The sequence below is a fragment of the Salmonella sp. HY31 genome, assembly GCF_042604575.1.
Classification (GTDB): domain Bacteria; phylum Pseudomonadota; class Gammaproteobacteria; order Enterobacterales; family Enterobacteriaceae; genus Salmonella; species Salmonella diarizonae.
In genome coordinates this window covers 917,700-975,370 of sequence record NZ_CP170479.1, presented here as the reverse complement: position 1 = coordinate 975,370, position 57,671 = coordinate 917,700, and the positions used below count along the sequence as shown (strand labels likewise).

The 57,671-nt window shown below is 52.4% G+C and carries 45 protein-coding genes and 6 pseudogenes (1 of these 51 only partly in view); 20 read left to right on the top strand and 31 right to left on the bottom strand.

Going from position 1 to position 57,671, the window contains the following annotated elements; genetic code table 11:
• The 3 genes and pseudogenes from araA to araD form a co-directional block, all read left to right on the top strand.
• Positions 1 to 399 carry the 3' end of an L-arabinose isomerase gene (gene araA / locus ACE15A_RS04560; RefSeq protein WP_023245688.1) on the top strand. Its footprint begins 1,104 nt before the window's first position, so only the last 399 of its 1,503 coding nucleotides appear in the window; the start codon falls outside the window, past its left edge; its stop codon occupies positions 397 to 399.
• Positions 400 to 404: 5 nt separating this feature from the next.
• Positions 405 to 482: pseudogene (locus ACE15A_RS04555) on the top strand (hypothetical protein); the annotation flags it as partial.
• Positions 483 to 496: 14 nt separating this feature from the next.
• Positions 497 to 1,192: an L-ribulose-5-phosphate 4-epimerase gene (gene araD, locus ACE15A_RS04550; protein WP_053508838.1), complete on the top strand. Its 696-nt coding sequence runs from the start codon at positions 497 to 499 to the stop codon at positions 1,190 to 1,192.
• A 5-nt stretch (positions 1,193 to 1,197) separates the two neighbouring features.
• Here araD and ACE15A_RS04545 read toward each other — a convergent pair whose 3' ends face one another.
• Positions 1,198 to 1,617 carry a DUF4751 family protein gene (locus ACE15A_RS04545; RefSeq protein ID WP_053508840.1) on the bottom strand — a complete coding sequence of 140 codons (420 nt, stop codon included), beginning with the start codon at positions 1,615 to 1,617 and terminating at the stop codon, positions 1,198 to 1,200.
• A 656-nt stretch (positions 1,618 to 2,273) separates the two neighbouring features.
• Between ACE15A_RS04545 and polB the strand changes: the two genes are divergently transcribed.
• From polB to rluA, 3 genes are all read left to right on the top strand, one after another.
• Positions 2,274 to 4,625: a DNA polymerase II gene (gene polB / locus ACE15A_RS04540; protein ID WP_053508842.1), complete on the top strand. Its 2,352-nt coding sequence runs from the start codon at positions 2,274 to 2,276 to the stop codon at positions 4,623 to 4,625.
• A 174-nt stretch (positions 4,626 to 4,799) separates the two neighbouring features.
• Positions 4,800 to 7,706, top strand: coding sequence for an RNA polymerase-associated protein RapA (rapA, locus tag ACE15A_RS04535; RefSeq protein WP_063390115.1), 2,907 nt, complete (start codon positions 4,800 to 4,802; stop codon positions 7,704 to 7,706).
• An 11-nt stretch (positions 7,707 to 7,717) separates the two neighbouring features.
• Complete coding sequence (rluA, locus tag ACE15A_RS04530; RefSeq protein WP_053508846.1) at positions 7,718 to 8,377, top strand: bifunctional tRNA pseudouridine(32) synthase/23S rRNA pseudouridine(746) synthase RluA; 660 nt, start codon at positions 7,718 to 7,720, stop codon at positions 8,375 to 8,377.
• A gap of 58 nt (positions 8,378 to 8,435) precedes the next feature.
• On the opposite strand, the gene djlA is transcribed toward rluA, so the two are convergent.
• Entirely contained in the window at positions 8,436 to 9,245 is an 810-nt protein-coding gene (gene djlA / locus ACE15A_RS04525; RefSeq protein WP_023245682.1) for a co-chaperone DjlA, read from the bottom strand.
• Positions 9,246 to 9,498: 253 nt separating this feature from the next.
• Between djlA and lptD the strand changes: the two genes are divergently transcribed.
• The 6 genes from lptD to apaH are packed head-to-tail and all read left to right on the top strand — an operon-like array spanning position 9,499 to position 16,245.
• A complete protein-coding gene (lptD, locus tag ACE15A_RS04520) occupies positions 9,499 to 11,859 on the top strand; it encodes an LPS assembly protein LptD (protein ID WP_023245681.1) in 2,361 nt (786 codons plus the stop codon).
• Positions 11,860 to 11,912: 53 nt separating this feature from the next.
• Positions 11,913 to 13,199 (top strand): peptidylprolyl isomerase SurA, encoded by a 1,287-nt coding sequence (gene surA / locus ACE15A_RS04515; RefSeq protein ID WP_023245680.1) that lies wholly within the window; start codon positions 11,913 to 11,915, stop codon positions 13,197 to 13,199.
• Positions 13,199 to 14,188, top strand: a complete 990-nt coding sequence (gene pdxA / locus ACE15A_RS04510; RefSeq protein ID WP_053508849.1) for a 4-hydroxythreonine-4-phosphate dehydrogenase PdxA — start codon at positions 13,199 to 13,201, stop codon at positions 14,186 to 14,188. Before surA ends, pdxA begins: the two co-directional genes overlap by 1 nt.
• Positions 14,185 to 15,006 (top strand): 16S rRNA (adenine(1518)-N(6)/adenine(1519)-N(6))-dimethyltransferase RsmA, encoded by an 822-nt coding sequence (gene rsmA / locus ACE15A_RS04505; protein WP_001065397.1) that lies wholly within the window; start codon positions 14,185 to 14,187, stop codon positions 15,004 to 15,006. The genes pdxA and rsmA overlap by 4 nt, the downstream gene beginning before the upstream one ends.
• A gap of 2 nt (positions 15,007 to 15,008) precedes the next feature.
• Entirely contained in the window at positions 15,009 to 15,386 is a 378-nt protein-coding gene (gene apaG / locus ACE15A_RS04500) for a Co2+/Mg2+ efflux protein ApaG (RefSeq protein WP_000610894.1), read from the top strand.
• 10 nt (positions 15,387 to 15,396) lie between these two features.
• On the top strand, positions 15,397 to 16,245 hold the full coding sequence (gene apaH, locus ACE15A_RS04495; RefSeq protein WP_023245677.1) for a bis(5'-nucleosyl)-tetraphosphatase (symmetrical) ApaH: 849 nt from the start codon (positions 15,397 to 15,399) through the stop codon (positions 16,243 to 16,245).
• A 94-nt stretch (positions 16,246 to 16,339) separates the two neighbouring features.
• Here the strand turns inward: apaH and folA are convergent, their stop codons facing one another.
• The 9 genes and pseudogenes from folA to ACE15A_RS04450 all read right to left on the bottom strand — a co-directional run bounded on the left by folA (position 16,340) and on the right by ACE15A_RS04450 (position 24,608).
• Positions 16,340 to 16,819, bottom strand: a complete 480-nt coding sequence (gene folA, locus ACE15A_RS04490; RefSeq protein ID WP_023245676.1) for a type 3 dihydrofolate reductase — start codon at positions 16,817 to 16,819, stop codon at positions 16,340 to 16,342.
• A gap of 198 nt (positions 16,820 to 17,017) precedes the next feature.
• The gene (gene kefC, locus ACE15A_RS04485) at positions 17,018 to 18,880 is read right to left on the bottom strand and encodes a glutathione-regulated potassium-efflux system protein KefC (RefSeq protein WP_053508852.1); all 1,863 of its coding nucleotides are present in this window, start codon (positions 18,878 to 18,880) and stop codon (positions 17,018 to 17,020) included.
• A complete protein-coding gene (kefF, locus tag ACE15A_RS04480; RefSeq protein WP_053508854.1) occupies positions 18,873 to 19,403 on the bottom strand; it encodes a glutathione-regulated potassium-efflux system oxidoreductase KefF in 531 nt (176 codons plus the stop codon). The genes kefC and kefF overlap by 8 nt, the downstream gene beginning before the upstream one ends.
• 99 nt (positions 19,404 to 19,502) lie before the next feature.
• The gene (locus ACE15A_RS04475; RefSeq protein ID WP_001172089.1) at positions 19,503 to 19,733 is read right to left on the bottom strand and encodes a YgdI/YgdR family lipoprotein; all 231 of its coding nucleotides are present in this window, start codon (positions 19,731 to 19,733) and stop codon (positions 19,503 to 19,505) included.
• A gap of 88 nt (positions 19,734 to 19,821) precedes the next feature.
• Positions 19,822 to 21,157 (bottom strand): annotated as a pseudogene (locus tag ACE15A_RS04470) (MFS transporter).
• 104 nt (positions 21,158 to 21,261) lie between these two features.
• On the bottom strand, positions 21,262 to 21,549 hold the full coding sequence (gene fixX, locus ACE15A_RS04465) for a ferredoxin-like protein FixX (RefSeq protein WP_053508858.1): 288 nt from the start codon (positions 21,547 to 21,549) through the stop codon (positions 21,262 to 21,264).
• A complete protein-coding gene (locus tag ACE15A_RS04460; protein ID WP_129382367.1) occupies positions 21,546 to 22,832 on the bottom strand; it encodes an FAD-dependent oxidoreductase in 1,287 nt (428 codons plus the stop codon). Before ACE15A_RS04460 ends, fixX begins: the two co-directional genes overlap by 4 nt.
• A gap of 48 nt (positions 22,833 to 22,880) precedes the next feature.
• Positions 22,881 to 23,825, bottom strand: coding sequence for an electron transfer flavoprotein subunit alpha/FixB family protein (locus tag ACE15A_RS04455; protein ID WP_053508863.1), 945 nt, complete (start codon positions 23,823 to 23,825; stop codon positions 22,881 to 22,883).
• A 9-nt stretch (positions 23,826 to 23,834) separates the two neighbouring features.
• Positions 23,835 to 24,608, bottom strand: a complete 774-nt coding sequence (locus ACE15A_RS04450) for an electron transfer flavoprotein FixA (protein ID WP_053508864.1) — start codon at positions 24,606 to 24,608, stop codon at positions 23,835 to 23,837.
• Positions 24,609 to 25,086: 478 nt separating this feature from the next.
• On the opposite strand from ACE15A_RS04450, the gene caiT reads away from it, so the two are divergent.
• From caiT to caiD, 5 genes are all read left to right on the top strand, one after another.
• Complete coding sequence (gene caiT, locus ACE15A_RS04445) at positions 25,087 to 26,604, top strand: L-carnitine/gamma-butyrobetaine antiporter (protein WP_000845326.1); 1,518 nt, start codon at positions 25,087 to 25,089, stop codon at positions 26,602 to 26,604.
• A 31-nt stretch (positions 26,605 to 26,635) separates the two neighbouring features.
• Positions 26,636 to 27,778, top strand: coding sequence for a crotonobetainyl-CoA dehydrogenase (gene caiA, locus ACE15A_RS04440; protein ID WP_000347100.1), 1,143 nt, complete (start codon positions 26,636 to 26,638; stop codon positions 27,776 to 27,778).
• Between the two features lie 99 nt (positions 27,779 to 27,877).
• Entirely contained in the window at positions 27,878 to 29,098 is a 1,221-nt protein-coding gene (caiB, locus tag ACE15A_RS04435) for an L-carnitine CoA-transferase (RefSeq protein WP_129382366.1), read from the top strand.
• 62 nt (positions 29,099 to 29,160) lie between these two features.
• Positions 29,161 to 30,714, top strand: coding sequence for a crotonobetaine/carnitine-CoA ligase (gene caiC / locus ACE15A_RS04430; protein WP_023245667.1), 1,554 nt, complete (start codon positions 29,161 to 29,163; stop codon positions 30,712 to 30,714).
• Positions 30,715 to 30,828: 114 nt separating this feature from the next.
• A complete protein-coding gene (caiD, locus tag ACE15A_RS04425; RefSeq protein WP_023245666.1) occupies positions 30,829 to 31,614 on the top strand; it encodes a crotonobetainyl-CoA hydratase in 786 nt (261 codons plus the stop codon).
• A 204-nt stretch (positions 31,615 to 31,818) separates the two neighbouring features.
• Here caiD and ACE15A_RS04420 read toward each other — a convergent pair whose 3' ends face one another.
• On the bottom strand, positions 31,819 to 33,708 hold the full coding sequence (locus tag ACE15A_RS04420) for a sulfatase-like hydrolase/transferase (protein WP_053508868.1): 1,890 nt from the start codon (positions 33,706 to 33,708) through the stop codon (positions 31,819 to 31,821).
• Between the two features lie 696 nt (positions 33,709 to 34,404).
• On the opposite strand from ACE15A_RS04420, the gene srfN reads away from it, so the two are divergent.
• Positions 34,405 to 34,695: a DUF1471 family virulence protein SrfN gene (gene srfN / locus ACE15A_RS04415; protein ID WP_023245664.1), complete on the top strand. Its 291-nt coding sequence runs from the start codon at positions 34,405 to 34,407 to the stop codon at positions 34,693 to 34,695.
• Positions 34,696 to 34,930: 235 nt separating this feature from the next.
• Here srfN and ACE15A_RS04410 read toward each other — a convergent pair.
• From ACE15A_RS04410 to carA, 7 genes and pseudogenes are all read right to left on the bottom strand, one after another.
• Positions 34,931 to 35,104 (bottom strand): annotated as a pseudogene (locus ACE15A_RS04410) (hypothetical protein); the annotation flags it as partial.
• Positions 35,105 to 35,164: 60 nt separating this feature from the next.
• Positions 35,165 to 35,962 carry an IS21-like element IS21 family helper ATPase IstB gene (istB, locus tag ACE15A_RS04405; protein ID WP_000544830.1) on the bottom strand — a complete coding sequence of 266 codons (798 nt, stop codon included), beginning with the start codon at positions 35,960 to 35,962 and terminating at the stop codon, positions 35,165 to 35,167.
• Positions 35,962 to 37,134 carry an IS21-like element IS21 family transposase gene (istA, locus tag ACE15A_RS04400; protein ID WP_000952373.1) on the bottom strand — a complete coding sequence of 391 codons (1,173 nt, stop codon included), beginning with the start codon at positions 37,132 to 37,134 and terminating at the stop codon, positions 35,962 to 35,964. Before istA ends, istB begins: the two co-directional genes overlap by 1 nt.
• Positions 37,135 to 37,218: 84 nt before the next feature.
• Positions 37,219 to 37,482: pseudogene (locus tag ACE15A_RS04395) on the bottom strand (hypothetical protein); the annotation flags it as partial.
• A gap of 234 nt (positions 37,483 to 37,716) precedes the next feature.
• Positions 37,717 to 38,112 carry a carnitine metabolism transcriptional regulator CaiF gene (caiF, locus tag ACE15A_RS04390; RefSeq protein ID WP_023245662.1) on the bottom strand — a complete coding sequence of 132 codons (396 nt, stop codon included), beginning with the start codon at positions 38,110 to 38,112 and terminating at the stop codon, positions 37,717 to 37,719.
• A 285-nt stretch (positions 38,113 to 38,397) separates the two neighbouring features.
• Positions 38,398 to 41,622, bottom strand: a complete 3,225-nt coding sequence (carB, locus tag ACE15A_RS04385) for a carbamoyl-phosphate synthase large subunit (protein WP_053509920.1) — start codon at positions 41,620 to 41,622, stop codon at positions 38,398 to 38,400.
• A gap of 17 nt (positions 41,623 to 41,639) precedes the next feature.
• A complete protein-coding gene (gene carA / locus ACE15A_RS04380; RefSeq protein ID WP_053509919.1) occupies positions 41,640 to 42,788 on the bottom strand; it encodes a glutamine-hydrolyzing carbamoyl-phosphate synthase small subunit in 1,149 nt (382 codons plus the stop codon).
• Between the two features lie 725 nt (positions 42,789 to 43,513).
• Here carA and ACE15A_RS04375 point away from each other — a divergent pair.
• Entirely contained in the window at positions 43,514 to 44,251 is a 738-nt protein-coding gene (locus ACE15A_RS04375) for a hypothetical protein (RefSeq protein WP_023245659.1), read from the top strand.
• Between the two features lie 230 nt (positions 44,252 to 44,481).
• Here ACE15A_RS04375 and dapB read toward each other — a convergent pair whose 3' ends face one another.
• The 8 genes from dapB to ACE15A_RS04335 form a co-directional block, all read right to left on the bottom strand.
• Positions 44,482 to 45,303, bottom strand: coding sequence for a 4-hydroxy-tetrahydrodipicolinate reductase (dapB, locus tag ACE15A_RS04370; protein ID WP_053509918.1), 822 nt, complete (start codon positions 45,301 to 45,303; stop codon positions 44,482 to 44,484).
• A gap of 172 nt (positions 45,304 to 45,475) precedes the next feature.
• Positions 45,476 to 46,390: a ribonucleoside hydrolase RihC gene (gene rihC / locus ACE15A_RS04365; RefSeq protein WP_023179857.1), complete on the bottom strand. Its 915-nt coding sequence runs from the start codon at positions 46,388 to 46,390 to the stop codon at positions 45,476 to 45,478.
• A gap of 65 nt (positions 46,391 to 46,455) precedes the next feature.
• On the bottom strand, positions 46,456 to 47,406 hold the full coding sequence (ispH, locus tag ACE15A_RS04360; RefSeq protein ID WP_023245655.1) for a 4-hydroxy-3-methylbut-2-enyl diphosphate reductase: 951 nt from the start codon (positions 47,404 to 47,406) through the stop codon (positions 46,456 to 46,458).
• A 2-nt stretch (positions 47,407 to 47,408) separates the two neighbouring features.
• Positions 47,409 to 47,858 carry an FKBP-type peptidyl-prolyl cis-trans isomerase gene (gene fkpB, locus ACE15A_RS04355; RefSeq protein ID WP_053509915.1) on the bottom strand — a complete coding sequence of 150 codons (450 nt, stop codon included), beginning with the start codon at positions 47,856 to 47,858 and terminating at the stop codon, positions 47,409 to 47,411.
• Between the two features lie 145 nt (positions 47,859 to 48,003).
• A complete protein-coding gene (gene lspA, locus ACE15A_RS04350) occupies positions 48,004 to 48,504 on the bottom strand; it encodes a signal peptidase II (RefSeq protein ID WP_000042737.1) in 501 nt (166 codons plus the stop codon).
• Entirely contained in the window at positions 48,504 to 51,338 is a 2,835-nt protein-coding gene (gene ileS / locus ACE15A_RS04345; protein WP_053509923.1) for an isoleucine--tRNA ligase, read from the bottom strand. Before ileS ends, lspA begins: the two co-directional genes overlap by 1 nt.
• A 44-nt stretch (positions 51,339 to 51,382) precedes the next feature.
• Positions 51,383 to 52,321 carry a bifunctional riboflavin kinase/FAD synthetase gene (gene ribF, locus ACE15A_RS04340; RefSeq protein ID WP_053509913.1) on the bottom strand — a complete coding sequence of 313 codons (939 nt, stop codon included), beginning with the start codon at positions 52,319 to 52,321 and terminating at the stop codon, positions 51,383 to 51,385.
• Between the two features lie 7 nt (positions 52,322 to 52,328).
• Positions 52,329 to 52,547 carry a DUF2575 family protein gene (locus ACE15A_RS04335; RefSeq protein WP_023245651.1) on the bottom strand — a complete coding sequence of 73 codons (219 nt, stop codon included), beginning with the start codon at positions 52,545 to 52,547 and terminating at the stop codon, positions 52,329 to 52,331.
• A 102-nt stretch (positions 52,548 to 52,649) separates the two neighbouring features.
• Between ACE15A_RS04335 and rpsT the strand changes: the two genes are divergently transcribed.
• Positions 52,650 to 52,913: a 30S ribosomal protein S20 gene (gene rpsT, locus ACE15A_RS04330; protein ID WP_001518655.1), complete on the top strand. Its 264-nt coding sequence runs from the start codon at positions 52,650 to 52,652 to the stop codon at positions 52,911 to 52,913.
• Between the two features lie 82 nt (positions 52,914 to 52,995).
• On the opposite strand, the pseudogene nhaR reads toward rpsT, so the two are convergent.
• From nhaR to ACE15A_RS04310, 4 genes and pseudogenes are all read right to left on the bottom strand, one after another.
• Positions 52,996 to 53,897 (bottom strand): annotated as a pseudogene (nhaR, locus tag ACE15A_RS04325) (transcriptional activator NhaR).
• Positions 53,898 to 53,957: 60 nt separating this feature from the next.
• On the bottom strand, positions 53,958 to 55,124 hold the full coding sequence (nhaA, locus tag ACE15A_RS04320) for a Na+/H+ antiporter NhaA (protein ID WP_053509911.1): 1,167 nt from the start codon (positions 55,122 to 55,124) through the stop codon (positions 53,958 to 53,960).
• 162 nt (positions 55,125 to 55,286) lie between these two features.
• Positions 55,287 to 55,478, bottom strand: a pseudogene (locus ACE15A_RS04315) (arylsulfatase); the annotation flags it as partial.
• Positions 55,479 to 55,618: 140 nt separating this feature from the next.
• Positions 55,619 to 57,112 (bottom strand): sulfatase, encoded by a 1,494-nt coding sequence (locus ACE15A_RS04310; RefSeq protein ID WP_053509908.1) that lies wholly within the window; start codon positions 57,110 to 57,112, stop codon positions 55,619 to 55,621.
• Between the last annotated feature and the right edge of the window lie 559 nt (positions 57,113 to 57,671).

Genomic DNA, 57,671 nt, shown 5'->3' with positions numbered 1-57,671 from the left:
CAGCACCTCGGCATTGGCGGCAAGGAAGATCCGGCACGTCTGATTTTCAATACCCAAACCGGCCCGGCGATCGTCGCCAGCCTGATCGACCTCGGCGATCGTTATCGCCTGCTGGTCAACTGCATCGATACCGTGAAAACGCCGCACGATCTGCCGAAACTGCCGGTGGCTAACGCGCTGTGGAAGGCGCAGCCGGATCTGCCGACCGCCTCCGAAGCGTGGATTCTGGCTGGCGGCGCGCACCATACCGTCTTCAGCCACGCGCTGGATCTGAACGATATGCGCCAGTTCGCAGAAATACACGATATCGAAATCGCGGTGATTGATAACGATACTCGCCTGCCTGGCTTTAAAGACGCGCTGCGCTGGAACGAAGTGTATTACGGCTTAAAACGTTAGTGACGTTGTTGCCGGATGGCGCTGCGCTTATCCGGCACACAGAAATTCGTAGACCGGATAAGGCGTTTATGCCGCCATCCGGCACACAGGAGTCAACATGCCAGAAGATCTCAAACGCCAGGTACTGGAAGCCAACCTGGCACTGCCAAAACACAACCTGGTCACCCTCACCTGGGGTAACGTCAGCGCCGTCGATCGCGAACGCGGCGTATTGGTGATTAAGCCGTCCGGCGTCGATTATAGCGTCATGACCGCTGACGATATGGTAGTGGTCAGCCTGGAGACCGGTGAAGTCGTTGAGGGTAATAAGAAACCTTCGTCCGATACGCCAACCCACCGTCTGTTGTACCAGTCATTTCCGACTATCGGCGGCATTGTGCACACCCATTCGCGCCACGCGACTATCTGGGCGCAGGCGGGTCAGTCGATTCCGGCGACGGGCACCACCCACGCCGACTATTTCTACGGTACGATTCCCTGCACCCGCAAAATGACTGACGCGGAAATTAATGGCGAGTATGAGTGGGAAACGGGCAATATCATTGTCGAAGCCTTTGAAAAACACGGCATTGACGCCGCTCAAATGCCCGGCGTGCTTGTCCATTCACACGGCCCGTTTGCCTGGGGTAAAAATGCCGAGGATGCAGTGCATAACGCCATCGTGCTGGAAGAAGTGGCCTATATGGGGATCTTCTGCCGCCAGCTTGCACCGCAGTTACCCGACATGCAGCAATCCCTTCTGGATAAACATTATTTACGCAAACACGGCGCAAAAGCCTATTACGGGCAGTAATGTCCCTAAAGACGCGTTCCATTTGGGGCGCGTTGATGAATCTGGTCGGTGATATATTCAGCAAATGCGCTTTGATAGACGTAATTATCAGAGCTCACATATTCAATAATATTATCATAATGTCCCTGCAACACTTTTCCTTCCAGCGCATGGAAGAAAATATAATCCTCGATTGTTGACCGCCAGCGTTGCCCATTTAGCAGATAGTTAATAATGGTATCCCGATGTCCGTTTTTTCTGTCGTGTCCTTGCCAGTGAAAAAAAGCATTGCCGTTTTCAATAATTTCGGTACGCCAAATCTGATCTGTCCATGTTTTATACTCAAAAAATCGACTCACGGTTTTTATGGAAGGGTTGGCGCGTTGAGTATTGACGAAAAGATAGTGGTCGTTCCCCACCAGACATGCCTGCATATTCACATTCATAAAAGATAATTCCCGAGTACCACAAATTTTGATGAAAACATCCGCACCTGGAAGTGAAAATAAAGTCATATTCTAAAATAAAAAGTAAATTATGCAGAGAGTTCCCGACAAATTCGCACTTTAATCCATTTTTATTTAACCATAGCGGTCAATTGAAATATTATATTTCAACCTGGCAGCGAGGATACTTCAAATAAAACTCTTACATTTTTCATTAATTAACACAAACAAAAACATCGCTTTTTTGTTAATCCGAGAAATAAGTAACATATTCGAACAAGCACTATTCTGAAAAACACTAAATATCTGAAAACAGACTTGACACAAAACAGTCAACCTATAGATAAAAACTGTAAATAAGCATGATTCAAAATTAGCAGTTATAGAATAATGACATCTACTGTATACACCAGCATCATCGTATTGATAAACATACGCCAGCAAAAATATCTGACGCCAGTAGTCCTTTTACCGTTAAAATATTCATTACACCCATCACGGGGAACGAATTCATTCATGAAATACCAGGACATCATCAACGCAGCGATCGTTCTTCCACGAATACCGACTTTTACGTTATATGCCTGTACAAAATAACAGTGTTTCACCCTAAACCAGGTTATAATGAGCGTGAATTTTTTAGACAGGTAATCAGCGTGGCGCAGGCAGGTTTCATTTTAACCCGGCACTGGCGGGATACGCCGCAAGGGACTGAAGTCTCTTTCTGGCTGGCGACAGACAACGGCCCTTTGCAGGCGACTCTGGCGCCGCAGGAGTCCGTGGCGTTTATTCCGACCAGCCAGACCTCTCGCGCCGCCTCGCTGCTACAGGCGGAAAAAGACTATCGCCTGACGCCGCTCCAGTTGCGAGACTTTCATCGCCAGCCGGTATCCGGCCTGTATTGCCGCACTCATCGCCAGCTTATGCGGATGGAGAAACTGCTGCGCGAAAACGGCGTCACCGTTTATGAAGCGGATGTACGGCCGCCGGAACGTTACCTGATGGAACGCTTTATTACTTCGCCCGTTTGGGTGGACGGCGAGATGCGCAACGGCGTTGTCCGCAATGCGCGTCTTAAACCCCATCCCGACTATCGACCGCCGCTAAAATGGGTCTCGCTGGATATCGAAACCACGCGACACGGCGAACTGTATTGCATTGGTCTGGAAGGCTGCGGTCAGCGTATTGTTTATATGCTTGGTCCGGCGAATGGCGATGACCGCCAACTGGACTTCGAGCTTGTGTATGTCGCCAGCCGCCCGCAGTTGCTGGAAAAACTCAACGCCTGGTTTGCCGAACATGATCCTGACGTCATCATCGGCTGGAACGTTGTGCAGTTCGACCTGCGTATGCTGCAAAAACATGCCGAACGCTACCGCACCCCTTTACGGCTGGGACGAGACAATAGCGAACTGGAGTGGCGCGAACATGGCTTTAAAAACGGCGTTTTTTTCGCCCAGGCCAGAGGGCGAGTCATTATCGATGGTATTGACGCGCTTAAATCCGCGTTCTGGAATTTTTCGTCTTTTTCGCTGGAAGCCGTCTCGCAGGAACTGCTCGGAGAAGGTAAATCCATTGATCATCCCTGGGATCGTATGGATGAGATCGATCGTCGCTTTGCCCAGGATAAACCCGCCCTCGCCACCTACAACCTGAAAGACTGCGAGCTGGTCACGCGAATTTTCCATAAAACCGAAATCATGCCGTTTTTGCTGGAGCGCGCGACGATCAACGGCCTGCCGGTCGATCGCCACGGCGGTTCGGTCGCCGCATTCGGGCATCTTTATTTTCCGCGAATGCACCGCGCCGGCTATGTCGCGCCCAATCTCGGCGAAGTGCCGCCGCTGGCAAGCCCCGGCGGTTACGTGATGGATTCACAACCCGGATTATACGATTCGGTACTGGTGCTGGATTATAAAAGCCTGTACCCGTCAATTATCCGCACGTTTTTGATTGATCCGGTCGGGCTGGTCGAAGGCATGGCGCAGCCGAATCCGGAACACAGTACCGAAGGTTTCCTTGACGCCTGGTTTTCACGAGAAAAACACTGCCTGCCGGAAATTGTTAGCCAAATCTGGCACGGGCGCGATGAAGCCAAACGTCAGGGCAATAAACCGCTCTCGCAGGCGCTTAAAATCATTATGAATGCCTTTTATGGCGTACTCGGCACCACGGCCTGCCGCTTTTTCGATCCCCGTCTGGCGTCGTCAATCACCATGCGCGGCCATGCGATTATGCGCCAGACCAAAGCGCTGATTGAGGCGCAGGGTTATGACGTGATTTATGGCGATACCGATTCGACTTTCGTCTGGCTTCGGCGCGCGCATTCAGAAGCAGACGCAGCGAAAATCGGGCATATGCTGGTGCGTCACGTGAATGAATGGTGGGCACAAACGTTACAACAGCAAAATTTGACCAGCGCGCTGGAACTGGAGTTTGAAACCCACTTTTGCCGTTTTCTGATGCCGACCATCCGCGGCGCGGATACTGGCAGTAAAAAACGCTACGCGGGCCTGATTCAGGAAGGCGACAGCCAGCGCATGGTATTTAAAGGTCTGGAAACGGTGCGGACCGACTGGACGCCGCTGGCGCAGCGCTTTCAGCAGGAGCTGTATCTGCGCGTTTTTCGCAATGAACCTTATCAGGACTATGTGCGCGAGACTATCGATAAACTGATGGCGGGCGAACTGGACGCGCAACTGGTTTATCGTAAGCGTCTACGCCGCCCTTTACATGAGTACCAGCGTAACGTCCCGCCGCACGTACGCGCCGCCCGGCTGGCGGATGAACAAAACCTGAAGCGGGGGCGTCCGGCGCAGTATCAGAATCGCGGCGCCATAAAATATGTCTGGACCGTTAATGGCCCCGAGCCTGTGGATTACCAGCAGTCGCCGCTGGATTACGAACACTATCTTACCCGCCAGCTACAACCCGTGGCGGAAGGAATTCTTCCCTTCATTGAGGATAATTTTGCTACACTACTGACCGGACAACTGGGGCTATTTTGACGCGTGACGAAAGCGCCGCCTTCCAGTACCATAGCGCCCTTTCCATTCCTGGACCTAATTAACGCCACTACCACATTAGCCTGGTAGCGGGGTCGTATACTTGCAATTATCCAGCGCTATCGCCTGGGTATGACGAGTAATGCCTGCAATCAAAGATATAGAGCCTAACAAAATATGCCTTTTACACTTGGTCAACGCTGGATCAGCGATACAGAAAGCGAACTGGGACTTGGAACCGTTGTTGCGATGGATGCGCGAACCGTCACCTTACTTTTCCCATCCACAGGGGAAAACCGTCTGTATGCGCGCAGTGATTCTCCCGTGACCCGCGTCATGTTCAACCCTGGCGATACGATTACAAGCCATGAAGGCTGGCAGCTACATATTGATGAAGTAAAAGAAGAAAATGGCCTGCTTGCCTATGTCGGCACCCGACTGGATACCGAAGAGACCAATGTGACGTTGCGCGAAGTTCTGCTCGACAGCAAGTTGGTTTTCAGTAAGCCCCAGGATCGTCTGTTCGCCGGTCAAATCGATCGAATGGATCGGTTCGCGCTGCGCTATCGCGCCCGTAAATTTCAGAGCGAGCAGTACCGTATGCCGTACAGTGGCCTGCGCGGCCAGCGGACCAATCTGATCCCGCATCAGCTTAATATCGCTCATGATGTTGGTCGTCGCCACGCGCCGCGCGTACTGCTGGCGGACGAAGTGGGCTTAGGGAAAACCATTGAAGCCGGGATGATTCTGCATCAACAGTTGTTATCAGGCGCAGCGGAACGCGTATTGATCATCGTTCCGGAAACCCTGCAACACCAGTGGCTGGTAGAAATGCTGCGCCGTTTCAACCTGCGCTTCGCGCTGTTTGATGACGAACGCTATACCGAAGCGCAGCACGACGCGTATAACCCGTTTGAAACCGAACAACTGGTGATCTGCTCGCTGGATTTCGCCCGCCGTAATAAGCAGCGTCTGGAACATTTGTGCGACGCCGAGTGGGATTTACTGGTGGTCGACGAAGCGCACCATCTGGTGTGGAGCATCGATGCGCCGAGCCGTGAATATATGGCCATCGAACAGTTAGCCGAACGCGTGCCGGGCGTGCTGCTGCTGACCGCCACGCCGGAACAACTGGGGATGGAAAGCCATTTCGCCCGTCTGCGCCTGCTCGATCCGAACCGTTTCCACGATTTCGAACAGTTTGTCGAAGAACAGAAAAACTACCGCCCTGTCGCCGATGCGGTGGCCATGCTGCTGGCAGGCAATAAGCTCAGCAACAACGAACTGAACAGGCTGGGCGATCTGATCGGCGAACAGGATATCGAACCGCTGTTGCAGGCGGCTAATAGCGATCGCGACGACGCGCAGGCCGCCCGTCAGGAGCTGGTGTCGATGCTGATGGATCGCCACGGCACCAGCCGCGTTCTGTTCCGCAACACCCGTAACGGCGTCAAGGGGTTCCCGAAACGTGAACTGCATACGGTAAAACTGCCGTTGCCGACCCAGTATCAGACTGCCATTAAGGTCTCCGGCATTATGGGCGCGCGTAAAAGCGCGGAAGATCGCGCCCGCGATATGCTCTATCCGGAACAAATTTATCAGGAGTTCGAAGGCGATACCGGCACCTGGTGGAACTTCGACCCGCGCGTTGAGTGGCTGATGGGCTATCTGACCAGCCATCGTTCGCAAAAAGTGCTGGTGATCTGCGCCAAGGCGACCACCGCGTTACAACTGGAGCAGGTGCTGCGCGAACGCGAAGGCATCCGCGCCGCCGTGTTCCATGAGGGCATGTCGATTATCGAACGCGACCGTGCCGCCGCCTGGTTCGCCGAAGAAGATACCGGCGCGCAGGTGCTGTTATGTTCCGAAATCGGCTCCGAAGGACGTAACTTCCAGTTTGCCAGCAATCTGGTGATGTTCGACTTGCCGTTTAACCCGGATCTGCTGGAACAGCGTATTGGTCGTCTGGATCGTATCGGCCAGGCGCATGATATCCAGATTCACGTCCCGTACCTGGAAAAAACCGCCCAGTCGGTGCTGGTTCGCTGGTATCACGAAGGGCTGGACGCCTTTGAGCACACCTGCCCGACCGGTCGCGCTATTTATGATTCAGCCTACGCCAGTCTGATTAACTATCTGGGGGCGCCTGAAGAAACCGACGGGTTTGACGATCTGATCAAGTCCTGCCGCGAGCAACATGAAGCGCTAAAAGCCCAGTTAGAACAGGGGCGCGACCGCCTGCTGGAGATCCACTCCAACGGCGGAGAAAAAGCCCAACAGCTTGCACAAAGCATTGAAGAACAGGACGACGACACCAGCCTGATCGCGTTCGCCATGAACCTGTTCGATATCGTCGGCATTAACCAGGACGATCGCGGCGACAACCTGATCGTGCTAACGCCGTCCGACCACATGCTGGTACCGGATTTCCCCGGTCTGCCGGAAGACGGCTGTACTATCACGTTTGAACGTGACGTAGCCCTGTCTCGCGAAGATGCGCAGTTTATTACCTGGGAACATCCGCTCATCCGTAACGGGCTGGATCTGATCCTCTCCGGCGACACCGGCAGTAGCACCATTTCGCTGTTGAAGAATAAAGCGCTGCCGGTCGGCACGCTGCTGGTCGAACTGATTTACGTCGTGGAAGCGCAAGCGCCGAAACAGCTACAACTGAACCGCTTCCTGCCGCCGACGCCGGTACGTATGCTGTTAGATAAAAACGGTAACAACCTGGCCGCCCAGGTCGAGTTTGAAACCTTCAACCGTCAGCTAAGCGCCGTTAATCGCCACACCGGCAGCAAACTGGTTAACGCCGTTCAACAGGACGTCCACGCCATTTTGCAACTGGGCGAGACTCAGATTGAAAAGTCCGCCAGAGCGCTGATTGATAACGCGCGTCGCGAGGCGGATGAAAAACTGTCCGGGGAACTGTCGCGCCTGGAAGCGTTGCGCGCCGTCAACCCGAACATTCGCGACGACGAACTTGCCGCTATCGACAGTAACCGTCAACAGGTGCTGGAAAGCCTGAATCAGGCAGGTTGGCGTCTGGACGCGCTGCGTCTTATCGTCGTCACGCACCAATAACGGAGCCGTACATGGGGATGGAAAACTACAATCCGCCGCAGGAACCCTGGCTGGTTATCCTGTATCAGGATGAGCACATTATGGTGGTCAACAAGCCCAGCGGTCTGTTGTCCGTGCCGGGACGTCTGGAAGCGCACAAAGACAGCATTATGACGCGTATCCAGCGCGACTACCCGCAGGCAGAGTCGGTGCATCGTCTGGATATGGCCACCAGCGGCGTGATTGTAGTGGCGCTGACCAAAGCCGCGGAGCGGGAGCTAAAACGCCAGTTCCGCGAACGTGAGCCGAAAAAGCAGTATGTGGCGCGTGTATGGGGGCATCCCTCCCCTGCGGAAGGGGTGGTTGACTTACCGCTCATCTGCGACTGGCCGAACCGGCCAAAGCAGAAAGTGTGTTATGAAACCGGCAAACCGGCGCAAACGGAATATAACGTGGTGGACTTTGCGGCGGATAATACCGCCCGCGTGGTGCTCAAACCGATCACCGGACGTTCGCATCAGCTTCGTGTGCATATGCTGGCGTTAGGTCACCCGATTTTAGGCGATCGATTTTACGCCTCGCCGGAAGCACTGGCTCTGGCGCCGCGTTTGCAGTTACATGCCGAAATGCTGACCATTACCCACCCCGCTTACGGCACCAGCATGACCTTTAAAGCGCCAGCGGATTTTTAGCGAAAACGCCCGATTGTAGGCCGGATAAGACGCCACGCGTCGCTATCCGGCAAAACGGTTACTTAAATCCTTTCTGTTCTTTAATTAATTCATATGCTTTCTGAATTTCCTGCGCTTTTTGCTTCGCCATCTCCATCATTTCCGGCGGCAATCCTTTCGCCACCAGCTTATCGGGATGATGCTCGCTCATCAGCTTGCGATAAGCGCGTTTAATGGTGGTCGCATCGTCGGTGGTTTTAACACCCAGCACATTACAGGCATCTTCCAGAGTCGGGCCGCGCTGCGTCTGCTGCCAGCCGCCGGACTGTTGATGATAACCGCCGCCAAACTGCGCGCCGCCCTGCATCATGCGCAAAAACTGATCGAACTGCACGCGGGAAATGCCTAACTCCTCCGCAATCACATACAGCACTTCCCGCTCATTAGGGTGCAGCGAGCCATCGGCAAACGCCGCCTGGATCTGAATTTCCAGAAACATCCGAATCAGATCAAAACGCCCGAAGCAAACGCTGCGAAACTGTCGCATCTTTTCACGTAATGGGTAATTATCCGCTTTTCCGACCCGAAAGGCGTTCTGCGCGGCAGTACGTGAATCGCCGTGTAAATTCATGCGATCCATCAACTGACTGGCGATATGAATATCCGCTTCCGTCACCCGTCCTTTTGATTTGGTTAAGTGGCCCATCACCTCAAAGGTGGTGGCAAAAAACAGCGCTTGTCGTTCCCGCTGGTTGGCAAACCACGCCATTTTTCTGCTGCGGGCTTTGTCGAACATATGGCCCACCAACAGACCCAGGACCACGCCCCAAAAGCCGCCGCCCATTATCAGGGCGACGGCGACGCCAATTATCTTTCCCCAGTACTGCATAGACTCCCCAAAACGTTACGCTATCGGTGAGGCTATCTCCCACAAAATAAGGTGCTTTTCCGCGAATGAAGGCTACGGTCAATTGTGGGACATCGCCTATAATTTGCATTATCATACCTGTCATTCAATGCCGTGCCTAACACCACAGACGCTAAACGGCAGGATTAACACTGGCGCAGCGAAGATGAGTAAGTTAGGCTGTGACCGTTTGTCACGCGCAACGCTACCGATGATGGAACAATAAATACAACGTATGAAAAAACGTATTCCCACTCTTCTGGCCACCATGATCGCCAGCGCCCTTTATAGTCATCAGGGTCTGGCAGCCGATCTTGCCTCACAGTGTATGTTGGGCGTGCCGAGCTATGATCGTCCTCTGGTAAAAGGCGATACCAACGATCTGCCAGTCACTATCAATGCCGATAACGCTAAAGGTAACTACCCGGACGATGCCGTTTTTACCGGCAACGTGGACATTATGCAGGGGAATAGTCGCCTGCAAGCGGATGAAGTACAACTTCATCAGAAGCAGGCGGAAGGTCAGCCGGAACCTGTACGTACCGTCGATGCGCTGGGTAATGTCCATTATGATGACAATCAGGTCATCCTGAAAGGGCCGAAGGGCTGGGCGAACCTGAACACCAAAGACACGAACGTCTGGGAAGGCGACTACCAAATGGTGGGCCGTCAGGGGCGCGGTAAAGCCGACCTCATGAAGCAGCGCGGCGAAAACCGCTATACCATTCTGGAAAACGGCAGCTTTACCTCCTGTTTGCCTGGCTCCAATACCTGGAGCGTGGTGGGGAGTGAAGTCATCCATGACCGTGAAGAACAGGTTGCGGAAATCTGGAACGCCCGGTTTAAAGTCGGTCCGGTTCCGATCTTTTATAGCCCCTATTTACAGCTACCCGTCGGTGACAAACGTCGCTCAGGTTTCCTGATCCCGAACGCGAAATACACGACCAAGAACTATTTCGAATTCTACTTACCGTATTACTGGAACATCGCGCCCAATATGGACGCCACCATTACCCCGCACTATATGCACCGCCGCGGCAATATTATGTGGGAGAACGAATTCCGTTATCTCACGCAGGCGGGCGCGGGGCTGATGGAATTAGACTATCTGCCTTCTGATAAAGTCTATGAAGACGATCACCCCAAAGAGGGCGATAAGCACCGCTGGTTATTCTACTGGCAGCACTCAGGCGTGATGGATCAGGTGTGGCGTTTTAACGTCGATTACACCAAAGTCAGCGACTCCAGCTATTTTAACGATTTCGATAGTAAGTACGGTTCCAGTACTGACGGCTACGCAACGCAGAAATTCAGCGTCGGCTACGCCGTACAAAACTTTGACGCTACGGTGTCGACCAAGCAATTCCAGGTATTTAACGATCAGAACAACAGCAGCTACTCGGCGGAGCCGCAGTTAGACGTTAACTACTATCATAACGATCTTGGGCCGTTTGATACCCGGATTTACGGCCAGGCGGTACACTTTGTCAACACCAGAGACGATATGCCGGAAGCGACCCGCGTCCACCTGGAGCCGACCATCAACTTGCCGCTCTCCAACCGCTGGGGCAGCCTGAACACCGAAGCGAAGCTGATGGCGACGCACTACCAGCAAACGAATCTGGATGCCTATAACAATAATTCAGCGAACGTGAATAAGCTGGATGATTCGGTTAACCGCGTCATGCCGCAGTTTAAAGTCGACGGGAAATTAGTCTTCGAACGTGATATGGCGATGCTGGCGCCGGGGTATACCCAAACGCTGGAACCACGCGTGCAGTACCTGTATGTGCCGTATCGCGACCAGAGCGGCATCTATAACTACGACTCTTCTTTACTGCAATCCGACTATAACGGCCTGTTCCGCGACCGCACTTATGGCGGTCTCGACCGTATTGCTTCCGCCAACCAGGTCACGACCGGCGTCACAACACGCATTTATGATGATGCCGCCGTTGAACGTTTTAACGTTTCTGTGGGTCAAATCTACTATTTCACGGAGTCTCGCACCGGCGATGACAACATTAAATGGGAGAATGACGACAAAACCGGTTCGCTGGTTTGGGCAGGCGACACTTACTGGCGTATTTCAGAACGCTGGGGTCTGCGTAGCGGAGTACAGTACGATACCCGTCTGGATAGCGTCGCCACCAGCAGCAGCAGCCTCGAATACCGTCGGGATCAGGATCGTCTGGTACAGTTGAACTACCGCTATGCCAGCCCGGAATATATTCAGGCCACGTTGCCTTCGTATTATTCCACGGCAGAGCAGTATAAAAACGGCATCAACCAGGTGGGCGCGGTGGCAAGTTGGCCAATTGCCGATCGCTGGTCAATTGTCGGCGCGTACTACTTCGATACCAATTCGAGTAAACCTGCAGACCAGATGCTCGGCTTACAGTACAACTCTTGCTGCTATGCGATCCGCGTCGGATACGAACGTAAGCTGAACGGTTGGGATAACGATAAACAACACGCGATTTATGATAACGCGATCGGCTTCAACATTGAGCTGCGCGGTTTGAGCTCTAACTACGGCCTCGGCACGCAAGAAATGTTGCGTTCTAACATTCTGCCGTATCAAAGCTCTATGTAATCTGATTGATTTACCACGTAATCCGCATTGCGGTTAATTGAAATGGAAAAAGTATGAAGAACTGGAAAACGCTGCTTCTCGGTATCGCCATGATCGCGAATACCAGTTTCGCTGCCCCCCAGGTAGTCGATAAAGTCGCAGCCGTCGTCAATAATGGCGTCGTGCTGGAAAGCGACGTTGATGGCTTAATGCAATCAGTCAAACTCAACGCGGGTCAGGCAGGTCAGCAGCTTCCGGACGACGCCACGCTGCGTCATCAGATCCTGGAACGTTTGATTATGGATCAAATTATCCTGCAAATGGGTCAAAAGATGGGGGTGAAAATCACGGATGAGCAGTTGGATGAGGCCATCGCCAACATCGCCAAACAGAACAATATGACGATGGATCAGATGCGCAGCCGCCTGGCTTACGATGGGCTGAACTATTCAACCTACCGTAACCAGATTCGTAAAGAGATGATTATCTCTGAAGTGCGCAACAACGAGGTTCGTCGCCGTATCACCGTTTTGCCGCAAGAAGTTGACGCGCTGGCAAAACAGATTGGCACCCAAAACGACGCCAGCACCGAGCTGAACCTGAGCCATATCCTGATTGCACTGCCGGAAAACCCCACCTCCGGGCAGGTTAACGACGCGCAACGCCAGGCGGAAAGCATTGTTGAAGAAGCGCGTAACGGCGCAGATTTTGGCAAACTGGCGATTACCTACTCTGCCGACCAGCAGGCGTTAAAAGGCGGTCAGATGGGCTGGGGCCGTATTCAGGAGCTGCCGGGAATTTTCGCCCAGGCGCTGAGTACAGCAAAGAAAGGCGACATTGTCGGCCCGATTCGCTCCGGCGTCGGCTTCCACATTCTGAAAGTAAACGACCTGCGCGGTCAGAGCCCGAATATCTCCGTGACCGAAGTTCACGCTCGTCACATTCTTCTTAAGCCGTCGCCGATCATGACCGATCAGCAGGCGCGCCTGAAGCTGGAAGAAATCGCGGCTGACATTAAGAGTGGTAAAACCACGTTTGCCGCCGCGGCGAAAGAGTACTCTCAGGACCCTGGCTCCGCTAACCAGGGCGGTGATTTAGGTTGGGCTACGCCAGATATTTTCGATCCGGCGTTCCGCGACGCGCTGACGAAGCTGCATAAAGGCCAAATGAGCGCGCCGGTACACTCCTCTTTCGGCTGGCATCTGATCGAATTGCTGGATACGCGTAAGGTAGATAAAACCGACGCGGCGCAGAAAGATCGCGCTTATCGTATGCTGATGAACCGTAAATTCTCAGAAGAAGCGGCGACCTGGATGCAAGAACAGCGAGCCAGTGCTTACGTTAAGATTCTGAGTAACTAATGAGCAGTGCGCAACGCGTTGTTATCACTCCCGGCGAACCCGCCGGGATTGGCCCCGATCTTGTTGTCCAACTGGCGCAACGCGCGTGGCCGATTGAACTGGTCGTCTGTGCGGATGGCGCGCTCCTGACGGAGCGGGCCGCCATGCTCGGCCTGCCCCTCTCGCTTCTCCCTTACTCGCCTGATGTCCCCGCTGCGCCACAGCCCGCGGGAACGCTGACCCTATTGCCGGTCTCGCTGCGCGCGCCTGCTATTCCCGGTCAGTTGACGGTAGAAAATGGCCCCTATGTGGTGGAAACGCTGGCGCGGGCCTGCGACGGCTGTCTGCAACATGAATTCGCGGCGCTGATCACCGGGCCGGTGCACAAAGGCGTGATCAATGACGCCGGCATTCCATTTACCGGACATACGGAGTTTTTTGAGGAACGCTCGCAGGCGAAAAAAGTGGTGATGATGCTGGCGACCGAAGCGTTACGTGTCGCGCTGGCGACCACGCATTTGCCGCTGCGGGCGATTGCTGATGCGATTACGCCTGCGTTACTCCACGACGTGATTGCTATTTTACATCACGATCTGCGGACGAAATTCGGACTGCGCAACCCTCATATTCTGGTGTGCGGTCTTAACCCGCACGCGGGTGAAGGCGGCCATATGGGGACGGAAGAGATAGACACTATCATTCCGGTACTCGACGAACTGCGCGCGCAGGGAATGCACCTTACCGGTCCGCTGCCCGCCGATACGCTGTTTCAGCCTAAATATCTCGACCATGCTGATGCGGTGCTGGCAATGTACCACGATCAGGGCCTGCCCGTGCTAAAATACCAGGGATTCGGTCGGGGAGTGAATATTACGCTCGGCCTACCTTTTATTCGAACCTCCGTTGACCACGGCACCGCGCTTGAACTGGCGGGCCAGGGAAAAGCGGATGTCGGCAGTTTTATTACGGCGCTTAATCTCGCCATCAAAATGATTGTTAATACCCAATGAATAATCGAGTCCATCAGGGCCATTTAGCCCGTAAACGCTTCGGGCAAAACTTTCTCAACGATCGGTTTGTGATCGACAGTATTGTTTCTGCTATTAATCCGCAAAAAGGCCAGGCGATGGTTGAAATCGGCCCCGGTCTGGCGGCGCTGACGGAACCGGTCGGCGAACGACTGGATAAGCTCACGGTCATCGAGCTTGACCGCGATCTGGCGGCGCGTTTGCAAACCCATCCGTTCTTAGGGCCGAAACTGACCATTTATCAGCAGGACGCCATGACCATGAACTTTGGCGAACTGTCTGCGCAGTTGGGCCAACCGCTGCGTGTGTTCGGCAATCTGCCCTATAACATCTCCACCCCGCTGATGTTCCATCTCTTTAGCTATACTGATGCCATTGCCGACATGCACTTTATGTTGCAAAAAGAAGTGGTAAATCGTCTGGTTGCAGGGCCGAACAGCAAAGCGTATGGTCGTTTAAGCGTGATGGCGCAATATTACTGTCAGGTGATCCCGGTGCTTGAAGTACCGCCATCCGCCTTCACGCCGCCGCCCAAAGTGGACTCCGCCGTGGTGCGTCTGGTTCCACACGCAACGATGCCTTACCCGGTTAAAGATATTCGCGTGTTGAGCCGTATTACCACCGAGGCCTTTAACCAGCGCCGTAAAACGATCCGTAACAGCCTCGGCAATCTTTTTAGCGTTGAGACGTTGACGGAAATGGGTATTGACCCGGCAATGCGCGCGGAAAATATCTCTGTCGCGCAGTACTGCCAGATGGCCAACTATCTGTCGGAAAACGCGCCTTTGAAGGAGAGTTAAACATGATCAATTCGCCCAGAGTGTGTATTCAGGTGCAAAGCGTCTATATTGAGGCGCAATCCTCACCTGACGATGAACGTTACGTTTTTGCCTATACCGTGACCATCCGCAATCTGGGCCGGGCGCCAGTGCAGCTACTAGGCCGCTACTGGCTGATTACCAATGGTCATGGCCGTGAAACTGAAGTCCAGGGCGAAGGTGTGGTTGGCGTCCAGCCGCGCATTGCGCCAGGCGAAGAGTATCAGTACACCAGCGGCGCGGTAATTGAAACGCCGCTGGGCACCATGCAGGGTCATTACGAAATGATCGATGAAAATGGCGACGCCTTTACCATCGACATTCCCGTGTTTCGACTCGCCGTCCCTACACTCATTCACTAAAATTATAGCAATGGCAACATACCTCATCGGCGACGTTCACGGTTGCTACGACGAACTGATCGCCTTATTACAGCAAGTGGAATTTACGCCAGAAACAGACACTCTGTGGCTGACTGGCGATTTGGTCGCCCGCGGTCCCGGTTCTCTGGACGTGTTACGCTACGTCAAAGCACTTGGCGATAGCGTGCGTCTGGTGTTGGGGAATCACGATTTACATCTACTGGCCGTATTCGCCGGGATTAGCCGCAACAAACCCAAAGACCGGCTAACCCCGCTTCTTGAAGCGCCGGACGCCGATGAGCTGCTGAATTGGTTACGTCGTCAGCCGCTGTTGCAGGTAGACGAGGAGAAAAAGCTGGTCATGGCGCATGCGGGTATTACGCCGCAGTGGGATTTGCAGACGGCAAAAGAGTGCGCCCGCGATGTTGAAGCGGTGTTGTCGAGCGACTCGTACCCGTTTTTCCTCGACGCGATGTATGGCGATATGCCGAATAACTGGTCGCCGGAGTTAAGCGGTCTGGCGCGGCTACGCTTTATTACTAATGCCTTTACCCGTATGCGTTACTGCTTTCCTAACGGTCAACTGGATATGTACAGCAAAGCGTCGCCGGAAAATGCCCCTGCGCCGCTGAAGCCGTGGTTTGCCATTCCAGGGCCAGTGAGCGAGGCTTACAGCATCGCGTTCGGGCACTGGGCGTCGCTGGAAGGGAAAGGGACGCCGGAAGGTATTTACGCGCTGGATACCGGCTGCTGCTGGGGCGGAGAGTTGACCTGTTTACGTTGGGAAGATAAACAGTATTTTGTGCAGCCGTCAAACCGCCAGATGGATATGGGCGAAGGCGAAGCAATCAACGCCTGATGGCGCTGCGCTTATCTGGCCTACACAGTCCGTGAGCGTAGGCCGGATAAGACGCCATGCGTCGCCATCCGGCAACATACATATCCGCCGCCGCTTACCGCCGTTCCAGAATCTCGAAACAATAGCTGTGAGAGTTCTGCGCGTCGGCATCGTGAAACTCACTGAATACCGACTCCCAGTCATCCGGTTCATAATCCGGAAAATGGGTATCGCCTTCGACTTCCGCATCAATATGCGTCAGATAAAGCTTCTGTGCTTTTGGCAGGAACTGCTCATACACGCGCCCGCCGCCAATGACCATAATTTCCGGCGCATCGCCGCAAGCGGCAATCGCCTCATCGACAGACTTCACCCACTGCACGCGATCGTCGGTGCCCGGCTGGCTGCTGATAATAATATTTTTACGTCCCGGTAAGGGGCGTCCGATGGACTCCCAAGTGTGACGTCCCATGACGACAGGTTTATTTAACGTGTTACGTTTAAACCAGGCGAGATCGGCAGGCAGGCTCCACGGCATGGCGTTTTCCATACCGATGACGCGATCCACCGCTAACGCCGCAATCAGACTGATCATTAATTATTTCCTGATACCAAAAAAATTGCCGCCACTATACGTAAAGCGCAATCTTTCGTCGACTGACGAAAAGAGGATGAGCACGAAAATTTTTCGTTCTGCTGGCGACGCCACTCATTTGATGTGGAGCGCCAGCATTACAGTAGTTCAAAAACAGCCAATTAGCAGTAAAGTTTGCAGAACATCACATTTTTTACTTTAGATTGACGGTTTGACCTCGGGTTCATCGGCGACCTCCCCGGAATGTTTGCCCTCAGCCGTTCCCTGCCAGCCGTGACGCTGAATCAACGACAGATGCTCCCGATCCTCGGTAATAATTTCGCTCAACATCGCGCTGGTACGTTTATAGGCGGCGGCGCGAGATAACGGATCGTTTTCCCCTTTCGCCATCTCTTCCACCATCTGGGTATTAAAATGGCGGAACAGATCCGCGCGCTCGCGGGCTTCATAACGCCCCAGCCCCAGCGCTTCCAGCGCCTGTCGCCCGCTTTTGAGCGCGCCTTCGAAAGTTTCACGTTCGGGCATCGCCACGCCGGCCTGTCGCAGGCGAATGTAATGATCGACATCACGAGCGCGGGCGATAATCTGCAGATGCGGGAAATGCGTCTTCACCAGTTCGCTCAGTTGCAGATTGGTTTGCGGATCGTCAATGGCGTTAATCAATACCTCCGCCTTCGCCGCTCCGGCAGATTCCAGCAAATCCATACGCGTCGCGTCGCCATAAAAAACCTTCATGCCGAATTTACGCAGCGTTTCGATATGATCGGGGTCGTGATCGAGCACCACCATCTTCACCCCGCTCGACAGCAGCAGACGCCCGGCTATCTGACCAAATCGCCCAAACCCGGCCACAATGACCCGCGGCTGCTCTTCATCGATTTCATCCGCCTCGCGCGCTTCGCCCGTCGCGGCCTTCTCCATGCGCGTCAGCAGCACCAGAAAAATCGGCGTTGCCGCCATCGACAGCGCGACCGCCAGCGTCAGCGCTTTCGCCCACTCCGACTCAAGGACATCCGCCATTTGCGCTGCGCCAAAAACCACAAACGCAAACTCACTTCCCTGGCCTAATAAGACGGCAAACCAGCGACGCTGTTTTGCCGGTACGCCCAGGGGCCTCGCGACCAGCCACAGCATAACGATTTTGATCGCCAGAAAACCGACCAACAACAGCAGAATACGCAGCGGATTCTCCACCAGCGTGCCGAAATCAATCGACATGCCAACGCCAATAAAGAACAGCCCCAGCAGCAATCCCTTAAAGGGTTCAATATCGCTTTCCAGCGCATGACGATATTCCGAACTCGCCAGCAGAACGCCCGCCAGGAACGCGCCCATCGCCATTGACAGCCCAACCTCTTCGAGCAACAGGCCGAAACCAAACACCAGAAATAGCGCCACGGCGCTGAACACCTCCCGCAAACCAGAACGCGCGACAAAGCGCAGCGCCGGGCGCGTGACGTAGCGTCCCAACAGCACCACCAGCGCCAACGCGCCTGCGACTTTTAACGCCGACAGCGCAAACGCGCCAAGCGTGGTGGATGCGCCGCTGGCGGCCAGTAGCGGAATCATCGCCACCAGCGGGATCGCCGCGATATCCTGGAACAAAAGCACCGCAAATGCGCTACGCCCCACTTGCGAAACGGTCAGGTTACGCTCATTCATTGCCTGCATGGCGATAGCCGTGGACGAGAGCGCCAGCGTCATACCGATCAGTTCCGCCACCTGCCAACGCAGGCCAAGAAACATACAGAACAGACCAATCAGTCCGCCGCAGACCACCATCTGCAACGCGCCGCCGCCAAATACCGAGGCGCGCAGCTTCCATAACCGCTGCGGGTCCAGTTCAAGCCCAATGACAAACAACATCAGCACGACGCCGATTTCCGCAAAATGCAGAATAGATTCGGCATCCGTCACCAGTCGCAGCCCCCAGGGGCCGATAATGCAACCCGCAATCAGATACCCCAGCACCGAACCTAAGCCCAAACGTACCGCAATCGGCACAATCAACGCCGCCGAACCAAGATAGATCAGCGCCTGCAGTAGAGTATGACTATCCATGATTCGCCTCCTGCCATGCCAGTAAACGCTGTTTATACTGACGCGCCTGCGCCTGTAAGGTCTCGTTATCGCAAATGAACGTGCAGTGCATGGCAAACGGCGGCAGCCACGTTAAACCACAATAGAGCGCCGTCGCCTGTAGCGGCTGAGAAAGGACGTCAAATCCCGGATGTGAACCGATAGCAAAATGGTTTTCACCACCGCCGGTCGTTACCGCCCACAGCAGATGTTTACCGTGCAATGCCGTACCGCCATGACCGTAGGCCCAGCCGTGGGCGAGGACTTTATCCATCCATAATTTGAGTAAAGGAGGGACGCTGTACCACTGCATCGGATGCTGCCAGACGATAAGACTCGCGCGCGACAGCGCCTGCTGCTCGGCGGCAACGTCAATATTAAAATCGGGATAGAGGTGATAAAGCGAACGTATTTCGACGTTTTCCAGCGTCCCTGCCTGTTCAAGCATCCGTTTATTCGCATGAGAGTGATGCGGATACGGATGCGCATAAATAATGAGGATCATGATTAGCCTGTGATTATCGGTTTTTTATCACAAAGTGTAGTGACAAATTCACCAGGCTAATAGTGAATATTATTGAGCAGCTAATCAGAAAAAATTGAATTAATTATCCAGCTCGCTCATATTTTTCAGCTGATCGCGGTTAATCTGTTCGGTTTTCCCGGTGGCGGCGTTTTTGTAAGACACCATACCGGTATCGTTATCGACCTCGGGTTTCCCGTCGGTGACGATAGTTTTGCCATCCGTGGTTTCAACCGCCTGGTTAGAAGAGCATCCTGCGACGGTGAATAGTGTTGCTGCGGTAAACAGTGCGGTCATAAGACGTTTTTGCATGGTGTTCTCCCTGCTTTTCAGTTGTTTTAGCATGTGACTGTTAACTGTAGCGTTATTGGCGAAAAGCGGGGAGAAATGCAGAACACTCTTAACGAGGGTTATCCGATGGCGTTCCGCGCAAAGTCATGTTTCCGGTCTGTGTTAGCGTCAAGCCGCGAGTTTCCGGGGCAAACATCACCGATACGCCAAGCCCGACTAACGAAATCAACGCGCCAATCAGCATGACGTTATTAATACCGTAACGAGTAATAAAAATCGGTAATGCCCAGGTGGAGACAATGGTTCCAATGCGGCTTAATGACATGATGACCCCTACGGCCGAAGCGCGAATGTCCGTAGGGAAGAGTTCATTAGGATAAAGCCATTGCAGTATGCCCGGTCCGCCGGAAAAGAAGGCGTACACCGCAAACGCCACCACTACCAGTATGATGCCCAGATTTGACACCAGCCCCAGCAACGCCAGCGCAATAGTCATCATTGCGAAGCTGCCAATAAGCAGAGGGCGACGGCCAATACTGTTTAGCCAGAACATCGCCGGTATACAGCCCAGCATAAAAAAGAGGCTAATCACCACATTGCCGAGCGCTGCGCCCCTGTTCCCAGCCGAGTAACCCGACGATCTGCGGCCCAAAGGTATAGATAGCGAACATCGGGATCACCTGACAGGTCCAGATAGCCGCGACGAACAGTACAAACGGGAAATGACGGCGGTTAAACAGTTGCAGGAAGCGGGTCTCCTGCGGCGGCTCATCGTCAAAGCAGACCGGTTCGCCGAACAGTTTGATCATCATTTGTTCGCACTCTTTTACCCGTCCTTTTCGCAATAGCCAGCGTGGCGATTCCGGCAGGTCAAAGCGGCCAATCAAAATGATTAAGCATGGGATAAAGGCGCTGCCAAGCATCCAGCGCCAGCCGCCTTCCATGTCATACAACCAATACCCCACCAGATTGGCGCAGGTCGCGCCGACGTACCACATCGCGGCGATAAAACCGATGGAAAACGCGCGCTGCCGGGTATTGGAAAACTCCGTAATCATGGACGTGGCGATAGGGTAATCCGCGCCGATAACAATGCCAATTAAAACGCGCATCACCAGCAATTCAAGCGGCGTGGAAACAAACATGGTCGCCACGGAGATAGCGCCGATAGCGATAATATCAAGCAGGAACATTTTACGCCGCCCGACTTTATCGCAAATATAGCCAAACAGCGAGGTGCCGATAAACAGTCCGGCAAGCGTAGCCGCGCCGAGTGCGCCAATCCATTCAGCATCAAGGTGTAATAGCGGCGTCAGTTGTTCCAGCGCCACGCCAATGATCACCAGCACGTAGCCATCAAGGAACGGGCCGCCGCTTCCCCACAGCATAATTCTGCGATGAATGGCGGAGAATTTAAGGTCGTCAAAGTTCCTGGGCTGCGGCATGGTTATGTCCTGTTTTATCCTGGTTGCCTGATGGCGCTGCGCGTATCAGGCCGACCAGGTCCGTGAGCGTAGGCCGGATAAGCGCAACGCCATCCGGCAGTCAATCAACCGTAGCGAAACTCCACGCCAAAGGTACCGCGCGGGTATTCCCACTTTTCCAGCACGCTGTCCAGGCCGAGAATCCGACAGGTACCGCATTCCAGACAGCCGGCGTAGTCAAACCGCACGCTGCCGTCATCCTGCTTCTTGTACAGCCCGGCGGGACATGCCTTAATCAGCACCTCCAGCGCCTGCTTATCCGGTTCGGTTTTCAGCACGATATGCGGGTTATTTTCATCGACGTTGAATTTATTAACGCCCAGCTTGACGTCAACATTGACGGGGGAAGTCATAATACGGTCGCTCCTTTAATACCGTCCTTCATCAGATTGATAAGGCCGACTTTCTTTGCATGACGCAGGATTTTTTTACGCATCGGCTCCGGCGCGCCGCCATCAACGGTAAACAGATCGCGGGCGATACCGACCGCCATTTCCGGATAGCGGGTAAACATGCGCGGGTTATCGAGAAACGCCGGCAGACGCTGGTACATTCGCATATCCCGCATCAGACCGTTGTCGAGATGCTGGCGATATTCCGCCAGTTTTTGCCGACTGAAATCAGCGCTGCGCAGTGCGGAAAGGACGGTTTTCGCCGCCGCGTCTCCTGCCGCCACGGCCAAATCCATACCGCGGATAGTAAAGCCCAGATTCATGCACATTCCGCCAGCATCACCGGCAATCAACACCCCGTCGCCCACCAGCTCAGGCTGCATAGCAAACCCGGCCTCCGGGACGACGTGCGCGGCATACTCCACCAGTTTGCCGCCGGCGATCAGCGGCGCGACCGCCGGATGCTGTTTAAAATCTTCCAGCATTTGCGGCACGGATTTTGTCGCCGCGCTCAGATGGTGCAGACCGCACACCAGCCCCAGCGACAGCGTGGTTTCATTGGTATACAAAAATCCACCGCCCATCAGCCCTGCGGTCGGCGCGCCGGCGAACAGGCAGGCTGCGCCTTCATTGCCCCGAAGTTGAAAACGATCTTCAATAACGGATTGGGGTAATTCGATCAGTTCTTTCACCCCCACCGCAACGTGCGAGGCGTTGACGCGTTTCGCCATGCCCAGCTTTTCCGCCAGCAAGGAATTGACGCCGTCCGCCAGGATCACGACTTTCGCTTCGATAATATCGCCATCGGCCTCCACGCCGACGACCTTGCCGTCGCGCTGTACGACGTTATCCACGCGGATACCGGTAATCAGTTGCGCGCCCGCTTCTTCCGCCTGCTCCATCAGCCAGGCGTCAAATTTACTGCGCAGCACGGAATAAGAACGCTGTGAAGGCGCTTGCTCCTCCGCATTAACATAATCAACCGCCATCACCCCTTGTTCGGTCATAAAGGCGAGTTTTTCATGGGTAATGAGACGTTCTACGGGCGCTAGTGCCGCAAAATCGGGTAGAATACGCTCCAGGCTATGCGCGTAGAGGCGACCGCCAGTGACGTTTTTCGCGCCAGCAGAATTGCCTCGCTCAATCACCAGTACCTGCGCGCCTTCACGCGCCAGCACCAACGCGGCGACTGACCCGGCCAGCCCTGCGCCGACAATAATGGCGTCAAAGATATCTTCAGACATAGAAACTCCCAGTCAGCGGCGGGACGTGCTTTGCCCCGCCTTGCTCAATCAACGTGCTAATGCCTGGATCAGCGCGGGCAGGATCTTTACCGCATCGCCCACAATGCCGTAATCCGCGTACTGGAAGATCGGCGCGTTTTTATCTTTGTTAATGGCGCAGATCGTTTGCGATCCATTCGCCCCGACCATGTGCTGGATCTGCCCGGAGATCCCGATGGCAAGATAAAGTTCGGGTTTTAACATCAGGTTGGAGATACCGACATAACGCTCATGTTCCATCCATTTTTCGTTTTCCGCGACCGGACGAGAGCAGGCCAGCTCCGCGCCGATGGTCTGACACAGCGCCTGTGCCAGCGCGATATTCTCTTTACTGCCGATCCCGCGTCCAACGCTCACCACCAGCCGCGCTTTATCCAGATCGACGCGGTTGCTCTGACGCGCCTGCGTCGCGGTACGCGTCACCGCTATCGCCGGCGCTATCCACTCCACGCTCTGCGCCTCGCCGCGGCGCGCCGTATCCGCCTGCGCCGGTTCGAAAGCGCCGCTGCTCAGCGTGACTACCGCCCAGGGAGAGGTAATCGTCTCTTCGCCCATCGCCAGCCCGCCGTAAACCATGTGTTTTACCGCAGCCCCTTCCGCTTGTGGTACGACGCTACTGGCATCGTTAGACACCGCCGCTGCCAGACGGTAGCCGAGCTTAGCCGCCAGCAGTTTTCCGCGACGGGTATTCGGCAGTAGTACCATGCCCGCCTCGCCGCCATGTTTATGGAGGGTTTCCACCATGGCTTCCGCATAGTCTTCCACCATACGGTCATCAGGTTTACCGCGTAAAAACCAGACGCGATCCGCGCCAAAATGGAACGCTGCCTCGCTATCCGCCTCGCTCAGTACGAAAACGTTAATCTGTTCACCGGTATGCTGCGCGCCGCCCATCAGTTCCGGCAGACGAGAAGACGTATCGCTGAATACCCAAACACTGGAAAACTTGCTCATAACTTCCCCTTAGTTAATGATTTTGCGCAGGTTTTCGGCGAATGCGGCGATCTGTTCTTCGCCCTCGCCTTCAATGACAATTCGCTGACGCTCGCGCTGTTTCGGCGCAGCGACGCGTTGGCTGGAGTAGCCAGCCGCCACGCTAAAGCCGATGTCCGCCGCAGACCAGACCTGGACGGGCTTTTTCGCCGCGCCGAGAATCGCTTTCATCGACGGGATTTGCGGGGAGTTAATATCGGTAGAGACCGCCACAACCGCAGGTAACGGGATATGCAGCGTTTCGATTTCATCTTCCAACTCACGCTCAACGATAAGGGTGTCTTCACTCAGCGAAAGGATGTTGCGCACGCCGTTAATGGCCGGGATATGCAGCGTTTCACCCAGCAGCAGGCTCACCTGCTGAGCATAAAGATCGGAAGAGCCATCGCCGCAGATAATCAGATCAAAACCCGCTTTTTGCGCAGCGGCGGCGAGCGCAGTGGCGGTTTGTTGCGGCAGCGCCTGTTCAAACTGTTCATCAATCACGACAATAAGGTCGTCAGGGCCGCGAGAAAGCACATCTTTACGCCCTTTGGCGTTGGTCAGCGCCTGGCCGCCCACGCTCATTGCCGTAACCACGGCATCGCCGGCCTGCTGTTTTAACTGGCAAGCGGCTTCAATCGCATTTAAATCGTATTGGCTAATTTTGGCGTCGGCTTTACGGGTATCTAATGAACCATCTTCGTTATTAATCACAATATCCTGTTCATCAGGCACGCACTTGTAGCAAGTCAATATCTTCATTGCATCTCCAGAAATCATGAAGGAAACGTCATCTATATCGGCGGTGTTAAATACAGATATCACGCTCTTAAATTCGGGAATAAAACATTAATCACCAATATTGAAAAAGTCACATCCTGTTCTTCATAACTTTCAATATTGTTAAGCACCTCACCAATATTGAACGGTCGGCGACAAAATATAAAAATTTTCAATATTGTTTTACGGATCACCAATATTGAAAGAGAGGCGCACAAAAAACGCCCAACATCATTGTATTAACTTGATTACAAAAGAATAAATACAAAACAAACTGCCAAAAGAAACGACAAAAAAGTGTGATCCAGCTTACAGAACGTCGTGCGATGAATACTCATTATGGGTTACTCGCAGAAGCGCCCTGAGGTTAAATTATCACCGGTAGAATATTCAGGAAAATAAACAAAATATAATAGCCAGGAACGCAGCATAAATTTCGTTTTGACATTGGAATTAACTCATGAAAACTGACAAGAAAAAGTCTGGAATAGAACCAAAGGTTTTTTTCCCGCCACTTATAATCGTAGGGATACTTTGTTGGCTAACGGTTCGGGATCTTGATGCGGCAAATAATGTTATTAACGCCGTATTCAGTTATGTCACCAACGTATGGGGATGGGCCTTTGAATGGTATATGGTCGTCATGCTCATCGGCTGGTTCTGGCTGGTCTTTGGTCCTTATGCGAAAAAGAAATTAGGCGATGAACCGCCGGAATTCAGCACCGCCAGCTGGATTTTTATGATGTTCGCCTCCTGTACCTCCGCCGCCGTCCTGTTCTGGGGGTCGATAGAAATTTATTACTATATCTCTACGCCGCCGTTCGGCCTTGCGCCCAACTCTACCGGCGCGAAAGAGATTGGCCTCGCCTATAGCCTGTTCCACTGGGGCCCGCTGCCGTGGGCGACCTACAGTTTCCTCTCCGTCGCTTTTGCCTACTTCTTTTTCGTCCGTAAGATGGATGTTATCCGTCCCAGCTCCACGCTGGTGCCGCTGGTCGGCGAAAAACATGCCAAAGGGCTTTTCGGCACCATCGTCGATAACTTCTACCTGGTGGCGCTGATCTTTGCGATGGGAACCAGCCTCGGTCTGGCGACGCCGCTGGTGACGGAGTGTATGCAGTATCTGTTCGGTATTCCGCACACCCTGGAGCTGGACGCCATTATTATTACCTGCTGGATCATCCTGAACGCGATCTGTGTCGCCTGCGGTTTGCAAAAAGGGGTCAGGATCGCCAGCGACGTTCGCAGTTATTTAAGCTTTCTGATGCTGGGCTGGGTATTCATCGTCAGCGGCGCCAGCTTCATCATGAACTATTTTACCGATTCGGTCGGTACACTGTTGATGTACCTGCCGCGGATGCTGTTTTACACCGATCCGATAGGTAAAAGTGGGTTCCCGCAAAGCTGGACCGTCTTTTACTGGGCATGGTGGGTGATTTACGCCATCCAGATGAGCATCTTTCTCGCCCGTATTTCCCGTGGCCGAACAGTGCGTGAACTCTGCTTCGGCATGGTGTTGGGGCTGACGGCTTCCACCTGGATTTTGTGGACCGTCCTCGGCAGCAATACTCTCCTGCTGATGGATAAAAATATCCTCAATATTCCGCAGTTAATCGACCAGCACGGCGTGGCGCGCGCCATTATCGAAACCTGGGCCGCCCTGCCGCTCAGTACCGCCACGATGTGGGGATTCTTCATCCTGTGCTTTATCGCCACCGTCACGCTGATTAACGCCTGCTCTTATACCCTGGCGATGTCGACCTGTCGCGAAATACGCGACGGCGAAGAACCGCCGCTGCTGGTGCGGATCGGCTGGTCGGTACTGGTAGGCATTATTGGCATTGTTCTGTTGGCGCTCGGCGGGCTGAAACCAATTCAAACCGCCATTATCGCCGGCGGCTGCCCGCTGTTCTTCGTCAACATTATGGTGACGCTCTCCTTTATCAAGGATGCCAAAACGCACTGGAAAGATAAATAAAATTAACCCCAAGAGATCAAGAGGTTGGAACATGGATTTTAATTTAAATGATGAACAGGAACTGTTTGTCGCCGGTATTCGTGAATTGATGGCCAGTGAGAACTGGGAAGCCTATTTTGCCGAGTGCGATCGTGACAGCATCTATCCCGAACGTTTTGTGAAAGCGCTGGCGGAGATGGGGATTGATAGCCTGCTGATCCCGGAAGAGCACGGTGGCCTGGACGCCGGATTCGTTACCGTTGCGGCGGTATGGATGGAATTGGGGCGTCTGGGCGCACCGACATATGTGCTGTACCAATTACCGGGCGGGTTCAACACTTTCCTGCGTGAAGGCACCCAGGAACAGATCGATAAGATTATGGCCTTTCGCGGCACCGGTAAGCAGATGTGGAACTCGGCAATTACCGAGCCGGGTGCCGGTTCGGATGTCGGGAGCTTAAAAACCACCTATACCCGCAAAAATGGTAAGGTTTACCTCAATGGCAGCAAGTGCTTTATCACCAGTAGCGCGTACACCCCCTACATTGTGGTGATGGCAAGAGATGGCGCATCGCCGGATAAGCCTGTCTATACCGAATGGTTTGTGGATATGAGCAAACCGGGCATCAAAGTGACCAAACTGGAAAAGCTCGGTCTGCGTATGGATAGCTGCTGCGAAATTACCTTCGATGAGGTTGAACTGGACGAGAAAGACAGGTTCGGTCGGGAAGGTAACGGCTTTAATCGCGTTAAAGAAGAGTTCGATCATGAACGTTTCCTGGTGGCGTTAACCAACTACGGCACGGCGCTATGCGCCTTTGAAGATGCGGCGCGTTACGCTAATCAGCGCGTGCAGTTTGGCGAGACAATTGGTCGCTTCCAACTGATTCAGGAGAAATTCGCCCATATGGCGATCAAATTAAACGCCATGAAAAATATGCTGCTGGAAGCGGCATGGAAGGCAGACAACGGCACAATCACCTCCGGCGATGCAGCCATGTGTAAATACTTCTGCGCTAACGCCGCGTTTGAGGTTGTGGACAGCGCCATGCAGGTATTAGGCGGCGTGGGCATTGCGGGGAATCATCGTATTTCGCGTTTCTGGCGCGATCTGCGCGTTGACCGCGTTTCCGGCGGATCTGACGAAATGCAGATCCTGACGCTCGGTCGCGCGGTGCTGAAGCAGTACCGCTAAGTAAAGCGCCCGGTGGCGCTGCGCTTACCGGGTCTACGGATTGTGCATGTTGTAATCCGGATAGGTGTTTACGCCGCATCCGGCAACAGGAGTGATACCATGACAACGCATTTACCAATGCCTGCCTTCGGCCCCCTCTCGGGGCTGCGGGTGGTCTTTTCCGGAATAGAAATCGCCGGGCCGTTCGCCGGACAAATGTTCGCAGAATGGGGCGCGGAGGTTATCTGGAGCGAAAACGTGGCCTGGGCCGATACCATTCGTGTCCAGCCGAATTATCCGCAGCTTTCACGTCGTAATCTGCACGCCCTTTCCCTGAACATCTTTAAAAACGAAGGACGAGAAGCGTTTCTGAAATTAATGGAAACGACCGATATCTTTATTGAAGCCAGCAAAGGCCCGGCGTTCGCCCGCCGCGGCATTACCGATGAAGTACTGTGGGAACATAACCCGAAACTGGTTATCGCCCATCTTTCCGGCTTCGGTCAGTTTGGCGACGAAGAGTATACCCATCTGCCGGCTTACAATACCATCGCCCAGGCGTTCAGCGGCTATCTGATCCAAAACGGCGATATCGACCAACCGATGCCCGCCTTTCCCTACACCGCCGACTATTTTTCCGGCCTGACCGCCACGACCTCGGCGCTGGCGGCGCTGCATAAAGTACGGGAAACCGGTAAAGGCGAAAGTATTGATATTGCGATGTATGAAGTGATGTTGCGGATGGGGCAGTATTTTATGATGGATTACTTCAACGGCGGCGAAATCTGCCCGCGAATGACCAAAGGTAAAGACCCTTATTACGCCGGTTGCGGATTATATAAATGCGCCGACGGTTATATCGTGATGGAGTTAGTCGGCATTACGCAAATTAACGAATGCTTTAAAGATATCGGCCTCGCGCATATTCTCGGTACGCCGGAAGTGCCGGAAGGCACGCAGTTGATTCACCGTATCGAATGCCCTTATGGGCCGCTGGTGGAAGAAAAACTGGATACCTGGCTGGCGACGCGTTCTATTGCTGACGTTCAGGCGCGTTTTGCCGAACTGAATATCGCCTGCGCAAAAGTGCTGACTATTCCGGAGCTGGAACATCATCCGCAGTACGTGGCCCGTGAGTCCATTACCCAGTGGCAAACGATGGACGGTCGCACCTGTAAGGGGCCGAATGTCATGCCGAAATTCAAAAACAACCCGGGGAAAATCTGGCGCGCCATGCCGTCACACGGCATGGATACCGCCGCCATTCTGAAAAATATTGGTTATAGCGAAGCAGATATTAAGGAACTGGTCGGCAAAGGGCTGGCCAAAGTTGAGGATTAAACGCGATGCGCTAATCGGTTTTCCGGTTAGCGCTCACGCCTGATTTTGTGGATAAAAGTGCAATGGATATTGTAGGCGGACAACACTTACGTCAGATGTGGGACGACCTGGCCGGAATATATGAAGACAAAACGGCGTTAATTTTTGAATCCTGCGCGGGAGAAGGACAACACTTCAGCTATGCCGCACTGAATAGAGAGATCAATCGCACGGCAAACCTTTTCTATTCCTTAGGCGTACGTAAAGGCGACAACGTTGCTTTGCATCTGGACAATTGCCCGGAATTTATCTTTTGCTGGTTTGGGCTGGCAAAAATCGGCGCCATCGTCGTGCCGATTAATGCCAGATTATTGCGCGAGGAGAGCGCCTGGATACTGCAAAATAGCCGGACATCGTTACTGGTCACCAGCGCGCCGTTTTATCCGATGTATCGTCAGACTCAACAGGAAGGGCACACGCCGCTCAGGCATATTTGTCTGATCGGCGCGACGTTTCCGGTCGAAGAAGGCGTTAGCCACTTTCACACGCTGAAAGCGCAGCAGCCCGACGTCCTGCTTTATACGCCGCCGTTAACGCCTGAGGATACCGCGGAAATCCTTTTTACCTCCGGCACAACGTCCCGCCCGAAAGGGGTAGTGATTACTCACTATAATTTACGTTTTGCTGGCTACTACTCCGCCTGGCAATGCGCGTTGCGCGAAGATGATGTTTATCTAACCGTCATGCCCGCCTTTCACATTGACTGCCAGTGTACGGCGGCGATGGCGGCCTTTTCAGCGGGCGCTACGTTTGTGCTGATCGAAAAATACAGCGCCCGCGCCTTCTGGGGACAGGTGAGAAAATATTGCGCGACCGTCACCGAATGTATCCCGATGATGATCCGAACGTTAATGACGCAGCCGCCCGCCGCTGACGATCGTCACCACTGTTTACGCGAAGTGATGTTTTACCTCAACCTCTCCGTGCAAGAGAAAGAGGCATTTATCGAACGCTTCGGCGTCCGACTGCTCACCTCTTATGGTATGACGGAAACCATCGTCGGTATTATCGGCGACCGCCCCGGCGATAAGCGACGCTGGCCGTCGATTGGTCGTCCGGGTTTTTGCTATGAAGCGGAGATTCGCGATGAGCAAAATCGTGCGTTGCCTCCCGGCGAAATCGGGGAAATATGCGTTAAAGGCATTCCCGGTAAAACGCTTTTTAAAGCCTATTTCGAACGCCCGGACGCTACAGCCAAAGCGCTTGAGCCTAACGGCTGGCTGCATACCGGCGATTCCGGCTATCGGGATGAGGAAGGGTTTTTCTATTTCGTCGATCGTCGCTGCAACATGATTAAGCGCGGCGGAGAAAATGTCTCTTGCGTCGAGCTGGAAAATATCATCGCCGGGCATCCTAAAATTCAGGATATCGTGGTTATCGGTATTAAGGATGATATTCGTGATGAAGCTATTAAAGCGTTTGTGGTACTCAATGAAGGTGAGACATTAACCGAGGAAGATTTTTTTACGTTTTGTGAGGCAAATATGGCGAAATTTAAAGTACCGTCATATCTGGAAATAAGAAAAGATTTGCCCCGTAATTGTTCAGGGAAAATCATTAAAAAAAATCTGAAATAACCTCTCCGGCGGGCACTGCCCGCTGAATACATCAACATTGTCGTGGAAATAGAGATATTTCTGGCGGATAACTGTGGCCCTGAAAAGGGAATAAGCGAATAAAGGATTGAAGATATGAGTGAATCATTGCACCTGACCCGTAATGGCCCCATTCTTGAAATTACGCTCGATCGCCCGAAAGCGAACGCGATTGACGCCAGAACCAGTTTTGCGATGGGTGAGGCCTTTCTGCGCTTCCGGGACGATCCGCATTTACGCGTAGCGATTGTCACCGGGGCGGGAGAGACGTTTTTTTCAGCCGGCTGGGATTTAAAAGCCGCCGCCGAAGGTGAAGCGCCAGATGCGGATTTCGGCCCCGGCGGTTTTGCCGGTTTAACCGAGCTTTTTGATCTTGATAAACCGGTGATTGCCGCGGTCAACGGCTACGCTTTCGGCGGCGGATTCGAACTGGCATTGGCGGCGGATTTCATTATCTGCGCGGATCACGCCAGCTTCGCGCTGCCGGAAGCAAAACTTGGTATTGTGCCAGATAGCGGCGGCGTACTGCGTCTACCGAAGATCCTGCCGCCTGCGATCGTCAATGATATGGTGATGACCGGCAGACGCATGACAGCGGAAGAAGCGCTGCGCTGGGGAGTGGTAAATCGCGTCGTCAGTCCACATGAGTTAATGGACAGCGCCCGTGAACTGGCGCAACAACTGGTGCAAAGCGCCCCCCTGGCGGTCGCCGCCTTGAAAGAAATGACCCGCACCACTCGCGATATGTCAGTCGAAGAGGGCTATCGCTATATCCGTAGCGGCGCGCTGAGACACTATCCCGCCGTCCTGCACTCGGAAGATGCCCTCGAAGGGCCACAGGCGTTTGCGGAAAAGCGCGATCCGGTGTGGAAAGGTCGGTGATGATAGCAGCCTTGAACCGCTGACAAACCGGTTTAAGGTCTTCTTGTCGGGCGGCGCTGCGCTAAATATGCCTGTAATTATTGCAATATCAATAGATTAAATGATGATACAGGCCCGATAAGCGCAGCGCCAACAGCATCTGACCTCCAGACCACGGTGGACGCCAGATCGCCGACACATAAATTAACCTAATGGGTCAGGCGCTTAATCTTTCGCCATGCGGTTAAACTGCTCAATGGTAAGATCCCACGGCTCGCGGGTGGCATCCGGCATAAAGCTGCCGTCATCCACGCCAATTTCGTCTTTGATAATTTTATTCAGTTTTTCATTCATCATCAGAATGAGATCCTGATATTTCTCTTTATCAGCAGCAAGGTTATGGTTCTCATCGGGATCATTTTTAAGATCGTAAAGTTCAAGATCGTTGTATTTAATAAGATCCTCCCAGGTTTCCGGCGTATTATGCTCCCTTAGCGAAAAATAGCGCGCAAACTTATAACGGCCATCGTTAATCATGCGCGTCCCTGAACGATGGCTGAAATCAGGATGCAAATGGGAGATTTCCTGCTTGATTTGCGCCACCGTTTTTTGCTTATCTCTTTGTAGCGCTATAACGCGGTGGAGATAATGGGCATCGGTATACAGGATCATGCCATAGCAATATAAGCTGGCGTTTCTCACCGCATTAACCGCAACGCCTTCCGGGTTTTTTAGCAATCTGCTAAAATTAACGCCTTTCCGGTTGCCTAACGCTTTGTGCTGTTTTTCTTCCGGCAAACCGGTCAGTCCAACTAATGTCGGCGCGATATCAAGATGACAGGTCAACGCCTGACATTTCTTATTACCTGGATACGCCGGGTGGGAAATAATCATCGGCACATGGATCTGTTCTTTATAAACGGAAGCGCCTTTACCGTGCATCTGATGGCTTCCGCCTAATTCGCCATGATCGGCAGTAAATACAACAATCGTTTTATCAGTCAACTTGAGGGCATCAAGTTCATTTAATATCCGGTCAAGGTGAGTATCACAATCGCGGATACAGTTGAAATAGTAGTCAAGCAGTTTACGCCAACGACGATCTTCATCAGGAAACTGCCCTTCCAGCGCAGCGCGCGCCGTCTGGTATTCAAGATGCGCTGGCGGTCTTCCCTGCTCATTGAATGATTGATGCCTGTTTGCCGGCAGCGGATAGTTCAACCAGCTTGCCTGATAAAGCGCGTTTTCCGGCGGCTGCGTGGGCGCCAGGGTATTATCATCCTGATCCAGCTCGCCACGCCACTGTACCTTTTCTCCCTCCTTATCGGTATCAATAAACATCACGTCATGGGGATTAACGAGGTTAACGGCCAGGAACCAGGGCTTGTGTTGGTCATTCAGGGGCTGCCCCTTGCATCTTAACCAATTTATAGTCTGAGCCGTGGTGGTTGAATCATAAAAATAGCCGCCTTTACTATGGCCTATAATATCGCCGATACCGTGATAGTCAGAAAAACCATATTTTTCCATAATTTTATGTAATTCTGGTTCAGGAATATTCCCGACATCAATATCCTCATCTTTTTCGTCAGGCAGAGGCTTCTCCAGTTTTTCTGTAAGATGCCACTTACCTTTATAGGCCGTATAATATCCCAGCTCCTGCATCATATGTCCTGTAGTTCCAAGAGCGGGGTCAAGGTCATAGGGCATCCAGGGTAATCCCAGATTATCAAACATCTTTGTCTGGGGCATATGTAAGCCGGTATACAATACGGAGCGGGAAGGCGTACAAACATTACTGGTATTCTGGTGGTTACAGAATGTCACCCCCGTTTTCATGAGCCGCTCTCTGCCGGGTACCGGGAAAGGAAACGTAGGGAAAAAACGCTCCTGGTCGGTCACGACTAACAGAATATTATATCCTTCTGGCAATTTCTCCGGAATCTCGCCGGTAAACGGTTTATCCCAGGTCGGTTTCGCCTTAACGGCGCATTTTTCATCAACCTTTACCGCGCCGGATAACATACCGCCGGCGGCAAGAATACCGGCGCTGGTTAACAGTTTCCTACGCGTAAGATCCGTCTCTTCTGTAGACAGATTTTTTTTATTACTCATATTATTATACCTGTTGTCAGTAAATTATCACATATTCATTTATTACTGTACGAGTAAGCGAGGACATATATCAATGTTTTCCGGGTAAGAATATGTGTTATAAATTGATTTATATTTCAAATTAGAAATATATTAGCAAATGACAATATTCATCAGAAAATTATTTAGCCGAAAAGTACATTGTTTTTATTTTAGAGATACAACTCCAGACATTACTTCATAAAAAAATACATTATTAAACATACCTTATAGCACCATACTCGCTCCATTTCCCCTCAGCTACGGCGATTACCCTATGTCGCTGCAATGAAATTTCCCTGGAAAAGCATACCATTAGCAACAAGCCGCGCCACAACGGACATACAACCGGTAATATCACCCTACGAAATTAAAACATAACTCAATTTTGTTATATTGCTTATGGATAAAAACTATCGCATTACTGCGTGATTCAATAACCTTTCCGCCATTACAAACAGCAATATAAAATCCATTATTTATATAGGGTTATGTTTCTTTTTAACCTTTAAAGCATTATTTTACATTGACAAAAACATAAAGGGGCGGCTATAACAAGATATAAGACTGTTATGTCAAACAAGTCTATTTAGAATAATCAACCGAACTTATAAATAAGTTCGGTACGGATTGCTGATACTGCGCAAACATTACCATCAATATAACAGGAACAGAACTATGAAAAAACGCATTATCGCCGTAGCATTACTGGCAACGATCTCTTCATTCAGTACGCTTGCAGCAGAACAGGTCTCTAAGCAAGAAATCAGCCACTTCAAACTGGTTAAGGTCGGTACAGTAAATGTGTCCCAGAGTGGCGGGCAGATTTCCTCACCAACTGATTTGCGTGAAAAACTGTCAGAGTTAGCAGATGCGAAAGGCGGGAAATATTACCATATTATTGCTGCGCGAGAGCATGGTCCGAATTTTGAAGCCGTTGCCGAAGTTTATAATGATGCGGCGAAATAAAAATGTTCTGATTACGCCATAGCGATGGCACAGGCATGAAACAATAAGAGAGTGCCGGCAAGGTGCCTATTGTATCACAATCCACTCAGGGCCGTCTGGAAACAGATGCTGGCCCTCCTTTTTTATTAAGTTATAGCAATAAAAATAAGAGCAGGTACGCCTGTAAAATGCGCGCGCATAGACACTAAATCCCTTGTGAGTAAGACGGTTTCCCGGGGCTGTTTTAAGGTAATATTTAGTGCGCTTTTACCTGTTTGAACCAGTAGTTTTCCATTTTCATCATCCATTTCCCCTGTTTATTTTTCGGTATTACGCCAGCCCAAAGTAATTGCAACTGTCGGTTATAGGTTCCGATAGCGTGTCCACCATACGCCCCTTCAAATGCTATCACCATTGGCCCCTGCCCTTTTGTCAACGCCACGATGTTTGACCGTTATTTGCCATTTTCATGCCCGCTAAGATACTTTCGTTACTGATGCTGTCCGCTTTTCACCATTTCATCATCACTGATTGGCGTTGTGTTTTTGGTCAGCACTCCAGCTTTACGTTTCTCTTTTAACCGGTAACTCTCTCCTTTGATATTCAGCGTGGTTGAGTGATGTAGCAACCGATCCAGTATCGCTGTTGCCAGCACGTGATCTCCGAACATTTCTCCCCAGTCTGCGAACCCTTTGTTTGACGTCAGTATGATGCTCGCTTTTTCATATCGACGGTTCAGTAGCCGGAAGAACAGGCTGGCTTCCTCTCTGTTCATCGGCAGATAGCCTATTTCATCCAGGATCAACACCCGGGCATAACTCAGTTGCTGCAGCTGACGCTCCAGACGGTTTTCCTGTTTCGCTTTCATCAGTGTCGCGATCAGTCTGTCCAGTGGCATAAACAGTACCCGATGTCCCGCATCCACCGCTTTCACGCCAAGAGCTATGGCCAGATGAGTTTTTCCGACACCAGGAGGTCCCAGCAGGATCACGTTTTCGCTGCGCTCCACGAACGCCAGACCAGCCAGTTCCCGGACAACCTTACGGTCGATGCCCGGCTGGAAGGTAAAGTCGAACTGCTCCAGCGTTTTGACCCACGGCAGACGAGCCTGCTTCAGCCTGGACTCCATACCGCGCTGATGCCTGCCGTTCCATTCCTGCTGTAGCGCCATGCACAGGAACTCCCGGTAGTTCAGCTCTTTTTTAGCTGCCTGTTCCAGCAGGCTTTCAACGTGATAACTCAGATGCTCCATTTTCAGGCGACTCAGCAGGACTTCCAGCTCATGCATCACAACAGCTCCTCATAGGCACTCAGTGGTCGATGTTCCACCTGACTGACCTGCTGCCAGAGCGGGGCGTGATGCTCCGGCACTGTCTGCCAGCCAGACGATGCCGAACAGAGGCGATGTGAGGCCACCAGTTTCTCATTACTGTAGATCCGCAACTCGTCATCCAGCGATATTCGTATCGATACCGGCTGACCACACAGCGCTTCGGGAACGCTGTAACGATTACCACCAACCTCGATATAGCTGTCCCAGGACACATGGCGGATATCGAAGTAACTGGTATCGAAGTCCGTATCCGGTAACGGCTGCAGATGTTCCTGCTCCAGCGCGAAGCGCTGTTCCGGCGTTTCTTTGAACTGGCGAAGTTCCCGTTTGTCAGCCACATCGGCTATCCATTGCTCCAGTTGTTGATTAACATGAGTGAAGCTGTCGAACCTGCGGTACCGGACGAAGAAGTTCTCCTTGAGGTATTTCACCATTCGCTCAACCTTACCTTTTGTTCTGGCCCTGCGTGGACGGCATGCCCGTGGCAGGAAGTTATAGTGGTCGGCCAGCAACAGGAATCCGGAGTTGAACACGACTTTCCCGTTGTTATTCTTCAGCACCGCAGCCTTCTGGTTATCAACCAGCACCGTTTTCACACAACCACCGAAGTAGCGGAAGGCGCGAACCAGTGATTCGTAGGTATGCTCAGCATCCTGTTTTGGTGCTGCGAAGACATGGAAGCGGCGGGAGAACCCCAGCGTATTAACCGCAAAGTTAACTTTGCACCGTTGCCCGGCAACCTCCACCTCAACTTCGCCCCAGTCGTGCTGGAGCTGGTATCCAGGCTGAGTTTCGAAGCGAACTGTTCTTTTTGACGGACGCATTTTACGTTTGGGCTGGATGTAGTAACGCAGCATGGAACGTCCGCCCGTATAACCCATTGCCTTAATCTCCGCGAAGATAACCTCACTATTCCAGACATTCTCTGCCAGGCGCATGTCGATGTAATCCATAAACGGTTTCAGCTTAACCATTTTGTGGCGGGTCTTTCTGGCTGGCGGTTCAGGGTATTTGAGGTAGCGTCTGACCGTCCGTTCAGAGCAACCAATCTGAGTCGCAATATCGACAATGTACGCGCCCTGCTGGCGCATTTGCTTTATCATGTAAAAGTCCTCTCTGCTCAGCATGTTGATGTCCTTTCTGGTGTGAGAACCTTAAGGAAACAACATGTTGGGTGGAGCGGACAATCCAAATGGTGAATTACCGTCTTATATCACTGGCGCTGACACTTTTACGCCCTCTTGTCCTTCATGGCAATAAAGCGCGTTGCGGTGAGTCACGTCAAGTTCATACTGCACGTTCAGTTTCACACATTTTTCTCCGCAGGTTTCTACCGGTGGTAATATTGTCATGGTATAAGGCGGGTTATCTGCCGTGGTTTCCCATGTTCCGATCAGGTCTTTGCAGGCGTTTATCTCCGTAGCCCAGGACGCGGCGGAAAATAGCACAAACAAATAAAAGGGTATCAGCTTCATTTTCATCACAGGCTCCTGTTCCTTATGCCTAATCATAAGGATAAATGCCCTGCGATACGTCTTTTTCCCGGAAATGTTGAGCCTTTATTCAGAGAAATGCCGATGAGTGTAACGTCATGTAAGCGGATAGCGCAGTGGAGAAAGCGGAAATGTGGACTTTTTCCGGACAGACGTATGTCGATACGCCTGTCCGAAACAGTTTGACTCCAAGATTACCCGACACAGGCGTACAGTCTAACGACGCATACTTTTTGACAACATCATCTGCCACTTTTGCTCCCGGTTAAGCTCCGTCGGCGGTACCGTCGTCATACGTGGCGTTTTTTCTGCCCCTGCCATTTTTTCCCGGGCGCTATTTCCAATGCGCGCATACAGCTGCGAATCAATACTTTTAATACGCACCAGACGCTGGCACTGACAACCTCGCCCTTCGAGTTGATTAGGAATGGTTTTAGTTTCGCAGTTTATTTCTCCCACTTCTGAAAGAATATAAGAAACCGTGTTTATCGCTTTGCAGTGGTCCATATTAAATTGCTTAGCAATCTCTTTAGCGCTCACCCAACGGTTCTCCGCCATTACCCAATCAGCAATTAACAAATAAAGTGGTTTTTCAACATATTCTTTACTCATAAGCACACCATTTTTACAAATTAAAAAAAATCTCGCTACGGCTTATTTCGGCAACCTTTAAATCACCTCATTAACCATGTTAAAAATGTGGATATAGAGGAATAGTATGCAACTTAACGGTCAATTAGTGTGAGCAAAATCTTGCTTATCAGATTGAAAATACGGTTAACGAAATACTTTTGGCCAGGAATTACCTGATAACGTAAAAAAAAACGGTTCCCTTTCAGGAACCGTTTATACACATGATAATGGATGTTATCTTTCGATGGCCCGACGGGCTATACGTTACTTCTGAATTTGCGCGTGCATCTCCTGCACTGAGATAACTTTTTCCGTAGCGTCCGCATTGAGCGCCATCGCCGTCGCAAAACCGCCGTTCAGCGTGGTGTCATAATGTACTTTATACTGCAGCGCGCTGCGACGAATCACCCTTGAGTCTTCAATCGCCCGGCGGCCAGCGGTAGTATTGATGATATAAGTGTATTCGCCATTCTTGATACGGTCCTGAATGTGCGGACGACCTTCATGCACCTTATTCACCAGACGCGGGTTGATACCGGCTTCGCCCAGCACAATCGCCGTACCGTGAGTGGCATCCAGCTCAAAGCCCTGTTTCAACAGTTTAGCGGCGAGATCCACCACACGCTCTTTGTCGCCTTCGCGTACAGAGAGCAGCGCACGGCCCGATTTCTTCATCGTCGAACTGCTGCCCAGTTGCGCTTTAGCGAACGCTTCCGCGAAGGTACGGCCCACACCCATCACTTCGCCGGTTGAGCGCATTTCTGGCCCTAACAGCGGGTCAACGCCGGGGAATTTGTTGAACGGCAGCACCACTTCTTTCACCGAATAATACGGCGGGATGACCTCTTTGGTGATGCCCTGTGCGCTAAGCGTCTGGCCTACCATCACACGCGCCGCCACCTTCGCCAGCGGCACGCCGGTAGCTTTAGAGACGAACGGCACGGTACGCGCCGCGCGCGGGTTGACTTCAATCAGGTAAACTTCGTTGTCCTTGACCGCAAACTGCACGTTCATCAGGCCGCGTACCTGTAATTCAAAAGCCAGCTTCTGCACCTGCTGGCGCATCTCGTCCTGAATTTCCTGGCTCAGCGTGTAGGCTGGCAGGGAACAGGCGGAGTCGCCGGAGTGTACGCCCGCCTGCTCGATGTGCTCCATGATGCCGCCAATCAGCACCATTTCGCCGTCGCAGATAGCGTCCACGTCCACTTCAACCGCGTCATCAAGGAAGCGGTCAAGTAGTACTGGCGCATCGTTAGAGACGCTGACCGCGGTCTGGAAGTAGCGACGCAGATCGGCTTCATCATAGACAATTTCCATCGCCCGACCGCCCAGCACGTAAGACGGACGTACCACCAGCGGGTAGCCAATCTCTTTCGCTTTTTCGACAGCCTGTTCGATGGCGGTGACGGTGGCGTTAGCCGGCTGCTTCAGCTTCAGACGGTCCACCGCGTGCTGGAAGCGTTCACGGTCTTCCGCGCGGTCGATGGCATCCGGGCTGGTACCGATAACCGGCACGCCTGCCGCTTCCAGCGCGCGCGCCAGCTTCAGCGGGGTCTGGCCGCCGTACTGTACAATCACGCCTTTCGGCTTCTCGATGCGCACGATTTCCAGCACGTCTTCCAGCGTCACCGGCTCGAAGTACAGGCGGTCGGAAGTGTCGTAGTCGGTAGAGACGGTTTCCGGGTTACAGTTGACCATAATGGTCTCGTAACCGTCTTCGCGCAGCGCCAGCGAGGCGTGTACGCAGCAGTAGTCGAACTCGATCCCCTGGCCGATACGGTTCGGGCCGCCGCCGAGCACCATGATTTTGTCGCGATCAACGGACGGGTTCGCTTCACACTCATCTTCATAAGTGGAGTACATGTAGGCGGTGTCGGTGGCGAATTCCGCCGCGCAGGTATCCACACGCTTGTAGACCGGGTGCAGGTCGAACTGGTCACGCAGCTTGCGGATTTCCGCTTCGCGCACGCCCGCCAGTTTCGCCAGACGCGCATCGGCAAAGCCTTTACGCTTGAGCTGACGCAGGAAGTCGGCGTTGAGTCCGGTAATACCGACTTCCGCCACTTTCTCTTCCAGGCGCACCAGCTCTTCAATCTGCACCAGGAACCAGCGGTCGATATTGGTCAGGTTAAATACGCCATCAACGGACAGACCGGCGCGGAAAGCGTCAGCGATGTACCAGATACGCTCGGCGCCCGCATCTTTCAGCTCGCGGCGAATTTTGGTCAGCGCTTCCGGGTCGTCGAGGCTCACTTTCGGGTCAAAACCGGTGGCGCCTACTTCCAGGCCACGCAGCGCTTTTTGCAGGGATTCCTGCTGGGTGCGACCAATCGCCATCACTTCACCGACCGATTTCATCTGGGTGGTCAAACGGTCGTTCGCGCCGGCGAATTTCTCGAAGTTAAAACGCGGAATTTTGGTTACAACATAGTCAATAGACGGCTCAAACGACGCCGGAGTGCGGCCACCGGTGATGTCGTTCATCAGTTCGTCGAGGGTGTAACCCACCGCCAGTTTCGCGGCCACTTTGGCAATCGGGAAACCGGTGGCTTTTGAGGCCAGCGCCGAGGAGCGGGAGACGCGCGGGTTCATCTCGATAACAATCAAACGACCGTTTTTCGGGTTCACGGCGAACTGGACGTTGGAACCGCCAGTTTCGACGCCGATTTCACGCAGTACCGCCATCGAGGCGTTACGCATGATTTGATACTCTTTATCGGTCAGGGTCTGGGCTGGCGCCACGGTGATGGAGTCGCCGGTGTGAATGCCCATCGCATCGAAGTTTTCGATAGAGCAGACGATGATGCAGTTGTCGTTTTTATCACGCACCACTTCCATCTCGTACTCTTTCCAGCCAATCAACGATTCATCAATCAGCAGTTCGTTGGTTGGGGAAAGGTCCAGGCCGCGTTCACAAATTTCTTCGAACTCTTCGCGGTTGTAGGCGATACCGCCGCCGGTGCCGCCCATGGTAAAGGACGGACGGATGATGCACGGGAAACCCACGTCAGCGGCAACCGCCAGCGCTTCTTCCATGGTGTGCGCGATACCGGAACGCGCGGTGTCGAGACCAATTTTCTTCATCGCGATATCGAAGCGACGACGGTCTTCGGCTTTATCAATTGCATCCGCCGTCGCGCCAATCATGGTCACGCCGAACTCTTCCAGCACGCCCTGCCGCTCCAGCTCCAGCGCGCAGTTCAGCGCCGTCTGGCCGCCCATCGTCGGCAGCACCGCATCCGGGCGCTCTTTTTCAATGATTTTGCGCACCACTTCCCAATGAATCGGCTCAATATAGGTGGCATCGGCCATTTCCGGGTCGGTCATGATGGTCGCCGGGTTGGAGTTCACCAGGATAACGCGATATCCCTCTTCGCGCAGCGCCTTACACGCCTGAGCGCCGGAGTAGTCAAACTCACACGCCTGACCGATAACAATCGGGCCCGCGCCCAGAATCAGGATGCTTTTTATGTCTGTACGTTTTGGCATGGTCTTAATACTCCTGATTACTTAGCGGTTTTACGGTATTGCGCGATAAGCTCGATAAAGTGGTCGAATAGCGGTGCGGCGTCGTGCGGGCCAGGGCTGGCTTCCGGATGGCCCTGGAAACTGAACGCCGGTTTATCGGTGCGGTGAATGCCTTGCAGCGTGCCATCGAACAGGGATTTATGGGTCACTCGCAGGTTGGCGGGCAGCGTCGCCTCATCCACCGCAAAGCCGTGGTTCTGCGCGGTGATCATCACCACGTTTCGGTCCATGTCTTTTACCGGATGGTTGCCGCCATGATGGCCGAACTTCATCTTAACGGTCTTCGCCCCGCTCGCCAGTGCCAGTAGCTGATGACCAAGACAGATGCCAAATAGCGGAATATCGGTCTGGAGGAATTTCTCAATCGCCTCGATGGCGTAGTCGCACGGCGCCGGGTCGCCAGGGCCGTTCGACAGAAAGATGCCGTCCGGGTTCATTTTCAGCACCTCTTCGGCAGAGGTTTGCGCCGGAACGACCGTCAGGCGGCAGCCGCGGTCCACCAGCATGCGCAGGATGTTGCGCTTGGCGCCGAAATCGTAGGCCACCACGTGGAACGGCAGGTCATCCTCAGATTTCGCTTCCGGTAACCCCTCTTTCAGCGTCCAGCTACCCTGCGTCCAGCGGTAGGCTTCCGCAGTGGTCACTTCTTTCGCCAGATCCATACCGTTAAGTCCAGGAAATGCTTTCGCTTTTTCCAGCGCCAGCTTCGCATCCGGGTTATCGCCGGCAATGATGCAGCCGTTCTGGGCGCCTTTCTCACGTAGCAGTCGGGTCAGCTTGCGGGTATCGATATCGGCAATCGCCACAATGTTATGGCGTTTGAGGTAAGAAGAGAGGTCTTCTGTGTTACGGAAGTTGCTGGCAATCAGCGGCAGATCGCGAATCACTAAACCTTGCGCATGAACCTGAGAGGATTCTTCATCGGCTTCATTGGTGCCGACATTACCAATATGGGGATAAGTAAGAGTGACGATTTGGCGGGAATAGGAAGGATCAGTGAGGATTTCTTGATAACCGGTCATTGAAGTATTGAAAACGACTTCCCCAACCGCCGAACCTGTTGCCCCAATGGCCCGACCGTGAAACTGGGTTCCGTCTTCCAGAACCAATAGCGCTGACTTAATCAAAACACCCTCCAGAAAATATTCACTCACTTTATTTGCATATTAATTCATTCAGTCAGTATGAAGCAATGCAAATTTGCTTACCCGTGGATTTCTGGCAAACGGCGGCATTCTGAAGTTAAGCCAGATAAAAGTCAACTTAAAGAGGGTGTTTTTTATGTTATTTTGTACATTATAAGTAAGTTATTCGGTTTAACAGGCAAAAAGTTCAACTAAGTAACGATAGAAAACGCTTGCGCTTGCTTGAGTTAACAAAAAATTGCATGGCATGATAAAAAGTGGACCAAATGGTCAAATTTCACATTAAATCAACAAAAAACAACAACAATAAATAATTTAATGGCAATTACATCAAATAAATTACGAAAAAGACAAAACAAAGACAGTTAATATAAAAAATAACTTAAAAATCAATTAATTACCTGAATAAATAACAAAATAAAAACATCGAAAAACCATAAAAAACAACAAGTTAATATAACATTTTAAGACTTAAAATCATAAAATGAAGATATAAGCTATTTTTATTTAAGACAGGCGCATACGATTGGACCACAACCAGCCTCACTACAGCGTAAAAAAGATAACCTATTGAGATAAAAGAGATAAAACAACATCACCTTAAGAATGAATGTGACCCACATCACAAAATCTTACCTCCCGGCAGGCCATCATAGCTTTCGTTCGCTTTATCACATTCTTTTAATTCAATAACTTAAGGAAAAAACATGTCTACTGAAGGCAATATTATTATCGATGGCGGTTTTGAAGAGGGGTTTGATGGCTGGGTACTGTCATCGCAGTCATCCATATTTGTCGAAGATGGCGCAACAGGAAATAACCACTTTTGTCGAATCGAGCCCACTAATACCATTACGCAATACTTTACCATTGAGCCCGAAACCACCTATCGACTGACTCTCGCCGTCAGAGGCGAGGCGAAGGGAAACGTCACTATTTCTCAGACTTATCCAGTCCATACCTCTTTTATCTCTGACATTAATACTAACTTAAATGCGGAATGGCACAGGGAAGAGTATGTCTTCACAACCAGCGCTGATACTGGTCGTACCGCGTTCAGGATTTCCGTTCCGTGGAACAGCGCCAACACCCCAATGGATATCGATCTTATCAGCCTGGTCGAGGTGCCTTTTGAATACAGTAAACCGCTGTGGGTGAATATGACTAACGTCAGTTCAAGCAGTAACTTTTTCCAGTTGAACGTCATGACCCGTACTGATGCGCCTGAGGGGCAAATTAACCGCATTTATTGTAATGGCAATTACGTCGCGCAGATGGATGCCATTGGCCCGGATGACTTTAACCAAACCGGCGGCTATTCCAGCTTTGCTGCCGGCGATGTATTCCAGTTCCGCGCCTATAACAGCCTTACCGGAAAAGAGTATTTACTCTGTGAAACCACCTATGAACAGCTTACTGCGAGCGGTGTTTTCAATATTGAATAACCCTCCACGCTTATTTACCAGTAAACATTTTATTAATTCTATTTAAAAGAAATATCTCGTGGCTGGGATTAACAATATTATTATTGATGGTTCCTTTGAGGATGGTTTAACAGAACAGTGGCAAATTGGCTCACTGGTTGAGCTACAAAAAACAAAAGGGCAATAATATATTGCCCTTTGTAATCAATTCATCTTGATTACCATAACCACATCACGAAGGTATTTAGTCCTTATAATACATCCAGGCCCAGCACATCCCGCATGTCAAATAGCCCATTTTTCTTCGTTTTTAGCCATAATGCCGCTCGCAATGCGCCATTTGCAAAAGTCATGCGGCTGGAAGCTTTATGCGTAATCTCTACGCGTTCGCCAATATCGGCAAACATCGCGGTATGTTCGCCGACGATATCACCCGCCCGAACGGTTGCAAAGCCAATCGTTCCCGGCACGCGCTCGCCGGTATGCCCTTCCCGGCTGTATACCGCACAGTCTTTCAGATCTTTATTCAGCGCATGGGCAATCGCCTCTCCCATCGCCAGCGCGGTTCCTGACGGCGCATCAACTTTGTGACGATGATGCGCTTCGATAATCTCAATATCGCTATAGTCGCCCATCACTTTCGCCGCTTTTTCTAGCAGTTTAAGCATCACATTGACGCCAACGCTAAAGTTAGCCGCAAAAACAATGGCGATCTCCTGCGCGGCGTCGCGGATAGCCTGTTTACCGGCTTCATCAAAACCGGTGGTGCCGATCACCATCGCTTTACCATGTTTACGGCAGAATGCCAGATGCGCCAGCGTGCCTTCAGGACGGGTAAAATCGACCAGAACATCGAAATCATCTTTGATGGACGCCAGATCGCTTTGAATGATGACGCCCGTTTTCCCCACGCCCGCCAGTTCGCCCGCATCGCTACCCAGCAATGAAGACCCTTCACGTTCCAGCGCGGCGCCTGGCTGAATACCCTCCATGTGCAACGCGGCCTGAATTAACTGACGGCCCATGCGTCCTCCCGCGCCGACAATCGCGACGCGGATCTGTGCTTCATGCATAGTTATTCTCTTACGTTAAAATGATGTAAACCGTTTTCAGATTAACCAGCCTCTGACGAAGCCGCCATCTAAAATCGCCGATAATTAGAAATTAATGATAAACAGGGAGCGATATCAGTAAAAGACATGACGTTACGGAATAAGTAACGTCATCGGGGTATAAGCGCAGAGATCATGGCGCTAACGCCAGCGTGTCTGCGGTCCACTGTTGGAATCCGGCAACATCAATGCCCAGCGCCACCTGAACGTTTGCCGGTCTTCCCAGCCGCCCCTCAATATCAACGACCGTCGTGCCTGCGGTATATTCCCCCTGCGTTTCCACCGCCACAAAGCAGGGTTTAAGGGTAAATAATTCCGGGCGCGCCAGCCAGGCGATCGCGCAGAGATCGTGCATCCGGACGCCAGTGCGCATACTACCGCTGCGATAATGGTTGAACAGGCCGTGCAACATCTTACCGGTACGATTAAGCGCGGGCAGTTTATTCAGAAAATCTGGCGAGAGCATTGCCTGATTCGTGACGTCCAGCCCACACATCACAATCTCAATGCCGCTACGAAATACGTGGGCGGCGGCTTCCGGATCGACAGCAATGTTAAATTCAGCATTAGGCGTAAAATTGCCGCGCCCTGCGGAACCGCCCATCAATACCAGGCGGCGAATGTTAAACGCGCACTCCGGATAGTGCATCAGTAGCAACGCAATATTGGTCAATGGCCCAATCGCTACCAATGTCATGGGCTCCGGGGCGTTCATCAGCACATCCCGGATAGCGATAAACGCAGGCTTCGCCAACGGTTGGCGCTGATGGTCGACAAAATCATAGCCTTCCATGCCGGATTCGCCGTGGACGTACGCCGCATCACGTAACGGACGCAGCAGCGGCGTAGCAGCCCCCTGGGCAAGTGGAATATCGCTGTTCCAGAAATGCAGAAGCTGCAACGCATTACGGGTCGTTTTTTCAACCGAGACATTACCTGCGACGGTAGTTATCAGTTGCAGATCAAGCTGGGGGGCGAACAGCGCGGCGGTAATCGCAGCCGCGTCATCAATGCCCGGATCGGTATCAAGTAGGATTGGCAAACGCATATCTGCTCCATAAAAAATGCCAGACAGAGTATCTGGCATCTTCGCATAACCGGAGCATGAAAAATTTACTCTACCTCACGAACCTCCACACGCAGCTCTTTCGGCACTTCGAAAACAATATTTTCTTCGCGCCCCTCAAGCGTGACAGTCTCGCCGCCGCCAAACTCCCGCAGGCGCGCAATAACATTCTGCACCAGAATATCCGGCGCGGAAGCGCCAGCGGTGACGCCGACGCAGGCGGCCTCTTTCACCCACGTTTCCTGGATATCCGCCGCATCGTCGATAAGAAACGCGGTTCTTCCCATCCGTTGGGCCAGTTCCGCCAGCCGGTTAGAGTTAGAAGAGTTTTTCGAGCCGACCACCAGCACCACGTCAGCCTGCTCCGCCAGCGCCCGCACAGCTTCCTGACGATTAGTAGTGGCATAGCAAATATCGTCTTTGCGCGGGCCGACGATTTTCGGAAAGCGTTTACGCAGCGCATCAATCACATCGGACGTATCGTCCACGGAAAGCGTGGTTTGCGTCATGAAGGAGAGTTTGCCTTCATTTTTAACATTCAGCGTCCAGACGTCCTCTGGCGACTCGACCAGGTACATCCCCCCTTCCGGGTTGCTGTACTGTCCCATCGTCCCTTCCACTTCCGGGTGTCCGGCGTGACCGATCAGAATAGATTCTTCACCACGGCGGCTGGCGCGGGCCACTTCCATATGGACTTTCGTCACCAACGGGCAGGTGGCGTCAAAAACGGTAAGATCGCGGCTTTTCGCCTCGTTACGCACCGCCTGGGAAACCCCATGAGCGGAGAAGATCAGAATGGCGCCATCCGGCACTTCGCTAATTTGTTCTATAAAGATCGCCCCGCGCTTGCGCAGGCTGTCCACTACATAGCGGTTATGTACTACTTCGTGCCGAACGTAAATTGGCGCGCCGTAAATGGCGAGCGCATTTTCAACAATGCTGATAGCGCGGTCTACCCCGGCGCAAAAACCGCGTGGGTTGGCCAACAGGATCTGCATGTTTATGCCTCCAGTGCCGGATCGATTTCCAGCACTTCAATATCAAAGTGAACGGTACGCCCGGCCAGCGGATGGTTAAAATCAACGGTAATCGAGTCGCCGTTAATTTCGCGAATCACGCCAGGCATTTCGCTGCCGTCCATTGCGGTAAAAAGCATAATCGCCCCGACTTCCGGTTCGCCTGCCGCCATAAACTCACGGCGCGAGAAATACTGGATCAAGTCCGGACTGGGGACGCCAAACGCGGCGTCAGGCTCCAGCGAAAACACTTTCTTTTCCCCCTCTTTCAACCCCAGAAGCTGCTGCTCCAGACCTTCGGAAAGCGAAGTATCGCCAAGACGGAACAGGGCTGGCTTGCCGTTGTTGCGGGTTGACTCTGCGGTGGAGCCATCATCCAGTTTCAGGGTGAAGTGAACGAGGATCGCGCTGTTGCTCTGTACGGATTTAGACATGCAAATTGCTCACGTGTTTTGCCCGGAGGCACAAAGAACGATAAAACCGTAGGCCGGATAAGCCGTTTTCACCGCCATCCGGCACAACGTTTGGCTGATGGCGCTGCGCTTATCAGGCCTACAAAACGCCACCCGGTATTTACGCTTATGCCTGTTCTTTCGCTGTCGGCTTCGGCAAAAAGCCTTCCAGTACAATCAGCGCCGCGCCGAGACAGATCGCGCTATCGGCAAGGTTGAACGTCGCGAAATGCCAGTCGCCGACGTAAAAATCGATCATATCGACAACGAAACCGTGCCACAGACGATCGAACAAATTACCCAGCGCGCCGCCAATAATGAGCGCATAAGCGATGTTATTCAGCTTCTGCGTCGCTTTCGAGCGATACATCATCACCAAAAGAATTACGCAGATACCTATCGCAATCCCGGCAAAGAACCAGCGCTGCCAGCCGCCGCTATCCGCCAGGAAGCTAAAAGCCGCGCCGTAGTTACGCGCATAATGCAGATTAAGCGACGGGAACAGCCCTACCGTATCCCCCAGAGCGAAATTCTGGAGGATCAGGTACTTGCTGCCCAAATCGATAATCAGCACGACTACCACCAGCCATAGCCAGCGCAGTCCTGTTGAACAGAGTGGTTTACTCATCAGGCAAATTTACGTTGTTCGCCATTACCGGCGATGTTGCTGACACAGCGTCCGCAGATATCTGCGTGTTCCGCCACCTTGCCGACATCAGTAGTGTAATGCCAGCAGCGCGGACACTTATCACCCTCGGCACGCGTTACCACTGCCTGAACTGTCGTATTACCAGCATTGTACTGAATATTTTCATCATCAATACCCCCCGCTTGCTCAGAAATTACGAACTGGGAAGTAATGAAGATAAATCTGATCTCTTCACCCAACAGTTTCAGCTTCTTGATCGTACCGTTAGCATCGTCAACATATTTCAGCGTTACTTTTGCTTCCAGATTCGATTTGATGCCATTGGCTTTCTGATTTTCCAGCTCTTTGTTGACCTGGTCCTTGATATAACGGACATCATCCCAGAATGCGTCATTAAATTCTTCATTCTCTTCCAGGCCAAACAACCCGTCGTACCATTCGCCGGTGAAGACATATTTTTCACGCTCGCCCGGCAGGTAGCCCCAGATTTCATCAGCCGTGAAGGACATGATCGGCGCCATCCAACGGACCAGCGCCTCCGCGATGTGATACAGCGCGGTCTGGCAGCTACGACGCGCGATGCTATCGGCCTTCGCGGTGTACTGGCGATCTTTAATGATGTCGAGGTAGAACGAGCCCATTTCAACGGAGCAGAAACGCATCAGGCGCTGTACCACTTCATGGAAGTCGTAAGCTTCGTATGCCTTCAGAATCTCTTCCTGCGCCGTTTTCGCGCAACCCACCGCCCAGCGATCCAGCACAACCATCTCTTCCGGTTTGACCATATCGGTGGCCGGATTGAAGCCATTGAGGTTCGCCAGCAGGAAGCGCGCGGTATTACGGATACGACGATAGCTATCGGCGGCGCGTTTGAGGATCTCGTCAGAGACCGCCATTTCGCCGGTATAGTCAGTAGACGCCACCCACAGACGCAGGATATCCGCGCCCAGTTTATTCATCACATCCTGTGGCGACACGGTGTTACCGATGGACTTGGACATCTTGCGCCCCTGACCATCGACGGTGAAGCCGTGAGTCAGTACCTGGCGGTATGGCGCTTTGCCTTTCATCGCCACGCTAATCATCAGGGAGGACATAAACCAGCCGCGATGCTGGTCAGACCCTTCCAGATACATATCGGCAGCGTGACCGGCGAATTCCGGACGTGCGTCAACCACGGAGTAACTGGTGGAACCGGAATCAAACCAAACGTCCAGCGTATCCGGAACTTTCTCGTATTGATCAGCATCTTCGCCGAGGATCTCTTTCGGGTCGAGATCCCACCACGCCTGGATACCGTCAACTTCGACGCGTTTCGCCACCTCTTCCATCGCCGCCAGAGTACGCTCAATCGGCAATAGCTCCTGCGTTTCTTTATGCACGAACAGCGACATCGGTACGCCCCAGGTACGCTGACGTGAGATACACCAGTCAGGACGGTTAGCGACCATTGATTCAATACGCGCCTGACCCCAGTCCGGGATCCACTGAACGCCTTTGATCTCTTTCAGGGACTGTTGACGGAGCCCTTCTTTATCCATGCTGACGAACCACTGCGGGGTCGCGCGGAAAATGATCGGCGTTTTGTGACGCCAGCAGCACGGATAGCTATGCTGCATTTTTTCGACATGCAGTAGCGCGCCTTTTTCTTTCAGCAGTTCAATAACGATATCGTTCGCTTTGAAGACGTTAACGCCGTCAAGCGTTGGATATGTGCCTGGCAGATAAGCGCCGTCCGGCCCAACCGGGTTAGCGGTTTCCAGGCCATATTTTTGACCGATCACGTAGTCATCCGGGCCGTGACCAGGCGCGGTATGTACCGCGCCGGTACCCGCGTCAAGGGTGACGTGATCGCCGAGGATCGCTGGCACGTCAAAGCCCATAAACGGATGGGTAAAGCGCAGCAATTCCAGCTCAGCGCCCTTCACTGTGCCAAGAAGGGTGTAGTCCGCCGCGCCGATACGTTGCATCACGCTCTCTACCAGATCTTTCGCCAGGATCAGCGCCTGTCCGTCAACCTGCACCAGATCATAGTCAAACTCCGGCGCAAGGGAGATGGCGCGGTTAGCCGGCAGCGTCCACGGCGTGGTCGTCCAGATAACCAACGAGATCGGGCCGCTCACGCCAGGCAGACCAAACTTCGCTTTCACCGCATCCTGATCGACGGCGCGGAACGCCACGTCGATAGAGGGCGACGTTTTGTCGTAATATTCAACTTCCGCTTCCGCCAGCGCAGAACGGCAGTCAACGCACCAGTGCACCGGCTTAGCGCCTTTGTGCAGATGACCGTTGCGGATGATTTTGCCCAGCGCGCGGATGATGTTGGCTTCGGTTTTGAAGTCCATCGTCAGATAGGGATGCGACCAGTCGCCCAGCACGCCCAGACGAATAAAGTCTTTACGCTGACCGTCAACCTGAGTGGCGGCATATTCGCGGCACTTGGCGCGGAATTCAGCGGCGGTGAATTTCTCGCCCGGCTTACCGTACTCCTGTTCGACTTTCAACTCGATAGGCAGACCGTGACAGTCCCAGCCCGGCACGTAAGGCGAGTCAAATCCCGACAGTCCTTTGGACTTCACGATAATGTCTTTCAGAATCTTGTTAACTGAGTGACCAATATGAATGCTGCCATTCGCATATGGAGGGCCATCATGCAGAATGAAGGTTTTTTTGCCTTTTTTGGCTGCACGAATGATGCCGTACAGGTCATCATCGGTCCAACGCGCCAGCATTCCCGGTTCACGCTTAGCGAGGTCGCCGCGCATCGGGAACCCTGTTTCCGGCAAATTCAGGGTCGATTTATAGTCACTCATCAGATTCTCGGTTCCGTATTTCGGTTTGATAAACACCGTCAGGGTTATACCTGCCCGGCTAGCCCAAAAAACTTGCGGGCCGTTAACTCATCGCGTGCGATTTGCGCTTTTAGCTCATCAAGCGACGCAAATCGCTGCTCATTACGTATCTTTTTACGCAGTATTACATCTATATGGCGACCATAGAGGTCCATTACAACGTCCAGCAGATGCACTTCCAGTTGTTGACGCACGCCAGCCACCGTTGGACGAGTGCCAATGTTCGCCACGCCGGGTAACGGCTTATCGCCAAGCCCGGTGACTTCCACCGCATAGACCCCTTTTACCGGGGAGACCTGACGGCGCAGCGGTAAGTTCGCCGTCGGGAAGCCAATGGTACGTCCCAGCTCGTCACCATGAACGACACGCCCGGAAATAGTAAAGGGATGTCCCAGCAGGCTTTCGGCAAGCGCCAGGTTATCTTCCGCCAACGCCTGTCTCACTGCAGTGCTACTGATACGCACGCCACCTTCACAAAAGGTTTGGGTGCTGGAAACCGCAAAACCATACTCCGCCCCCGCCTTCTGTAATAACAAGAAATCGCCCGCGCGGCTAGCACCAAAGCGGAAATCATCGCCGACGGCAAGAAATTGCACGCCAAGTCGCTCCACCAGAAGTTCGCTGATAAACGTTTGTGCCGTCAACGCGGCAAAGCGACGATCGAATTTCACGCACAGCACATAGTCCACGCCGCACTGCGCGAGGTAATGCAGTTTTTCACGCAGGCGCGTCAGGCGGGCGGGCGCTTTATCCGTCGCGAACAGCTCCAGCGGTTGCGGTTCGAAAATCATGACCACCACCGGCAGACCGAGTCTGCGTCCTTCTTCCTGCAGACCCTGCAGTAGAGCGCGATGCCCCCGATGTACGCCGTCGAAATTACCAATGGTCAGCACACACCCATGCGGGGCCTGACTGAGATTATGTATGCCGCGTATCAGCTTCATGTCTGACTCAAAACAGTGAAAATCGCAAGAGTATACCTTGTACAGCGGTCAAGGTTAACCGGCGATTGCCCTGATGAAACATAAAGAAGATGCTTTTCATCGCCATGCGGCAAACTCCGCTCCAAAACCCGCCGCTTAATGTAATTTTTATCATGGAAAAGCTGTATTCACAGGCGCCAAGCTGGTAGAATCCTGCGCCATCACTACGTAACGAGCGTCGCCACATTAACGGCGCTTATTTGCACAAATCCATTGACAAAAGAAGGCTAAAAGGGCATATTCCTCGGCCTTTGAATTGTCCATATAGAACACATTTGGGAGTTGGACCTTGGCTAATATCAAATCAGCTAAGAAGCGCGCCGTTCAGTCTGAAAAGGCTCGTAAGCACAACGCAAGCCGTCGCTCTATGATGCGTACTTTCATCAAGAAAGTATACGCAGCTATCGAAGCTGGCGACAAAGCTGCTGCACTGAAAGCATTTAACGAAATGCAACCGATCGTGGACCGTCAGGCTGCTAAGGGTCTGATCCACAAAAACAAAGCTGCACGTCATAAGGCTAACCTGACTGCACAGATCAACAAGCTGGCTTAATCGCCCGTTCGTTGACGCTTTGTGAAAAAACCCGCGAAAGCGGGTTTTTTTATACCTGCCGGATGGCAGCGTAATAAATAAGCTATTTGCTTATCGGCGTAAACAACGCAGAGTAATCCGCATTACAAATACGCTGTACCGCCGGATGCTGAATCATTCTTTCGGCAAAAATCGCATGATATTCTTCCATGACATTCTCGACGCGCCCAATCTCTATTACCGACTCATCGGCATAAAAATCCAGCGAATAAAGGCTCGGTGCCACAAAAATCGCATTGTGTGTCGCACCAAACGCCTTCATTAAGGCCGCGTCATCAAATTCGCCGAGAATCTCAACCTGCAACCCCTGCGAATTAAACCAGTTCAACAACTTACGCCCCAGCATCGAGCGACGTCCCGGCACCAGCAACCGTCGCTCTTCCAGGCAGGGAACGCTTTTTCGGGAAGCGGATTCGTGCACCAGAAACTGACGCTACATTCGCCGATTTTGACTGAGAATAGCCCCTCCTGCTGCGTGGAATCTATCGGGCAGTCGGAGATAATCATATCCAGCTTGTGCTGGCTAAGCTGTTCGAGCAACATTTCGTGCGTGGACTCGAAGCAACGTAGATGTATGGGTTCGTCCACCACCACCGCCGCATCCAGAACGCTACTGACCAGACGTTTGGATAAAGCATCGGCGACGCCAACATCGAACAACAAGTTTGATTCTTTACGGTAGTTGACGATATCCAGCATCTCCTGGCTTAGCGTAAACATTTTATCCGCATAGCGAAAAACCAGCTCGCCCAGTTCGCTGGGTTCAAGACCGCGCCCCTTACGTTTGAATAGCTTACCCTGTAAACGCTCTTCCAGTGCTTTGATTTGGCCGGTGATGGTTTACGGCGTCAGAAAAAGCGCCTCTGCGGCGCCCACGACAGAACCTTCTTTATAAACATGCCAGAAGTAATAAAGATGGTTGTAGTTAATATGAGACATGCTCATTTCTCTCCCTGATCAATGTCGTAAGGGAGCGATACATCGCTCCCCTTTCCTTCGTACTGGTTATGCCGGCGCATTCAAACGCGCACGCAACCAGCTATATCCCACGACTGCGGAGAGCAATGAGCCAATCAAAATGCCCAATTTCGCCCAGTTAATAAGCTCCGGATCGACGTTGCCAAATGCCAGGCTGGCGATAAAGATGGACATCGTAAAGCCAATCCCGCACAAAATGCCAACCGCCATGATTTGCTGATAAGTGGTCCCCTGCGGCAGATGCGCCAGCTTGAAACGCAGCGCCAGCCAGCAAAACAGGCTAATCCCCAGCGGCTTCCCAATCAGCAGACCGGCGATAATTCCCAGCGGCAGCATTGAGGTCAGGCCATCAATCGTGACGCCCTGAAGAGAAACGCCGGCATTCGCAAAGGCGAACAGCGGCAGGATCAGGTACGCAACCCACGGGTGCAGGACATGCTCCAGCCGCTTCGCCGGCGAACGACCATGTTTTTCTTTCAGCGGAATAAAGAAGCCGACAATAACGCCTGCCAGCGTCGCGTGAACGCCGGACTTCAGTACCGCCGTCCACAGCACTGCCCCGACCAGAATATATACTCCTGTCCGTCTGACGCCACACAGGTTCAACAGCGCCAGCACGGCAATCGCGAACGCCGCCACGCCCAGCGAGACGATAGAAAGCTCGCTGGTATAAAACAGCGCAATAATAATGATAGCGCCGAGATCATCGATAATCGCCAGCGCCATCAGGAAAATTTTCAGCGCCAGCGGAACCCGACTGCCTAACAGCGCCAGCACGCCCAGCGCAAAGGCGATATCCGTCGCGGCAGGGATAGCCCAACCCTCGCGAGTGACAGGATCGGAGTAGTTAAAAGCCAGGTAGAGCAATGCCGGTACAATCATCCCACCGATGGCGGCAATCACCGGGAAGGCGGCCTGGCGCAGGCTGGCTAACGAGCCTTGCATCAGTTCGCGCTTAACTTCCAGACCAACCAACAGGAAAAACACGGCCATCAACGCATCGTTGATCCACAACAGCATGTTTTTGTTGATCTCTAGCGCCCCAACCCGTAATTGAACCGGCGTCTCCAGAAAATGATGATACCATCCACTGGTTGCGCCCATATTGGCCATCAGCATAGCCAGCGCAGCGGCGATGATGAGAATGATGCCTCCAGAGGCATCGCTGCTAAAAAATCGGTGCAGATGTTTCACTTTTTATTCTCTCTATCAGGTGAATTCTTCGAATCCACTATGTTACCCCGCCTGACTCATCGTTAAAATTAGATTATATATGATGAATAGCTCGTTTTTTACGAAATAAGGTCCGATTTGCACCGAACCTTTTTAGTGTAGTCAGTCATTGACGATAGAAAGCTACGCGTACAGATCCATTTTATACACCCGGAAGCGGGTAATATCGTAGCGATAGTCTTCCCCGTTCGTTGCCGCGTTTTTGTAGTAACCTGACGTCATGGTCGCTTCAAAAAGCACGGTTTTCTCCGTAGGCGCAATCTCCTGTAAAATTAGCAGCCCCATCGCCTCACTGCCCGCCTGCGGATCGATAATGGTCGGTTTAACCATGACCTGACAACTTTTCCCAGACATCATTACCTTCCCTGAAATAAAAGAACCTGCTCCGGCACAGAGTGACCGGAGCAGGTGGGCATCGCCCTAAGTGGCATACTTAATTTTTTATAATTATTTCATTAGCCCCAGGTGACAGGCGTTGGCTTATCGCCACGGGCTTTCATCAGCGAATCGTTATCAATATCCTGTTTATACTTCAGGAACTTACCGTAAAGCTGTTTCTCAATCTGCGGCTGTTTACCAATTTGATTGAGCGTCTCGAAACGATCGGTTTTCAGGTTATAGAGATATTTGGGTTTATTCTGGCGATCGATGATCATCTTCCAGTCGCCATCGCGGATCGCCCACTCATCCGTCGGATCGTCCTGGAACGGCATATCGATACCGAAGATCAGCGGTTTCTGGCGTTTTAAAGTCTTGCCCTTCAGTAGCGGAACTAAAGACTGACCGTCGTAGGTACGATCGGTCGGGAGTGTAAAGTCCATCATGTTGGCCAGCGTCGGCAACCAGTCAAGACCATATACCGGCGTGTCCGTTACCATTCCCTGTGGAATATGCTTACCGTATTTGATGATTGCCGGTACGCGAATGCCGCCTTCCCACAGGTTGTCTTTACGTCCGCGCAGACCGTCGGTTTCCCCGGCCAGGTTCAGCTCGTACACCTTACGCGCTTCACGCGTGACAGGACCGTTGTCGCTGGTGAAGATGACGATGGTGTTATCTTCCTCGCCCATCGCCTTGATTTTATCCAGCACTTTACCGACCTGCTCATCCATGTAGCTGATGTTCGCGTAGTATTCGCCGGTGCCGCGCCACGGTTTATCCGCCCAGTCGCCGTAGAACAGATCCGGATGCTGTTTCTGGTAGTCGGACATGTACTGCGAGTACATATCAAGGTATTTTTTCGGCGACGCCAGCGGGCTGTGGACTTCGGTAAAGGCGACATATAAGAAGAACGGATTATCGTCTTTCTTATTATCCAGCCAGTTCACCACTTCAGAACTCACAAACTCGCCGCTCATCGTATCCGCGCGGCCAATATGCTGGCCGTTGCGTATCCACCCTGTAGGATGCACCACGCCATAACGCGGACGTTCTTTCGCGTTGTCCAGGGTGGAGTCGGTGACAAAGCCCGCCGGGTTATACAGCGAATAATCAAAGCCCATGTCTTTCGGCTGCGGCTGATCGGTGCGATCGCCGCCCGCGTTCAGGTGTAATTTCCCCATCATCGCCGTGTCGTAGCCCTGCTGTTTCAGCAGATTGGCGATGGTCAGCTCATTACGCCCCAGCGCAACATCTTTGCCTTCCGGTATCCAGGAACGGATTCCGGTACGGAACGGCATACGGCCAGTTAACAGGCCCGCGCGGGAAGGAGAACACAGAGGCGCTGGCGCATAATAGTCGGTAAACTTCACCCCCTCCTGCGCCAATTTATCTATGTTAGGTGTTTTAACGATGCGGTGCCCGTAGGTGGCGAGATCGCCATACCCTAAATCATCCGCCAGAATAATGACTAAATTAGGGCGCTTTGCGGTTGCCGCTTGCGCGGTGGATAATACGCTTCCAGCGCATAGCGCCAACCCTATCATACTGGCAACGACTGTTCTTTTCATTTCAACTCCTTTGAGTTATCGCACGGTCTGATTACGATATATTTGCCGATAGACCCGGCTGCGGAATACAGCCTAAATGAATTGCACTATTACATTCGATTTGTCTTATATTTCTTTAATCAACATCGTTTTATCGCAGGAAATTATTCATATGCATTATAATATTAATGCCATAAATATATTTCGTGCTAAAGAAAACACGCCTGAAGCAGGCTATAAAAAATGGATCGCGAACGAGTGATGCAGATCTCAAATATAGCTCATGTGTCAGAACCGCTGTTGTGATGTCAATATATGTTGCTGTTTCAACGATAACATCCTCATTCACTGGCAGTAAGTTGTCTTTGCGAGAAATTATTCCCATTCGAGGTTTCATTAATTTCTCGTTATCGGGTGTGAATTTTACAACAGAAACATAAATTACAAATAAAATAGCTACCACATAACAAACAACATTATCTAACACCAATAATTAATGAATATATATTGCTGATATTTTTCAGACATCTATCACCTACGTATAAAAAGACACTCCTTAGAATTCGCTTTTTTACACAAC

Bases quoted from the DNA above. Each gene is read 5' to 3' on its own strand.
- fkpB (WP_053509915.1), bottom strand. From the start codon at position 47,858: ATGTCTAAATCCGTACAGAGCAACAGCGCGATCCTCGTTCACTTCACC.
- dapB (WP_053509918.1), bottom strand. From the start codon at position 45,303: ATGCATGAAGCACAGATCCGCGTCGCGATTGTCGGCGCGGGAGGACGC.
- srfN (WP_023245664.1), top strand. From the start codon at position 34,405: ATGAAAAAACGCATTATCGCCGTAGCATTACTGGCAACGATCTCTTCA.
- rihC (WP_023179857.1), bottom strand. From the start codon at position 46,390: ATGCGTTTGCCAATCCTACTTGATACCGATCCGGGCATTGATGACGCG.
- apaH (WP_023245677.1), top strand. From the start codon at position 15,397: ATGGCAACATACCTCATCGGCGACGTTCACGGTTGCTACGACGAACTG.
- ACE15A_RS04375 (WP_023245659.1), top strand. From the start codon at position 43,514: ATGTCTACTGAAGGCAATATTATTATCGATGGCGGTTTTGAAGAGGGG.
- istA (WP_000952373.1), bottom strand. From the start codon at position 37,134: ATGCTGAGCAGAGAGGACTTTTACATGATAAAGCAAATGCGCCAGCAG.
- caiD (WP_023245666.1), top strand. From the start codon at position 30,829: ATGAGTGAATCATTGCACCTGACCCGTAATGGCCCCATTCTTGAAATT.
- caiT (WP_000845326.1), top strand. From the start codon at position 25,087: ATGAAAACTGACAAGAAAAAGTCTGGAATAGAACCAAAGGTTTTTTTC.
- lptD (WP_023245681.1), top strand. From the start codon at position 9,499: ATGAAAAAACGTATTCCCACTCTTCTGGCCACCATGATCGCCAGCGCC.
- ACE15A_RS04460 (WP_129382367.1), bottom strand. From the start codon at position 22,832: ATGTCTGAAGATATCTTTGACGCCATTATTGTCGGCGCAGGGCTGGCC.
- caiB (WP_129382366.1), top strand. From the start codon at position 27,878: ATGACAACGCATTTACCAATGCCTGCCTTCGGCCCCCTCTCGGGGCTG.
- carB (WP_053509920.1), bottom strand. From the start codon at position 41,622: ATGCCAAAACGTACAGACATAAAAAGCATCCTGATTCTGGGCGCGGGC.
- apaG (WP_000610894.1), top strand. From the start codon at position 15,009: ATGATCAATTCGCCCAGAGTGTGTATTCAGGTGCAAAGCGTCTATATT.
- ispH (WP_023245655.1), bottom strand. From the start codon at position 47,406: ATGCAGATCCTGTTGGCCAACCCACGCGGTTTTTGCGCCGGGGTAGAC.
- rluA (WP_053508846.1), top strand. From the start codon at position 7,718: ATGGGGATGGAAAACTACAATCCGCCGCAGGAACCCTGGCTGGTTATC.
- djlA (WP_023245682.1), bottom strand. From the start codon at position 9,245: ATGCAGTACTGGGGAAAGATAATTGGCGTCGCCGTCGCCCTGATAATG.
- kefF (WP_053508854.1), bottom strand. From the start codon at position 19,403: ATGATCCTCATTATTTATGCGCATCCGTATCCGCATCACTCTCATGCG.
- ACE15A_RS04545 (WP_053508840.1), bottom strand. From the start codon at position 1,617: ATGAATGTGAATATGCAGGCATGTCTGGTGGGGAACGACCACTATCTT.
- caiF (WP_023245662.1), bottom strand. From the start codon at position 38,112: ATGAGTAAAGAATATGTTGAAAAACCACTTTATTTGTTAATTGCTGAT.
- ACE15A_RS04450 (WP_053508864.1), bottom strand. From the start codon at position 24,608: ATGAAGATATTGACTTGCTACAAGTGCGTGCCTGATGAACAGGATATT.
- pdxA (WP_053508849.1), top strand. From the start codon at position 13,199: ATGAGCAGTGCGCAACGCGTTGTTATCACTCCCGGCGAACCCGCCGGG.
- ACE15A_RS04310 (WP_053509908.1), bottom strand. From the start codon at position 57,112: ATGAAAAGAACAGTCGTTGCCAGTATGATAGGGTTGGCGCTATGCGCT.
- ACE15A_RS04420 (WP_053508868.1), bottom strand. From the start codon at position 33,708: ATGAGTAATAAAAAAAATCTGTCTACAGAAGAGACGGATCTTACGCGT.
- ACE15A_RS04335 (WP_023245651.1), bottom strand. From the start codon at position 52,547: ATGTGGCGACGCTCGTTACGTAGTGATGGCGCAGGATTCTACCAGCTT.
- caiA (WP_000347100.1), top strand. From the start codon at position 26,636: ATGGATTTTAATTTAAATGATGAACAGGAACTGTTTGTCGCCGGTATT.
- surA (WP_023245680.1), top strand. From the start codon at position 11,913: ATGAAGAACTGGAAAACGCTGCTTCTCGGTATCGCCATGATCGCGAAT.
- ileS (WP_053509923.1), bottom strand. From the start codon at position 51,338: ATGAGTGACTATAAATCGACCCTGAATTTGCCGGAAACAGGGTTCCCG.
- fixX (WP_053508858.1), bottom strand. From the start codon at position 21,549: ATGACTTCCCCCGTCAATGTTGACGTCAAGCTGGGCGTTAATAAATTC.
- ribF (WP_053509913.1), bottom strand. From the start codon at position 52,321: ATGAAGCTGATACGCGGCATACATAATCTCAGTCAGGCCCCGCATGGG.
- lspA (WP_000042737.1), bottom strand. From the start codon at position 48,504: ATGAGTAAACCACTCTGTTCAACAGGACTGCGCTGGCTATGGCTGGTG.
- folA (WP_023245676.1), bottom strand. From the start codon at position 16,819: ATGATCAGTCTGATTGCGGCGTTAGCGGTGGATCGCGTCATCGGTATG.
- istB (WP_000544830.1), bottom strand. From the start codon at position 35,962: ATGCATGAGCTGGAAGTCCTGCTGAGTCGCCTGAAAATGGAGCATCTG.
- ACE15A_RS04475 (WP_001172089.1), bottom strand. From the start codon at position 19,733: ATGCAAAAACGTCTTATGACCGCACTGTTTACCGCAGCAACACTATTC.
- kefC (WP_053508852.1), bottom strand. From the start codon at position 18,880: ATGGATAGTCATACTCTACTGCAGGCGCTGATCTATCTTGGTTCGGCG.
- caiC (WP_023245667.1), top strand. From the start codon at position 29,161: ATGGATATTGTAGGCGGACAACACTTACGTCAGATGTGGGACGACCTG.
- ACE15A_RS04455 (WP_053508863.1), bottom strand. From the start codon at position 23,825: ATGAGCAAGTTTTCCAGTGTTTGGGTATTCAGCGATACGTCTTCTCGT.
- rapA (WP_063390115.1), top strand. From the start codon at position 4,800: ATGCCTTTTACACTTGGTCAACGCTGGATCAGCGATACAGAAAGCGAA.
- rsmA (WP_001065397.1), top strand. From the start codon at position 14,185: ATGAATAATCGAGTCCATCAGGGCCATTTAGCCCGTAAACGCTTCGGG.
- araD (WP_053508838.1), top strand. From the start codon at position 497: ATGCCAGAAGATCTCAAACGCCAGGTACTGGAAGCCAACCTGGCACTG.